This window comes from Kitasatospora sp. NPDC057738, from assembly GCF_042798815.1.
GTDB classification, from domain to species: Bacteria; Actinomycetota; Actinomycetes; order Streptomycetales; family Streptomycetaceae; genus Kitasatospora; species Kitasatospora lactacystinica.
In genome coordinates, this window is sequence record NZ_JBHVJT010000001.1 from 120,522 (window position 1) to 176,884 (window position 56,363).

At 74.7% G+C, this 56,363-nt stretch carries 50 protein-coding genes and 2 pseudogenes; 35 read left to right on the forward strand and 17 right to left on the reverse strand.

What is annotated here, in order from left to right; translation table 11 throughout:
• Nucleotides 1–293: 293 nt before the first annotated feature.
• Entirely contained in the window at nt 294–1,175 is an 882-nt protein-coding gene (locus ACFVGO_RS00480) for a DMT family transporter (RefSeq protein ID WP_380630445.1), read from the reverse strand.
• Nucleotides 1,176–1,452: 277 nt separating this feature from the next.
• Here ACFVGO_RS00480 and ACFVGO_RS00485 point away from each other — a divergent pair, with 277 nt between their 5' ends.
• Both ACFVGO_RS00485 and ACFVGO_RS00490 read left to right on the forward strand, forming a co-directional pair.
• Nucleotides 1,453–2,373 (forward strand): serine/threonine dehydratase, encoded by a 921-nt coding sequence (locus ACFVGO_RS00485; protein WP_380630446.1) that lies wholly within the window; start codon nt 1,453–1,455, stop codon nt 2,371–2,373.
• Between the two features lie 268 nt (nt 2,374–2,641).
• A complete protein-coding gene (locus ACFVGO_RS00490) occupies nt 2,642–4,303 on the forward strand; it encodes an APC family permease (protein WP_359912317.1) in 1,662 nt (553 codons plus the stop codon).
• Nucleotides 4,304–4,363: 60 nt separating this feature from the next.
• Here ACFVGO_RS00490 and ACFVGO_RS00495 read toward each other — a convergent pair whose 3' ends face one another.
• Entirely contained in the window at nt 4,364–5,989 is a 1,626-nt protein-coding gene (locus tag ACFVGO_RS00495; RefSeq protein ID WP_359912319.1) for an FAD-dependent monooxygenase, read from the reverse strand.
• A 303-nt stretch (nt 5,990–6,292) separates the two neighbouring features.
• Between ACFVGO_RS00495 and ACFVGO_RS00500 the strand changes: the two genes are divergently transcribed.
• The 9 genes from ACFVGO_RS00500 to ACFVGO_RS00540 all read left to right on the forward strand — a co-directional run bounded on the left by ACFVGO_RS00500 (nt 6,293) and on the right by ACFVGO_RS00540 (nt 13,055).
• Nucleotides 6,293–7,468, forward strand: a complete 1,176-nt coding sequence (locus tag ACFVGO_RS00500) for a SchA/CurD-like domain-containing protein (protein ID WP_359912321.1) — start codon at nt 6,293–6,295, stop codon at nt 7,466–7,468.
• A 27-nt stretch (nt 7,469–7,495) separates the two neighbouring features.
• Entirely contained in the window at nt 7,496–7,921 is a 426-nt protein-coding gene (locus ACFVGO_RS00505; protein ID WP_359912324.1) for a cupin domain-containing protein, read from the forward strand.
• Nucleotides 7,918–9,174: a beta-ketoacyl-[acyl-carrier-protein] synthase family protein gene (locus ACFVGO_RS00510; protein ID WP_380352509.1), complete on the forward strand. Its 1,257-nt coding sequence runs from the start codon at nt 7,918–7,920 to the stop codon at nt 9,172–9,174. Before ACFVGO_RS00505 ends, ACFVGO_RS00510 begins: the two co-directional genes overlap by 4 nt.
• 5 nt (nt 9,175–9,179) lie before the next feature.
• Nucleotides 9,180–10,418, forward strand: a complete 1,239-nt coding sequence (locus ACFVGO_RS00515; RefSeq protein ID WP_380630447.1) for a beta-ketoacyl synthase N-terminal-like domain-containing protein — start codon at nt 9,180–9,182, stop codon at nt 10,416–10,418.
• Between the two features lie 29 nt (nt 10,419–10,447).
• On the forward strand, nt 10,448–10,708 hold the full coding sequence (locus ACFVGO_RS00520) for an acyl carrier protein (RefSeq protein ID WP_359912333.1): 261 nt from the start codon (nt 10,448–10,450) through the stop codon (nt 10,706–10,708).
• Nucleotide 10,709: 1 nt separating this feature from the next.
• Complete coding sequence (locus ACFVGO_RS00525; protein ID WP_359912336.1) at nt 10,710–11,165, forward strand: SRPBCC family protein; 456 nt, start codon at nt 10,710–10,712, stop codon at nt 11,163–11,165.
• A complete protein-coding gene (locus tag ACFVGO_RS00530) occupies nt 11,162–11,491 on the forward strand; it encodes a TcmI family type II polyketide cyclase (RefSeq protein ID WP_359912339.1) in 330 nt (109 codons plus the stop codon). Before ACFVGO_RS00525 ends, ACFVGO_RS00530 begins: the two co-directional genes overlap by 4 nt.
• A gap of 324 nt (nt 11,492–11,815) precedes the next feature.
• A complete protein-coding gene (locus ACFVGO_RS00535; RefSeq protein WP_359912342.1) occupies nt 11,816–12,271 on the forward strand; it encodes a hypothetical protein in 456 nt (151 codons plus the stop codon).
• A gap of 103 nt (nt 12,272–12,374) precedes the next feature.
• Nucleotides 12,375–13,055 (forward strand): class F sortase, encoded by a 681-nt coding sequence (locus ACFVGO_RS00540; protein WP_359912345.1) that lies wholly within the window; start codon nt 12,375–12,377, stop codon nt 13,053–13,055.
• Nucleotides 13,056–13,171: 116 nt separating this feature from the next.
• On the opposite strand, the gene ACFVGO_RS00545 is transcribed toward ACFVGO_RS00540, so the two are convergent.
• The 3 genes from ACFVGO_RS00545 to ACFVGO_RS00555 all read right to left on the reverse strand — a co-directional run bounded on the left by ACFVGO_RS00545 (nt 13,172) and on the right by ACFVGO_RS00555 (nt 17,238).
• A complete protein-coding gene (locus ACFVGO_RS00545) occupies nt 13,172–14,206 on the reverse strand; it encodes a methyltransferase (RefSeq protein WP_359912348.1) in 1,035 nt (344 codons plus the stop codon).
• A gap of 128 nt (nt 14,207–14,334) precedes the next feature.
• On the reverse strand, nt 14,335–15,417 hold the full coding sequence (locus ACFVGO_RS00550) for a nitrous oxide reductase family maturation protein NosD (protein ID WP_380352505.1): 1,083 nt from the start codon (nt 15,415–15,417) through the stop codon (nt 14,335–14,337).
• A 402-nt stretch (nt 15,418–15,819) separates the two neighbouring features.
• Complete coding sequence (locus tag ACFVGO_RS00555; RefSeq protein WP_380630448.1) at nt 15,820–17,238, reverse strand: cytochrome P450; 1,419 nt, start codon at nt 17,236–17,238, stop codon at nt 15,820–15,822.
• A 226-nt stretch (nt 17,239–17,464) separates the two neighbouring features.
• Here ACFVGO_RS00555 and ACFVGO_RS00560 point away from each other — a divergent pair, with 226 nt between their 5' ends.
• A complete protein-coding gene (locus ACFVGO_RS00560; protein WP_380352501.1) occupies nt 17,465–18,490 on the forward strand; it encodes a deoxyribonuclease IV in 1,026 nt (341 codons plus the stop codon).
• Between the two features lie 43 nt (nt 18,491–18,533).
• Here ACFVGO_RS00560 and ACFVGO_RS00565 read toward each other — a convergent pair whose 3' ends face one another.
• Nucleotides 18,534–18,749 (reverse strand): hypothetical protein, encoded by a 216-nt coding sequence (locus tag ACFVGO_RS00565; protein ID WP_359912359.1) that lies wholly within the window; start codon nt 18,747–18,749, stop codon nt 18,534–18,536.
• Nucleotides 18,750–19,189: 440 nt separating this feature from the next.
• Here ACFVGO_RS00565 and ACFVGO_RS00570 point away from each other — a divergent pair, with 440 nt between their 5' ends.
• Nucleotides 19,190–20,590: an amino acid permease gene (locus tag ACFVGO_RS00570; RefSeq protein ID WP_380630449.1), complete on the forward strand. Its 1,401-nt coding sequence runs from the start codon at nt 19,190–19,192 to the stop codon at nt 20,588–20,590.
• Between the two features lie 189 nt (nt 20,591–20,779).
• Nucleotides 20,780–21,427, forward strand: coding sequence for an HNH endonuclease family protein (locus ACFVGO_RS00575; protein WP_380630450.1), 648 nt, complete (start codon nt 20,780–20,782; stop codon nt 21,425–21,427).
• 112 nt (nt 21,428–21,539) lie between these two features.
• On the opposite strand, the gene ACFVGO_RS00580 is transcribed toward ACFVGO_RS00575, so the two are convergent.
• A complete protein-coding gene (locus ACFVGO_RS00580) occupies nt 21,540–22,433 on the reverse strand; it encodes an SDR family NAD(P)-dependent oxidoreductase (protein ID WP_380630451.1) in 894 nt (297 codons plus the stop codon).
• 81 nt (nt 22,434–22,514) lie between these two features.
• Between ACFVGO_RS00580 and ACFVGO_RS00585 the strand changes: the two genes are divergently transcribed.
• The 6 genes from ACFVGO_RS00585 to ACFVGO_RS00610 all read left to right on the forward strand — a co-directional run bounded on the left by ACFVGO_RS00585 (nt 22,515) and on the right by ACFVGO_RS00610 (nt 28,526).
• Nucleotides 22,515–23,192: a TetR family transcriptional regulator gene (locus ACFVGO_RS00585; protein WP_359912371.1), complete on the forward strand. Its 678-nt coding sequence runs from the start codon at nt 22,515–22,517 to the stop codon at nt 23,190–23,192.
• A gap of 137 nt (nt 23,193–23,329) precedes the next feature.
• Nucleotides 23,330–23,518: a DUF1508 domain-containing protein gene (locus ACFVGO_RS00590; RefSeq protein WP_359898239.1), complete on the forward strand. Its 189-nt coding sequence runs from the start codon at nt 23,330–23,332 to the stop codon at nt 23,516–23,518.
• A 108-nt stretch (nt 23,519–23,626) separates the two neighbouring features.
• The gene (locus ACFVGO_RS00595; protein WP_359898240.1) at nt 23,627–24,844 is read left to right on the forward strand and encodes a glycosyltransferase family 1 protein; all 1,218 of its coding nucleotides are present in this window, start codon (nt 23,627–23,629) and stop codon (nt 24,842–24,844) included.
• Entirely contained in the window at nt 24,841–26,130 is a 1,290-nt protein-coding gene (locus ACFVGO_RS00600; RefSeq protein WP_380630453.1) for a glycosyltransferase, read from the forward strand. Before ACFVGO_RS00595 ends, ACFVGO_RS00600 begins: the two co-directional genes overlap by 4 nt.
• Nucleotides 26,111–26,989, forward strand: a complete 879-nt coding sequence (locus ACFVGO_RS00605; protein ID WP_359898242.1) for an SGNH/GDSL hydrolase family protein — start codon at nt 26,111–26,113, stop codon at nt 26,987–26,989. Before ACFVGO_RS00600 ends, ACFVGO_RS00605 begins: the two co-directional genes overlap by 20 nt.
• A 385-nt stretch (nt 26,990–27,374) precedes the next feature.
• Nucleotides 27,375–28,526, forward strand: coding sequence for an NUDIX domain-containing protein (locus ACFVGO_RS00610; protein WP_380630454.1), 1,152 nt, complete (start codon nt 27,375–27,377; stop codon nt 28,524–28,526).
• A 203-nt stretch (nt 28,527–28,729) separates the two neighbouring features.
• On the opposite strand, the gene ACFVGO_RS00615 is transcribed toward ACFVGO_RS00610, so the two are convergent.
• From ACFVGO_RS00615 to ACFVGO_RS00635, 5 genes are all read right to left on the reverse strand, one after another.
• Nucleotides 28,730–29,104: a hypothetical protein gene (locus tag ACFVGO_RS00615; RefSeq protein WP_359898244.1), complete on the reverse strand. Its 375-nt coding sequence runs from the start codon at nt 29,102–29,104 to the stop codon at nt 28,730–28,732.
• 80 nt (nt 29,105–29,184) lie between these two features.
• The gene (locus tag ACFVGO_RS00620; RefSeq protein ID WP_359898245.1) at nt 29,185–29,580 is read right to left on the reverse strand and encodes a roadblock/LC7 domain-containing protein; all 396 of its coding nucleotides are present in this window, start codon (nt 29,578–29,580) and stop codon (nt 29,185–29,187) included.
• Between the two features lie 82 nt (nt 29,581–29,662).
• On the reverse strand, nt 29,663–30,817 hold the full coding sequence (locus ACFVGO_RS00625; protein ID WP_380630455.1) for a hypothetical protein: 1,155 nt from the start codon (nt 30,815–30,817) through the stop codon (nt 29,663–29,665).
• A 4-nt stretch (nt 30,818–30,821) separates the two neighbouring features.
• A complete protein-coding gene (locus ACFVGO_RS00630; protein WP_359898247.1) occupies nt 30,822–31,205 on the reverse strand; it encodes a hypothetical protein in 384 nt (127 codons plus the stop codon).
• A 668-nt stretch (nt 31,206–31,873) separates the two neighbouring features.
• Nucleotides 31,874–32,482: a TetR/AcrR family transcriptional regulator C-terminal domain-containing protein gene (locus tag ACFVGO_RS00635; protein ID WP_380352488.1), complete on the reverse strand. Its 609-nt coding sequence runs from the start codon at nt 32,480–32,482 to the stop codon at nt 31,874–31,876.
• A 205-nt stretch (nt 32,483–32,687) separates the two neighbouring features.
• Between ACFVGO_RS00635 and ACFVGO_RS00640 the strand changes: the two genes are divergently transcribed.
• Nucleotides 32,688–34,334 carry an amidohydrolase gene (locus ACFVGO_RS00640; RefSeq protein ID WP_380630456.1) on the forward strand — a complete coding sequence of 549 codons (1,647 nt, stop codon included), beginning with the start codon at nt 32,688–32,690 and terminating at the stop codon, nt 34,332–34,334.
• A gap of 199 nt (nt 34,335–34,533) precedes the next feature.
• Entirely contained in the window at nt 34,534–36,099 is a 1,566-nt protein-coding gene (locus ACFVGO_RS00645; RefSeq protein WP_380630457.1) for an APC family permease, read from the forward strand.
• Nucleotides 36,100–36,234: 135 nt separating this feature from the next.
• Here the strand turns inward: ACFVGO_RS00645 and ACFVGO_RS00650 are convergent, their stop codons facing one another.
• The 3 genes from ACFVGO_RS00650 to ACFVGO_RS00660 all read right to left on the reverse strand — a co-directional run bounded on the left by ACFVGO_RS00650 (nt 36,235) and on the right by ACFVGO_RS00660 (nt 39,344).
• Nucleotides 36,235–37,242 carry an LLM class flavin-dependent oxidoreductase gene (locus ACFVGO_RS00650; protein ID WP_359898257.1) on the reverse strand — a complete coding sequence of 336 codons (1,008 nt, stop codon included), beginning with the start codon at nt 37,240–37,242 and terminating at the stop codon, nt 36,235–36,237.
• A gap of 71 nt (nt 37,243–37,313) precedes the next feature.
• Nucleotides 37,314–37,991, reverse strand: a complete 678-nt coding sequence (locus ACFVGO_RS00655; RefSeq protein ID WP_380630458.1) for a DUF2269 domain-containing protein — start codon at nt 37,989–37,991, stop codon at nt 37,314–37,316.
• Between the two features lie 159 nt (nt 37,992–38,150).
• Nucleotides 38,151–39,344 carry a peptidoglycan-binding protein gene (locus tag ACFVGO_RS00660; RefSeq protein ID WP_359898252.1) on the reverse strand — a complete coding sequence of 398 codons (1,194 nt, stop codon included), beginning with the start codon at nt 39,342–39,344 and terminating at the stop codon, nt 38,151–38,153.
• 358 nt (nt 39,345–39,702) lie between these two features.
• On the opposite strand from ACFVGO_RS00660, the gene ACFVGO_RS00665 reads away from it, so the two are divergent.
• The 13 genes and pseudogenes from ACFVGO_RS00665 to ACFVGO_RS00725 all read left to right on the forward strand — a co-directional run bounded on the left by ACFVGO_RS00665 (nt 39,703) and on the right by ACFVGO_RS00725 (nt 55,082).
• Nucleotides 39,703–41,049, forward strand: coding sequence for a DUF6271 family protein (locus ACFVGO_RS00665; protein WP_380352481.1), 1,347 nt, complete (start codon nt 39,703–39,705; stop codon nt 41,047–41,049).
• Nucleotides 41,046–41,543 carry a GNAT family N-acetyltransferase gene (locus ACFVGO_RS00670; RefSeq protein WP_359898254.1) on the forward strand — a complete coding sequence of 166 codons (498 nt, stop codon included), beginning with the start codon at nt 41,046–41,048 and terminating at the stop codon, nt 41,541–41,543. Before ACFVGO_RS00665 ends, ACFVGO_RS00670 begins: the two co-directional genes overlap by 4 nt.
• Nucleotides 41,544–41,750: 207 nt before the next feature.
• Entirely contained in the window at nt 41,751–42,764 is a 1,014-nt protein-coding gene (gene adhP / locus ACFVGO_RS00675; RefSeq protein ID WP_359907603.1) for an alcohol dehydrogenase AdhP, read from the forward strand.
• Nucleotides 42,765–42,981: 217 nt separating this feature from the next.
• Complete coding sequence (locus tag ACFVGO_RS00680; protein WP_359907600.1) at nt 42,982–44,034, forward strand: hypothetical protein; 1,053 nt, start codon at nt 42,982–42,984, stop codon at nt 44,032–44,034.
• Nucleotides 44,035–44,169: 135 nt separating this feature from the next.
• A pseudogene (locus ACFVGO_RS00685) lies at nt 44,170–45,780 on the forward strand (AMP-binding protein); the annotation flags it as partial.
• 72 nt (nt 45,781–45,852) lie between these two features.
• Nucleotides 45,853–46,197, forward strand: a pseudogene (locus ACFVGO_RS00690) (acyl-CoA thioesterase); the annotation flags it as partial.
• Between the two features lie 52 nt (nt 46,198–46,249).
• On the forward strand, nt 46,250–48,625 hold the full coding sequence (locus tag ACFVGO_RS00695) for an FAD-dependent monooxygenase (RefSeq protein WP_380630459.1): 2,376 nt from the start codon (nt 46,250–46,252) through the stop codon (nt 48,623–48,625).
• A 9-nt stretch (nt 48,626–48,634) separates the two neighbouring features.
• Nucleotides 48,635–49,606: a carbon-nitrogen hydrolase family protein gene (locus tag ACFVGO_RS00700; protein ID WP_380630460.1), complete on the forward strand. Its 972-nt coding sequence runs from the start codon at nt 48,635–48,637 to the stop codon at nt 49,604–49,606.
• Entirely contained in the window at nt 49,603–50,742 is a 1,140-nt protein-coding gene (locus ACFVGO_RS00705; protein WP_359907592.1) for a cupin domain-containing protein, read from the forward strand. Before ACFVGO_RS00700 ends, ACFVGO_RS00705 begins: the two co-directional genes overlap by 4 nt.
• Before the next feature lie 17 nt (nt 50,743–50,759).
• A complete protein-coding gene (locus ACFVGO_RS00710; protein WP_380630461.1) occupies nt 50,760–51,689 on the forward strand; it encodes a fumarylacetoacetate hydrolase family protein in 930 nt (309 codons plus the stop codon).
• 32 nt (nt 51,690–51,721) lie between these two features.
• The gene (locus tag ACFVGO_RS00715; protein WP_380630462.1) at nt 51,722–52,474 is read left to right on the forward strand and encodes an Asp/Glu racemase; all 753 of its coding nucleotides are present in this window, start codon (nt 51,722–51,724) and stop codon (nt 52,472–52,474) included.
• A 92-nt stretch (nt 52,475–52,566) separates the two neighbouring features.
• Entirely contained in the window at nt 52,567–53,409 is an 843-nt protein-coding gene (locus ACFVGO_RS00720; protein ID WP_359907583.1) for a PaaX family transcriptional regulator C-terminal domain-containing protein, read from the forward strand.
• Nucleotides 53,406–55,082 carry an amidohydrolase gene (locus ACFVGO_RS00725; protein ID WP_380630463.1) on the forward strand — a complete coding sequence of 559 codons (1,677 nt, stop codon included), beginning with the start codon at nt 53,406–53,408 and terminating at the stop codon, nt 55,080–55,082. The genes ACFVGO_RS00720 and ACFVGO_RS00725 overlap by 4 nt, the downstream gene beginning before the upstream one ends.
• 7 nt (nt 55,083–55,089) lie before the next feature.
• On the opposite strand, the gene ACFVGO_RS00730 is transcribed toward ACFVGO_RS00725, so the two are convergent.
• Both ACFVGO_RS00730 and ACFVGO_RS00735 read right to left on the reverse strand, forming a co-directional pair.
• Entirely contained in the window at nt 55,090–55,608 is a 519-nt protein-coding gene (locus ACFVGO_RS00730) for a universal stress protein (protein ID WP_359907577.1), read from the reverse strand.
• A 95-nt stretch (nt 55,609–55,703) separates the two neighbouring features.
• On the reverse strand, nt 55,704–56,321 hold the full coding sequence (locus tag ACFVGO_RS00735; RefSeq protein ID WP_380630464.1) for a hypothetical protein: 618 nt from the start codon (nt 56,319–56,321) through the stop codon (nt 55,704–55,706).
• Between the last annotated feature and the right edge of the window lie 42 nt (nt 56,322–56,363).

The window sequence follows — 56,363 nt, forward strand, 5'->3', positions numbered from 1 at the left end:
TACCCTTGCCGCCAAACCACCCCCCCCCTCCGCCCCCCCCTCCCCCCCCCCGCCCTGGTTCCCTGTCGACCCCCCGTCTCCTTTTCCCCCCCCCCGAACCGGTGGTGCCCCCCACGGCCCCGGCGGCGGTGGTGAGCAGGAGGACGGAGGCGGTCGCGGCGGCCACCCGGGCCGGGAGTGAGCTGTTCATGCGGACCACGACAGCACGCCGCCGGGCCCCCGGCGACCACAGGGCGCCCGCCCGGGTGGCCGCCCGCCCCGGCCACTCCCGCCCCGGCCAGTCCCGCCCCCGGTTACTCCCGCGCCAGCACGGCGATGGCCGCGAGCAGCAGCGCGGAGCCCGCCAGCAGGCCCGCCGTCAGCGGCTCGCCGAGGAACAGCACGCCGATCACCGCCGCGGTCGCGGGCTCCAGCAGGACCAGCACCGCGGCCGTGGTGCTGGGCACGGTGGTCAGGCCGGTGAAGTACCAGCGGTAGGCGAACAGGGTGGGCACCGTGCCGAGGAAGAGCAGCGCGGGCACGGTCACCACCGGGTCGCCACCGGTCGGCAGGAGGCCGTGGAGGCCCTGGACGGCCGCGAGCGGGAGCAGGCAGAGCAGGCCGGTGGTGAAGGCGCCGGTGCCGGCCCGGGCCGAGCCGCCGCTGCGGGCCCAGAGGGTGAGGCCGCTCTGGCCGGCGCCCGCGAGGACGGCCAGCGCGACGCCGAGGGCCGGGCGCGGGCCCGCCGCCGGGGCGGCCACCAGGAGGGCGAGGCCGGCCAGGGCCAACGCCACCGCGGCCGCCGCCCGACGGGTCAGCCGCTCGCCGAGCAGCAGGTGGGCGCCGAGGCTGGTGAACACCGGCCCGGCGCCGATGGTGATCAGGGTGCCCAGTCCGAGGCCCGCCCAGCGCACCGAGCCGAAGTAGGCGCACTGGCTGACCGCGAGGCCGAGCCCGGTAAGCGCCGCGGAGCGCCACCGGGCGGCGCCCCGGTCGGCGCGGGGCCCGCGGCTCGGCAGCAGGGCCAGGCAGAGCGCGGCGACGCCGAAGCGCCAGCAGGAGACGCCCACCGGGCCGAGCCCGCCGGTGCGCATCAGCAGCGCGGACACGGCGCCGCCCACGCCCCAGGCGACGGCGGCGGCGGAAATGGACAGGAGGCCGTGCCGGAAGGGCACGGCGGTGTACGAGGGGGTCATGCGTCGGTACTCCACGATGAGGTGCCGGTTCGGGTCCGCTGGGAACGCGGGCGGCAGTCATCGCCCCGGCCGCGGGCAGGTCCCGTCGGGCCGGAGTGGGTGGAGTGGGCCGCCCGCTAGCGGGCCGGCGGGGGGAGGATCACAAGACGCACGGGGCCACCCTACGCCGCCCGGCCGCGGTGTTCGCGATCTTTTCCTCGCCCACGAACGGGACGTACGGTCGACCGGGCCGGGGGCTCCCGGTGGAACGCCCCACTCGACGAAGGAGCGGTACACGATGGACCAGCTGACGTACGACGAGGTCGAGGCCGCCGGGAAGCGGATCGCCGGGCGGGTGCGCCCGGTGGCGGTGGCGCCGGGGGACGACGGCGGGCGGACCTGGCTGGCCCTGGAGTTCCTCCAGCACACCGGCAGCTTCAAGGCCCGCGGCGCGCAGAACTTCCTGCTCGCGCACGCCGAGGCGGGCACCCTCCCGGACAGCGGGGTGACCATCGCCTCGGGCGGCAACGCCGGACTGGCCTGCGCCTGGGCGGCCCGTGAACTCGGCGTCCGGGCAACGGTGTTCCTGCCCGAGACGGCCTCCCCGGTGAAGCTGGCGCGGCTGCGCTCGTACGGCGCCGAGGTGCGGTTGGCGGGCCGGGAGTACGCGGATGCGCTGAGCGCCTGCGAGGAGTTCGCGACCGGCAGCGGGGCGCTGTCCTCGCACGCGTACGACCACCCGCTGATCGCCGCCGGCGCCGGGACGGTGCTGGCGGAGATGCGCGCCGGGGTGCCCGGGCTGGACACCGTGGTGGTGTCGGTCGGTGGCGGCGGGCTGTTCGCCGGGGTGGCGGTGGCTGCCCGTGAGCACGGCGTCCGGGTGCTCGCCGTGGAGCCGTCGGGCAGCCGCGCGCTGAACGCCGCGCTGGAGGCGGGCCGCCCGGTGGACGTCCCGGTGGACTCCGTCGCCCAGGACGCGCTCGGGGCCCGCCGCGCCACCGTCCTCGCCGTGGACGCGGCCGCGCACGCGGGCGTCCGCTCGGTGCTGGTCGACGACGAGGCCATCGTGCGCGCCCGTCGGCAGCTCTGGGAGGACCGCCGGATCGCCGTCGAGTACGCGGCCGCCACGGCGCTCGCCGCCGCCGGCCTGGCCGAGGGCGAGCGGGTCGCCGTCCTGCTCTGCGGCGCCAACACCGACCCGTCCGATCTGGTGGATTAGCACCGCACCGCTGTACGGAGACCACTATTCCCATCATCGAAAGGACCGTCTATCATGCCGCCCCACTCGGCACTGATCGAATTCCGAGTGGGTCGATCGAATACGTAAGAGATCGGGGACAATGACGCCCCCTACCTGCAGGGATGTCCAGAAAAGAATGTAAACATTCAGTAATGAAATCTGTGCAGGGGGCCCTGAAAAGTCCTAGTGTGTGGCAACTCTCATCGCTCCGCCCACCCCGGAGCCCCCACCCACAGAGAGATCGTTCATGGCTTCCCTCAACCAGATCTCGCCGCCCGACCAGGGCACCGAATCCTCCTCCGGGACCCCCCACCGCTCACTGCGCCGCCACGTCGGGCTCATCGGCCTCATGTGGGCCTCGGTCGGCTCGATCATCGGCTCCGGCTGGCTGTTCGGCGCGAAGGAGGGCGTGATGGCGGCCGGACCGGCCGCCGTCCTTTCCTGGGGCATCGGCACGGTCGCGATCGTGCTGCTCGCGCTCGTGCACGCCGAGCTCGGCAGCATGTTCCCGGTCTCGGGCGGCACCGCGCGGTACCCGCACTACGCCTTCGGCGGCCTGGCCGGCATGTCCTTCGGCTGGTTCTCCTGGCTGCAGGCGGCCACCGTCGCGCCGATCGAGGTCGAGGCGATGATCGGCTACGCCCGGCACTGGTCCTGGGCGGGCGGCCTGCTCAACGACAACAACACCCTCACCGCCAGCGGCTTCGCCGTCTCCACCGTGCTCATGGCGGTGTTCGTCGCGGTGAACTTCCTCGGGGTGCGCGTCCTGGCCCGCACCAACAACATCGCCACCTGGCTGAAGATCTTCGTCCCGCTGCTCACCATCTTCGTGCTGGCCGCGACCAACTTCCACGGCTCCAACTTCACCTCGCACGGCTTCGCGCCGTTCGGCGCCCAGGGCGTGCTGGCGGCGATCAGCACCAGCGGCATCATCTTCGCCCTGCTCGGCTTCGAGCAGGCCATCCAGCTCGCCGGTGAGAGCCGCAACCCCAAGCGCGACATCCCCCGCGCCGTGCTCGGCTCGGTCGCCATCGGCAGCCTGATCTACACCCTGCTCCAGGTCGTCTTCATCGGCGCGCTGCCCGTCAGCTCCTTCGCCAACGGCTGGGACAAGCTCGACTTCCCCGGCATCGACGGCCCCTTCGCGGGCCTCGCCACCGTGGTCGGCCTCGGCTGGCTGGCGTGGGTGCTCTACATGGACGCCGTGATCTCCCCCGGCGGCAGCGGCCTGATCTACACCACCTCGACCTCGCGCATCTCCTACGGCCTGAGCCGCAACGGCTACGCCCCGCAGAGGTTCGAGGAGCTCGACAAGAACGGCGTGCCGTGGTTCGGCCTGGTCATCGCCTTCGTCACCGGCGTGATCTGCTTCCTGCCGTTCCCGAGCTGGCAGGAGCTGGTCGGCTTCATCACCTCCGCCAGCGTGCTGATGTACGCCGGCGCCCCGCTGGCCTTCGGCGCGATGCGCCGCCGCCTGCCCGCGCACGAGCGCCCCTACCGGCTGCCGGCGGGCGAGCTGATCTCCCCGGCCGCCTTCGTGGTCTCCAGCCTGATCATCTACTGGTCCGGCTGGCACACCCTCTCGCGCCTGGGCATCGCGATCGTGCTCGGCTACGTCCTGCTCGGCAGCTACGCCGCGTACGCGATCAAGAAGGGCCTGCCGAACGCGCCCCGGCTGAGCTGGAAGTCCGCCCAGTGGCTGCCGCCCTACCTGGTCGGCCTCGGCCTGATCTCCTGGCAGGGCAGCTTCGGGGACGGCACCGGCAACATCCCGATGTGGGCCGACATGGCCCTGGTGGCGGTGTTCTCGCTGGTCATCTACTACTGGGCGATCCGGGTGGCGCTGCCGACCGAGGCGATCGAGCAGGAGATCGCCGACGTCGAGGTGGTCGACGAGGGCGGGCACTGACCGCCGACGACCGACAGGAAGGGCCCGCCGGCCGTGCGACCGGCGGGCCCTTCCGCGTCCTCAGAGGCTCAGCACCGTCCGCAGCGCCGTGGTGAGCTCGGCCTCCGCGTCCTGCGCCGGGCCGGGCGAGCGCCAGGCGACGAAGCCGTCCGGGCGGACCAGCACCGCTCCCCCCGGGCCGATGCCGTGCAGCGCGGCGAAGTCCGCGCCCGGCTCCGGCGCCAGGTCGTCCTCGGCGCCGTCGCCGATCCGGAAGCCGTCCAGCGGGACGGCCAGCCGGTCGGCCGCCCGCCTGCCGCCCGCCTGCCAGGCCCCGCCCTCGGGACCGGTGAGCAGCACCATCGCCTGCTCGTACAGGTCCAGCGTGGAGAGCTTCACGCCCGCGCGCCGCAGCCACTGGTGCGGGGCCCGGCTGCCCGGTTCGCCCGCCGACTCGAACTGCTCGGGGACCACCGGCCCGGACCGGTCCGCGCCGATCACCGCGCCCACCGGGTAGCGGTAGCCGAGCGCCACCGCCAGCACCCCGGCCTGCCGGCCCACACCCGGCGCCACCGCGTAACCCGGGTGGCTGTGCTCGGCGGACCGGGCCGAGGCCCGCTCGCCGGTCACCCGGGCCACCGGGAGGCGCTCCTGCCCGTACGTCTCCAGCAGCCGCGGCCCCGCCCAGCCGCACAGCACCGCGGCGACCTTCCAGGCCAGGTTGTGGGCGTCCTGGATGCCGGTGTTGGAACCGAACGCCCCGGTCGGGGACATCTCGTGGGCGGAGTCCCCGGCGAGGAAGACCCGCCCGGCGCCGTACCGCTCGGCCACCCGCTCGGCGGCGTGCCAGGGAGCCCGGCCGGTGACCTCGACGTCCAGCTCCGGCAGGCCGACGGCGGTGCGGATGTGCCGCTCGCAGCGCTCGTCGGTGAAGGCCTCCAGCGGCTCGCCGTGCTCGGGGTGCCAGGGCGCGTGGAAGACCCACTCCTCCTGGTTGTCCACCGGCAGCAGCGCGCCGTCCGCCTCCGGGTTGGTCAGGTAGCAGGCGATGAAGTGCCGGTCGCCGACCACCTCGGCCAGCCGCTTGGCCCGGAAGGTGATGCTGACGTTGTGGAACAGCTCGCCCTTGCCGGACCGGCCGATGCCCAGGCTCTCCCGGACCGGGCTGCGCGGACCGTCCGCGGCGATCAGGAAGTCCGAGCGCACCACCCGCTCCTCGCCGCTCTCCCGGCTGCGCAGCACCGAGGTGACGCCGTCCGCGTCCTGCTCGAAGGAGATCAGCTCGGTGCCGAACCGCAGGGCGCCGCCCAGCTCGCGGGCCGCCCGCCGCAGCACCGGCTCCAGGTCGTTCTGGCTGCACAGGCACCAGGAGCTGGGGCTGAACCGGGCCAGCCGGCCGCCCGGGTCGATCTCCCGGAACAGCCACTCCTGCTCGGCCCCGGTCAGCGAGGGCGCCTGGAGGATGCCGTGGTTGGGGGCCAGGATCGAGGCCGCCTCGCGGATCGCCGGCTCGATCCCGGCCACCCGGAACAACTCCATGGTCCGCACGTTGTTGCCGCGCCCCCGCGGGTGGTGCGAGGTGTCGGCGTGCTTCTCGACCAGCAGGTGCCGGACCCCGAGCCTGCCGAGGAAGAGTGAGGCCGACAGCCCGACCAGCGAGCCGCCCACGATCAGGACCGGCACCCGGTCGTCAATCTTCGGATTCATCGATTGCTCCGCCCTGTCAGGGGATTCCGCGGCCCGGCCACCGGGCCCGGCGCCGCCCTCGGCGGGCCCGCTCAGCCGGGGCCCCGCTCTTCCATCCCCCGCCGGAGGCGGCCCGTGCCGCCCCTTCGCCCGGATGGCCCGCAAATCTCGCGCCGCGCCCGGTGCGCCGCCCACGATCGACCTCAGGCCTGGCGCCGACTCGCCCGGCCGAACCCCCGTCGCACCGCCCTCCCAGGCCGGGGAGCACCCGCCGGGCACGGCCGACACGGCCCGCAGCGTGCGGCCCAGAGCAGAAAGTGGATCATGACAACTCTGTCCGAACCCCAGCCGAAGCAGCAGGACGAGGCCGACACCCGGCTGCGAGTGGTGCTGATGCTGGAGATCCAGGACGGCGCCCAGCAGCGCTTCCTCGACGTGTACGAGCAGTTGCGCCACCAGGTGGCCTCGGTCCCCGGCCACGTCAGCGACCAGCTGTGCCAGTCGATCAACGACCCGCGCCAGTGGCTGATCACCAGCGAGTGGAAGGACCAGGAGACCTTCCTGGAGTGGGTGGACAGCCCGGCCCACCGGGAGATGGTCAAGCCGATGCACGGCTGCGTCAGCGACAACTTCCGCTCGCTGCGCTACGCCGTGCTGCGCGAGACCTCCGCCGCCGGCTCCACCGGCACCCGGGCACCGATGGAGGTGCCGCCCGGGCTGCCGCGCACCACCCCGGCCGGGCACGTCGGCCCGCCCAAGGCCCCGCCGGGCCCGGACGGCGTGGTCCGCCACGCGCTGACCTTCACCGTCAAGCCCGGCAGCGAGCCCGAGGTGGCCCGCATCCTCTCCGGCTACGCCTCCCCCCGGGCCGAGGTCGACGAGCACACCCGGCTGCGCCGCACCTCGCTGTTCATGCTCGGCAACCGGGTGGTCCGCGCCGTCGAGGTGATCGGCAACCTCGGCGACGCGCTGCGACACGTGGCGATGCAGCCCGAGGTGCGGGCCGTCGAGGAGGCGCTGAACCCGCACCTGGAGGAGGCCCGGCAGCTGGGCGACCCGCAGGCCGCCAGGGCGTTCTTCGCCAGGGCCGCGCTGCCCGCCCGGCACCAGGCGATCGCCAGCTCCCCCGCCTCCGCCCGGCTGCACCGGCACGCCGTCCTCTACCCGGTCCGTCCGGGCCGCGGACAGGACGTCGCCGAGCTGCTGGCCGAGCACGACAACCTGGCCACCGCCGACCCGACCGGGCCGGTCGCGGCCGCCACCGTCTTCCACCGCGAGGACGTGGTGGTGCGCCTGGTCGACCTGCGGGTGCCGGCCGAGGCCGACCCGGCCGCCGCCCTCGGCGTGGCCGACGACCGGCAGGCCGCCGTGCTCGCCGGACTGCTGGACCTCGGACCGCAGGGCGACCTGCGCACCGCCACCGGGCTCGGCGCCTTCCTCGCCGCCCGCGCCATGAACCCGGTCACCGACCGCAGTTCCGCCGACCCGATCAACAACTGACGCTCCGTCACATCACGGGAGAACTCCATGACCACCCAGTCCCCACGGATCGTCAGCGTCCACGACGCACCGGAGAACCGCCGCCACGGCGCCGAGCTGCGCACCATGCTCACCCCGACCAGCTGCGGCGCGACCAGCGGCTTCATGGGCCTGGCGATCGTCAAGCCCGGCGAGCGGATCCGCGAGCACTACCACCCGTACTCCGAGGAGTTCGTGTTCGTCGTCTGCGGCGACCTGGAGGTGGACCTGGACGGCGAGCCCCATCCGCTCAAGCCGGACCACGGCCTGATGATCCCGATCAACATGCGCCACCGCTTCCGCAACGTCGGCGACACCGAGGCCCGGATGGTCTTCCACCTCGGCCCGCTCGCCCCGCGCCCCGACCTCGGCCACGTGAGCACCGAGGGGACCGCGGCGTCCGGACCGCCGGAACACGCCAAGGTGGGCTCGTGACCCGGCGCGTCGCCGTCACCGGGATCGGTGTGGTCGCCCCCGGCGGGGTCGGCGTCCCGGCGTTCTGGGACCTGCTGACGGCCGGCCGCACCGCGACCCGGGGCATCACGCTCTTCGACCCCACCGGGTTCCGCTCCCGGATCGCCGCCGAGGTCGACTTCGACCCGGCGGCCCACGGACTGGGCCCGGCGGACGTCCAACGGGCCGACCGCTACGTGCAGTTCGCGATGGTCGCGGCCGACGAGGCGATCGCCGACGCCGGCCTGGACCTGGCCGCCGAGGACCCGTGGCGGATCGCCGTCTCGCTCGGCACCGCCGTCGGCGGCACCACCCGGCTGGAGCACGACTACGCCCTGGTGAGCGCGGCCGGATCCCGCTGGGACGTGGACCCCGGGCGGGCCGAGCCACAGCTGCACCGGGCCTTCGCCCCCAGCACCCTGGCCTCCGCGGTGGCCGAGCGGACCGGCGCGCACGGCCCGGTGCAGACCGTGTCCACCGGCTGCACCTCCGGCCTGGACGCGATCGGCTACGGCTTCCAGGCGGTCGAGGAGGGGCGCGCCGACATCTGCGTCGCCGGCGCCTCCGACTCCCCGATCTCGCCGATCACCGTCGCCTGCTTCGACGCCATCAAGGCCACCAGCGAGCGCAACGACGACCCGCAGCACGCCTCCCGCCCCTTCGACGCCGGCCGGGACGGCTTCGTGCTCGGCGAGGGCGGCGCCGTCCTGGTCCTGGAGGAGCTGGAGCACGCCCGCCGCCGCGGCGCCCGGATCTACGGCGAGATCGGCGGCTTCGCCACCTTCGGCAACGCCTACCACATGACCGGCCTCACCAAGGAGGGGCTGGAGATGTCCCGGGCGATCGACCACGCGCTCGTCCACGCCCGGGTGGACCGAACCGAGGTGGACTACGTCAACGCGCACGGCTCGGGCACCAAGCAGAACGACCGGCACGAGACCGCCGCGGTCAAGCGCTCGCTGGGCGCGCACGCCTTCAGGACGCCGATGAGCTCGATCAAGTCGATGGTCGGGCACTCGCTCGGCGCGATCGGCGCCATCGAGGTCGTCGCCTGCACCCTGGCGCTCGCCCACGGCGTCGTGCCGCCGACCGCCAACTACGAGACTCCGGACCCGGAGTGCGACCTCGACTACGTGCCGCGCACCGCGCGCGAGCTGCCGCTGAGCCACATCCTCTCGGTCGGCAGCGGATTCGGCGGATTCCAGTCCGCCGTCGTGCTCAACAGAACGGGGTGAGTTCCATGACGTCACGTCAGCAGGGCCGCCGGGCGGTGGTCACCGGCCTCGGCGTGGTGGCACCGAACGGAGTCGGGGCCGACGCCTTCTGGAAGGCCACCAGGCAGGGCGTGAGCGTCCTCGACCGGATATCCCGCGAGGGCTGCACCGGGCTTCCGCTCCGGATCGCGGGCCAGGTGAACGGGTTCGATCCGCAGTCGGCGATCGACAACCGCTTCCTGGTGCAGACCGACCGTTTCACGCACTACGCGATGGCCGCCGCCGACCTCGCGGTGGCGGACGCCGGGTTCCGGCCCGACCCGGAACAGCCCTTCGCGATCGGCGTGGTGACCGCGGCCGGCTCCGGCGGCGGCGAGTTCGGCCAGCGCGAGCTCCAGCAACTCTGGGGCCAGGGGCCGAAGTTCGTCGGCCCTTACCAGTCCATCGCCTGGTTCTACGCGGCCAGCACCGGCCAGATCTCGATCCGCGGCGGCTACAAGGGCCCCTGCGGAGTGGTCGCCAGCGACGAGGCCGGCGGGCTGGACGCCCTCGCACACGCCGTCCGCGCGATCGAGCGCGGCACCGACGCGGTGGTGGCCGGCGCCGCCGAGGCGCCGCTGGCGCCGTACTCGATGATCTGCCAGCTCGGCTACTCCGAACTCAGCCTGGCCGAGCAGGCCGAGCTGGCGTACCTGCCGTTCACCGCGCAGGCCTGCGGCTTCGCCCCCGCCGAGGGCGGCGCGATGCTGCTGCTGGAGGACGAGCAGGCGGCCCGCCTGCGCGGCGCCCGGGTCCGGGCGGTGCTGGCCGGGCACGGCGCCACCTTCACCGGCGCCTCCCGCTGGGCGGAGTCCCGGGAGGGGCTGGCGGCCGCCATCCGGATCGCGCTGGACGAGGCCCGGATCGCGCCCGAGGAGATCGACGTGGTCTTCGCGGACGCCCTCGGGGTGCCGGCCGCCGACCGGGCGGAGGCCCTGGCACTGGCCGACGCCCTCGGCCCGGCCGCCGAGCGCGTCCCGGTCACCGCACCCAAGACCGGTACGGGACGGGCCTATTGCGGCGCCCCGCTGCTCGACGTGACCGCCGCCGTGCTGGCCATGGAGGACGGCGTGCTGCCGCCCACCCCCAATGTCACCGAGGTCTGCCACGACCTCGCCCTGGTGACCGGCCGCGCCCGCCCGGCCGAGCTGAACACCGCCCTGGTGCTCAGCCGCGGGCTGATGGGCTCCAACTCCGCGCTGGTCGTCCGGCGCGTGCGGCCCTGAACCACCCACACCTTCGAAGGGACACCCCCGTGAGCAACACCCTCAGTTATCCGGAACTCGCCGAGCTGCTCAAGGCCCGGGCGGGCGTCGCCGTCGACCCGGGCGACCTGGCGCGGCCGGGCGCGGAGTTCGACACCTTCGGCGTCGACTCGCTCGGCCTGCTCGGCGTGGTCGGCGAGCTGGAGAACCGGCACGGCCTCAAGGTCACCTCGGGCGCCGAATCGGCCAAGACCCCCGCCGAGTTCCTGGAGCTGATCAACTCCTCCCTCGCCACGAAGGCTGGTGCCTGAGATGCCCGGACACACCGACAACGAGATCGTCATCGCCGCTCCGCTCGACCTGGTCTGGGAGATGACCAACGACCTGGAGAACTGGCCGCAGCTGTTCAGCGAGTACGCCTCGGTGGAGGTGCTGGACCGGCAGGACAGCCTCGTCCGGTTCCGGCTCACCATGCACCCCGACGAGAACGGCCAGGTGTGGAGCTGGGTCTCCGAGCGGGAGACCGACCGGGACGCGCTCTCGGTGCGCGCCCGCCGGGTCGAACCCGGCCCGTTCGAGTTCATGGAGATCCGCTGGGAGTACGCCGAGGTGCCGGCCGGCACCAGGATGCGCTGGATCCAGGACTTCGCGATGAAGCCGACCGCCCCGGTCGACGACGCCGGCATGACCGGCCACATCAACCGGAACTCGAAGATCCAGATGCAGCTGATCCGGGAGAAGGTCGAGAAGCGGGCGGCGGAGCTGTGACCGGCGTCCACCGGGCACTGATCGTCGCCCGGATGAAGCCCGAGGCCGCACCGGACATCGCCGAGGTGTTCGCCGAGTCCGACCAGGGCGAACTGCCGCACCTGATCGGCGTCACCGGCCGCAGCCTCTTCCAGTTCGGCGACGTCTACCTGCACCTGATCGAGGCCGACCGCCCGCCGGGCCCGGCCGTCGCCAAGGTCGTCGGGCACCCGGACTTCCGGACCGTCAGCGACCGCCTGACCGCCTACGTGCAGGCGTACGACCCGGCCACCTGGCGGGAGCCGAAGGACGCGATGGCGCGGGAGTTCTACCGCTGGGACCGCTGACCCGGCGCCTCCCCGATGGGCCCGCCCCCGGCCGTGCGCCGGGGGCGGGCCCACGCGTGCCCGGCCGCAGCGCCCCGGATCGGCCCGGAGCGGATCGGCCCGTCCCGGATCCGGCCGCCCCGGATTCACCCGGATCGCCCGGCCGTACGGGTGAACACTCCCGGGACTCCACCCGAAGGGCGCACGCTGCGTACCGGCGCTGCCACACTCCGGTGGCAGTCGGCCGCACGGTGGATGACCGTGGATCAGGCGCAACCCCCGCGAGTCCTCTTGCCCGGCACCGTGCCGGCAGTCGCGGTCCTGCGCACCGGAAGGATCATCCTCATGCGTTCTGCACGCACACTGCTCGCCGGGGCGGCCGTCGCCGCCATGATCACCGTCGGTACCCCCATGGCCTTCGCCGACGGTGCCGCCGACCAGGGCAAGAACCTGACCTGGCAGGAGAAGCAGGACAAGTCCGAGAAGACCTCCGACAACTCCAAGGCCACCGACGACAACAGGGGCGGTGCCGCCTCCGAGGAGCACAAGGGCGCCGACGAGCGCAAGGGCACCGACGAGCACAAGGGCACCGAGGAACACAAGGGCACCGACGAGCACAAGGGCACCGAGGCCAAGGACGAGGACCACAAGAGCCCGCACGGCGGCGTGCACACCGGCGGCGGCGGTCTCGCGCTGTCCGGCAGCGGGCTCGCCTCCGGCGCGGTGCTGCTGCTCGGCGGCCTCGGGGCGGGCGCGTACGCCCTGCGCCGCGGCCGCCGCACCACCGGCGCGGTCGCCTGACGCCGGGGCACCCTGCTTCCGCCGCCTCCGGGCGCCTCCCCGCGCGGGGCTGGCGCACCGGGGGCGGTGGGCCGTCGTGGAACAGGTCGAGCGGAGGACAGGAATGACGGGCGGTCCCGCCTCTGGAACACCCCGGCTGCTGCGCGCGGGGATGGGCGCGGCAGCGGTCGGGCTGCTGCTGATCTACAACTCGGTGGACACCGGCTCGGACGCCGGCGCGGAGGACGGCCGGCCCGCTCCCCCGGCGGCCGCCGCGCCGACCGTCCCCGGTCCCGCGGGCGCCGCGGACGCGGACGCGGCGCCGCAGACGCCGGCGCTCAAACGCGCCAAGCCGACCCGGCTGCGGATCCCGCAGATCGCCGTGGACGCGCCGTTCACCGAACTGGCCGTCAACCCGGCCGGCCAGCTCGACGCGCCACCACCGGACGACAAGAACCTGGTGGGCTGGTACCGGGACGGCGTCACCCCGGGGGAGCGCGGCAGCGCGGTCCTGGCCGGGCACGTGGACACCGCCAAGGGCCCGGCGGTGTTCCTGCTGCTGAGCTTCCTGCTGCCGGGCAACAAGGTCGAGGTGAGCCGCGCGGACGGGACGGTCGCGGTGTTCTCGGTCGACTCGGTGGAGACCTTCGCCAAGAACGCCTTCCCCGACGCCAAGGTGTACGGCAGGACCCCGGACGCCCAGCTCCGGCTGATCACCTGCGGCGGCACCTACGACAAGAAGCGGCGGGACTACCTCGACAACGTCGTGGTCTTCGCCCACCTGGAGTCCTCGCACCCGGGCTGACCCGCCCCGCCCCTGCCGGGAGCGCGACGACCGCCGGCCCCCTTCGCTCGGGGGCCGGCGGTCGCGCGTGCCGGTGGTCGTAACGTCGTACGGGCGTACTGTCGTACGGCGGCGGCTCAGCCGGTCACGAGGGCCTCGAAGGCGTGCAGGTAGGGGTTGACCGGGCGGACCGCGGTGACGGTCAGTCCGGCCTCCGCCATCAGCCCGACCATGCTCTCCTCGGAGTGCTTGGCACCGCCCACGTTGAGCATCAGCATCAGGTCCATCGCGGTGGTGAACCGCATCGAGGGGCTGTTGTCGACCAGGTTCTCCACCACCACGACACGGGCGCCGGAGCCGGCCGCCTTGACCACGTTGGCCAGGGTGCGGCGAGTGCTGTCGTCGTCCCACTCCAGGATGTTCTTGATGATGTAGAGGTCGGCGCGGACCGGGATCTCCATCCGGCAGTCGCCCGGCACCAGGCGGGCCCGGGCGGAGAAGGCGCCGCCGTCCTGGAGCCTCGGGTCGGCGCCCGCCACCACCTTGGGCAGGTCCAGCAGGGTGCCGTGCAACGCCGGGTGCTTCTCCAGCAGGCTGGCCAGCACGTGGCCCTGGCCGCCGCCGATGTCCGCCACCGAGTCGATGCCGGTGAGGTCCAGGTACTCGGCGAAGTCCTCGGCGGACTGCCGGCTGGAGGTGGTCATCGCCTTGTCGAAGACCTTCGCCGAGTCGCCCGCGTCGCTGTGCAGGTAGTCGAAGAACTCCTTGCCGAACAGCTCGGGGAAGACGTTGCGGCCGGAGCGCACGGCCTCGTCCAGCTTCGGCCAGGCCTCCCAGGTCCAGGGCTCGGTGCACCAGAGGGAGATGTAGCGCAGCGAGTTGGGGGCGTCCTCGCGCAGCAGCCGGGACATCTCGGTGTGCTCGAAGCGGTCGTCGCCGCTCGCCTCGAAGATGCCGTAGCAGGCGAGCGCGCGCATCAGGCGGCGCAGCTGGCGGGGCTCGGTGTCGAGTGCGACGGCGAGGTCGGTGACGGTGGTCGGGGTGTCGCCGAGCACGTCGGCGACACCGAGCCGGGCGGCCGCGCGGACGGCGGCGGCGCAGGCGGCGCCGAAGACGAGTTCGCGCAGGCGCATCGCGGCCTGGGGGCTGGTATGGGCGGGTGCGGTGGTCATGGCGGGTTCCTCGGGTCCTTGGGGGTTCCTGGGGCGGCGGGCGGCGAGGGGCGAGGGGCCGGCGGCGGGAGCGGGAGTGGGGAGCGGGGAGCGACGGGCCGGCGGCCCGGGTGAGGGGGCGCCGGGGCTCAGCAGCGGCCGGCCGGCTCGGAGCGCTCGCAGGTGTTGCGGGCGAAGGTGTTGTCGGCGCCGGCGTCGCGGTCGGCGAGGTCGGCCGGACCGTTGCCGCTCAGTTCGTTGTCGGTGATCACGGCGCGGGCGTTGGAGACGCCGACGACGCTCCGGAAGAGGACGATGCCGCCGGAGAAGTCCGAGGTGCCCGTGTTGTCGCGGACCTCGTTCTCCGTCACCCGGGTGTCCTCGGTGCCGGTGAGCACGATGCCGGCGCCCTGGATGGCGCCCAGGCGCGGGTTGGCCGGGCAGAACTTGTTGTTGCCGACGACGGTGTTGCGCCGGACGTCGAGGTTCCCGGCGCGGGGCACGCCCTCGTCGCCGACCACGAAGACGCCGGCGCAGTTGCCGCTGATCCCGTTGTCCTGGACGGCCAGCCCGCGCAACCGGCGGACGGTGACGCCCACCCGGTTGCCGGTCAGCTCGTTGCCCTCGACGACGGTGCCGCCGGTGTCGGGCGAGCCGCCCTCGCGGTAGGCGTAGTTGGCGAGGAAGACGCCGGACTGGCCGTTGTCGGTCGAGCGGTTGCCGCGGATGACGGCCCGGGTGGACATCTCCTGGCTGATGCCCTGCTGGGCGTTGTCGTGGACGTAGGTGCCGCTGACGGTCAGACCGGTGGTGCCGCTGGCGTCGATGCCGTTCTTGCGGAAGCCGGTGACGGCGAGGCCGTGGACGGTGACGTCGGACAGCGGGTGCTCCTCGGTGCCGACCACGCAGATGCCGTGGCCGGCGGCGGCGCAGGCGTTCTCGGTGCCGTCCCCCGGGACGATCACGCTGTCCCGGCCGGCGCCGCGCAGGGTGATGCCGGGGGTGGTGATGCGGACGCTGCCCCGGTAGGTGCCGGGGAACAGCTGGACGGTGTCACCGGGCCGGGCGGCGTCGACCGCCCGCTGAATCGATTCTCCTGGCCGGACGTGGTGCAGCGGGAGGCCACCGTCGGCGCGGGCCGCGGGGGCGGCGGCCAGGGCGGCGAGGACGGTGGTCAGGGCGGTGGCGGCGGCGGTGGCCGCGGCGAGGTGGTGGACCCGTCGCGTGGACATGAGTGGTGACCTGTTTCTTTCGGCGCGCGCGGTGTTCGTGCGGGTGTCGTGGTCCCCCGCACGGGCCGGCGGTATGGGCTGACGCGCTGTGCGCGGGCGGTGACGGCCGGTGGGTGCGGCCGTGTCGACGGTACGGGCGGCCGGATGGGCCCGCCACCAGGGCTGGGCTGCGGGACTGACGGGGCGTCGACCGGAGGTGGGACGGCCCGGCGTGGCGCGGGGTGGTGGGGGTCGGGCGTGCCGTACGGCGGGTGGGCGGCGGCAGTCGTGGCGACGCGCCCGACCACGGGGGCGGTCGGGCGCGTCGGGCGCGTCGGCAGCGGGCTCGGCGGGCGCGTCGGCAGCGGGCGCTTCGGCAGTGGGCTCGGCGGGTGCTTCGGCAGCGGGCTCGGCGGCCCGGGGTCAGCCCGCGGCCGGGGCCTGCGGCCCGAGGCGGACGGGCAGCGCGGCGAGGTGCCAGGCGGCCGGGTTCGGTCCGCGCTCGACGGCCTCCGGGCCGACCGCGAGAGCCAGCCGCGGGTACGTCCGCAGCAGCGTGTCGAAGGCGACGACGGCCTCCTGGTGCGCCAGCACCGAGCCCAGGCACCGGTGGGTGCCGTGGCCGAAGCCCAGGTGCGCCTCGTGGTGCCCCGCGCGGTCCGGCGCGCTCGCCCGGCAGACGTCCAGGCGCTCCGGCTCGGCGTAGGCCCGCGGGTCGTGGTTGGCCCCGGCGAGGATCGGCATCACCGCCTCGCCCTTGCGGATCGGGGTGCCGGCCAGGGTGAGGTCCTCCGTCGCGTAGCGCGGCACCCCGCCGATGGTCGGGCCGCACCAGCGCATCAGCTCGTCGACGGCGGCGGGCAGCAGGCCCGGGTCGGACCGGACCAGCGCCAGCTGTTCGGGGTGGGCGAGCAGCGCGGCCGTGCCGTTGCCGATCAGGGTGGCGGTGGTCTCGTGCCCGGCCACGATCAGGTTGAGGATCAGCGAGACGGTCTCCACCGGGGCGAGGTTGTCGCCCTCCGCGGCGGCCAGCCGGGAGAGCAGGTCCTCGGCCGGTTCGGCCCGGCGGCGCCCGACCAGGTCGCGGGCGGCGGTCACCATGGCGCGCAGCGCCTCGTCCAGGCCGGGCCCGGCGCCCCGGCCGAGGTAGGAGCTCCAGCGACGCCACTGCGGGCGGTCGGCCTCGGGGATCCCGAGCAGCTCGCAGATCACCGTGACGGGCAGCGGGTAGGCGAAGTGCGCCACCAGGTCGACCACGCCGTCCGGGCCGGCGTGCCGGGGCAGCGCCCGGGCGTACTCCTCGGCGAGCCGCTCGATCCGGGGCCGCAGGCGCTCCACCGCACCGGCCGTGAAGGCGGGGTGCACCAGCCCGCGCATCCGGCGGTGCCGGGCGCCGTCCGCGCCGAAGACCCCGGCGCGCAGGTACTTCGCGCACTCCGGCGGCATGCCGCGGGCGCGCCAGACCTGCTCGGTGCGGTGCGCGGGGACGGGGGCGGGGGCGGCGGGCTCGTCCGCCGGGCCGGACGGGTCGGCGGCGGTGCCCACGGCGCCGACGGCTTCCGCGGCGAGGACGTCCGTGGTGGCGTCCGTGGTGGCGGCGGCGGTGGCGAGCTCGTCGGCGACGGGGCCGTCGACGGCGTTCACGTCGTTGACGAAGCGCGGGTCGGACAGCACGGTGCGGACGTCCTGGTAGCGGACGGCGATCCAGAAGGGCTCCACGCCGGGGATGGTGGCGCGGGCGAGCGGGGCGCGCTCGCGCAGGTCGGCGAAGGCGGTGAAGGGGTCGCGGATCAGGTGGTCGGCGCGCAGGTCGACGGTCTCGACCGGTTCGGCGGTGCTCACGGCTGCCTCCTCAGGAGTCGCGAAGTCCATCTGGTCACGGATCGTGACGGAGGCGGGTGGGGTGGTCCCCGGGTTCCGGCCCGGATTCACTCGATCGAGCACAGTGAATCGTTTCTCCGGCCCCCGGCCGACCCTCCCGGGCCACCCCGCCCCGGCCACCCCGCTCCGCTCCGCCCGGCCCGGCCCGCCCGACACCCCGGTCCGGGCGCGTGGCATGCTCGGGGCCATGACCACCGTGCACGTACCGCCCGTCGCCGCCCTCCGCAACCCGATCGGCGCCCACGTCCCGGTGGCCGCGCGCGGACTGGCCGGCACCGGCCTGGCGTACGCGGCCCGGGTCGGCGCGGAGACGGTGCAGGTGTTCGTGGCCAACCCGCGCGGCTGGGCCACTCCCCCGGGCAACCCGGCCCAGGACGAGGAGTTCCGCACCGCCTGCGCCGAACGGGGCGTCCCGGCCTGGGTGCACGCGCCGTACCTGATCAACTTCGGCTCGGACAACCCGGCCACCCGCGAACGCTCAGCCGAGTCGCTGCGGCACTCGCTGCGCCGCGGCCACGCCATCGGCGCGCTCGGTGTCGTCCTGCACACCGGCTCGGCGGTCGGCACCGCGCCCGGCGGCGGCTCGCGCCGGGCCGAGGCGATGGCGCAGGTCCGGACGGACGTCCGGCCGCTGCTGGAGGAGCTGGACGGGCTGGGCGACGACGCGCCCTGGCTGCTGCTGGAGCCGACGGCGGGCCAGGGCAGCTCGCTCTGCTCGCGGCTGGAGGAGCTGGCCGCGTACATGGCGGCGCTGGACCATCACCCGAAGGTGGGAGTCTGCCTGGACACCTGCCACGCCTTCGCCGCCGGGCACGACCTGGCGGAGCCGGGCGGGGTGACGGCCGCGCTGGACGCCCTGGCCGCCGCGGCCGGTCCGGGCCGGCTGCGGCTGATCCACGCCAACGACTCCGAGGACGTGGTCGGCGCCCGCAAGGACCGGCACGCCAACATCGGCGCCGGGATGATCGGCGCCGAGCCGTTCCGCGAGCTGTTCGAGCACCCGGAGACGGCCGGGGTGCCCCTGGTGGTGGAGACCCCGGACCGCAAGCACGGCGGGGACGGCACCGGGCACGCGATGGACATCGCGGTGCTGAAGGAACTGCGGGACCGGGCGGCGGTCCGCGGCCCGGTCCTGCGGGACAGGGCGGCGGGCCGCGGCCCCGGAACCCGTCCGGCGCACCTGCGGGAGCCGGCCGCCGCGGGACGGCCGTGAGCCCGGAGGCCGACGGGCGGCCTCCGGGCTCGGGGGGCGGGGATCAGCAGCCGCAGTCGCTCTCGCTGTGCTCGGAGTAGTTGAACCAGGTGGCGTGCGGGCCGACCAGGCCGACGCCCGCGGAGCCGGACTCCAGGTGCTGTCCCTCCGACTGCGTCGGAGCGAAGCCCCCCGCCATGGCCGAGGTCGGGACCGCCACCACGGCACCGGCCACGGCGACGATCACGGCGAGCTTGCGGATCTTCCCACGAAGCGACATCTGATGTCCTTTGGTTCGTCTCTGGTCCTCAACCCGCGCCCCCGACCGGCCTGTTCGACCGCCCGACGGGCCGGGCGGCGCCCCACCGGGGGCGCCGCGCCAACGTTGGCACACGAACGCGCGGCTTCGGGCGCGCGCCGCAACCGGGCTGAGGCGTTCGGGTGAGGCAACTCCCCCGGCCGGGCGAATCCGGGCGTACGTCGAGGAATCCGGGCGTACCCGCGTGAATCCGGTCGAACGGCCGGACGGAGGGGGACGGACGAGTACCCGTCCGGCTGCCCCGCGGCCGCAAGTCTTGCGGTGATGGACCGGGCGAACTGAACAAATCCCGGCGATTTGGTGCAAGGTGCCGCCCGGTCCGAGCATGAACGGTCGCTCCATGACGCTCCACCGAGCGCGAGCACCAGCAGGAGCAGCACCACGAAAGGCGCACCACCCTCATGCAGACCAGTCCCGCCGCACCCCGGCAGGCGACCCGACCGAGCGGCCCGGAGACCCCGGGACCCGTCGGCTCCCCGCTTGACGGCCCCGCGCCCCGGACCACCGGCCGCCGCTTCGGGCTGCTGACCGCCACCGCCCTGGTGATGGGCAACATCATCGGCGGCGGCATCTTCATGATCCCCGCCGCCGTGGCCCCGTTCGGGACGGTCAGCCTGGCCGCCTTCGGAGTGCTCACCGTGGGCGCGATCGCGCTGGCGCTGGTCTTCGGACAGCTCGCCCGCCGCAACCCGCGCACCGGCGGGCCGTACGTCTACGCCCGCGAGGCCTTCGGGGACTTCGCCGGCTTCCTGTCCGCGTGGTCGTACTGGATCACCACCTGGGTCAGCAACGCCGCGCTCGCCGTGGCCGCCGTCGGGTACCTGGACGTACTGCTGCCGCTCCACCACTCCATCCCGCTGGAGATCACCGCCGCGCTGGCCTTCCAGTGGCTGCCGGCCCTGGCCAACCTGGCCGGCACCCGCTACGTCGGGGCCGTCCAACTCGTCTCCACCGTGCTGAAGTTCATTCCGCTGCTGCTGGTCTCGGTGGGCGGCCTGTTCTTCTTCGACCCGAAGAACCTCGGGCCCTTCGACGCCACCGGCCACGGCTGGGCGGGCGGCATGACCGCCGCCGCGGCGATCCTGCTGTTCAGCTACCTGGGCGTGGAGTCGGCCGCGATGAGCGCCGGCAAGGTCCGCGACCCGGAGCGCAACGTCGGCCGGGCCAGCGTGCTCGGCACCACCGGTGCGGCGGTGGTCTACCTGCTCGGCACCATCGCGGTGTTCGGCACCGTGGCGCACCAGCAACTCGTCCACTCCGCCGCGCCGTTCTCGGACGCCGTGGACGCCATGTTCGGCGGCAGCTGGGGCGGCACGGCGATCGCCGTCGCCGCGCTGGTCTCGATGACCGGCGCCCTCAACGGCTGGACCCTGCTCTCCGCCCAGGCCCCGTACGCGGCCGCCAAGGACGGCCTGTTCCCGGCCGCCTTCGGCAAGGAGCGGCGCGGGGTGCCGACCTTCGGCGTGCTGGTCAGCGTGGCACTGGCCTCGGCGCTGACCGTGGTCAACTTCGCCAGCGGCGCGAAGGGCGCCTTCGACATGCTGGTGCTGGTCACCACCTTCACCGCCACCGTGCCGTACCTGCTCTCCACTGCCGCCCAGCTGTACTGGCTGGTGCGCGGGGCGGGCGAGAAGGTCGACCGCGGGCGGCTGGTGCGCGACGCCGTCCTCGGCCTCGGCGCCTTCGCCTTCTCGCTCTGGCTGCTCGCCGGGGCCGGCTACGCCGCCGTCTACCAGGGCGTGCTGTTCCTGTTCGCGGGCATCCTGGTCTACGTCTGGATGGCGGGCCGCCGCCGCGACTGAATCCCCCGGCGGCAGCCGGAAAACCGGACACACCACCCCGAACCCCCGTGACGTACGCCGGACTTGTCCGGTGCACGTCCGATGTGCACGAGGATTTCACTTCCCGGGTCTACCCGCGTAGGTGACCGGATCGCCACACTGGCGCACGCAATTCAGCAGTTCTTCCGATCTGATGATGGAGCGTCCGCCATGGCCCCCACCGCATCCGTGCGCCGGTTCCTGTCCTGCATACCGGCTGCCGCCGCCCTCGCCGCCGCGACCGTGCTCACGGCCGGCACCCCCGCCCAGGCCGCCCTGCCGACCCCGATCTCCGCGGCCACCGCCCGCAGCTACCTCGCGGCGATGCCCGCCACCGCGGAGACCCACGGGGACACCTACGACCGCACGCTGTTCCCGACCTGGATCACCATCAGCGGCACCTGCGACACCCGCGAGTGGGTCGTCAAGCGGGACGGCAGCAACGTCGCCACCGACACCTCCTGCAAGGCGACCAGCGGCAACTGGTCCTCGCCGTACGACGGCGCCACCACCACCAACGCCTCCTCCTTCGACGTCGACCACCTGGTGCCGCTCTCCGAGGCCTGGGCCTCCGGCGCCTGGGCCTGGACCACCGCACAGCGCCAGGCCTTCGCCAACGACGTCACCCGCCCCCAGCTGCTGCTGGTCTCCGCGAGCAGCAACCGCTCCAAGGGCGACCGCGACCCGGCCGAGTGGCTCCCCCAGGCCTCCTACCGCTGCACCTACGCCCGCGCCTGGGTGCAGGTGAAGCAGTACTACGGCCTGGGCGTGGACAGCGCCGAGAAGACCGCGCTCACCGGCATCCTCGACAACTGCTGACCCGGAAACCCCTGCGGCCCGGCGCTCACCCCGCGCCGGGCCGCGGTGCCGCGCACGGGCGCGGCGACGGCGCCGGGCGGGCGCGGCGGTGGTGCCGGGCGGCGCGGCGCGGTCAGTCGGCCGAGTCGGCCGGGAAGTCGACCGGGTAGGCCTCGGCGAAATCGGCCGAGCGGGCCACCTCGCGCCACCTGGTGTCCTCCTCCAGGAGCCGCCGGTCCATGGCGATCGAGCCCTCGACGGCGTTGACCCCGAGCGGCAGGTGGTGGGGGATGTCGCGCCGCTTGGCCACCCGGACCAGGATCTCGGCGGCCCGGACCGGGTCGCCCGCGGCGCCGTCGCCCCCCTGCCGCAGCCGCCTGTTCACGGCGCCGACCGTCTCGTCGTAGGCCTCCGGGACGTCGTGGACGACCATCGAGGAGCCTGCCCAGTCGGTGCGGAAGCCGCTGGGTTCGACCACCAGCACCCGCACGCCGAACGGCGAGGTCTCGGCGCGCAGCACCCGGCTGAACCCGTCGATGGCGAACTTCGCCGCCTGGTAGGAGGCGATGCCCGGGGATCCGCCGACCCGGCCGCCCATCGAGGAGAACTGCACGACCAGACCGCCCTTCTGCTCGCGCAGCAGCGGGAGCGCGGCCTTGGTGACGTGGTAGACGCCCCAGAAGTTGGTCTCGAACTGGGCGCGGAAGTCGGCGTCCTCGGTGGTCTCGATCGGCGAGACGTTGGCGTAGCCGGCGTTGTTCACCAGCACGTCGATCCGGCCGAAGGCGGCGTGCGCCTCGGCGAGGGCGGCCCGGGCGGCCGCCGGGTCGGTGACGTCCAGCGCGATCGGGCGGATCCGGTCGCCGAACTCCTCGGCGAGGTCGGCGAGTTGCTCGGGGCGGCGGGCGGTCGCGGCCACCCGGTCGCCGGCTTCGAGTGCGGCGCGGACGAGGGCGCGACCGAAGCCGCGCGAGCTGCCGGTGATGAACCAGGTCTGTTCCGTGCTCTGTTCCGTGTTCTGTTCCATGGCTTCTAGTAAAACATCGTTGCGTTATTAGCGCAACGATGTTGCGGTATTACGGCAACGGTGTTGCCCTACCATGGGCGGGTGGATGCAGCATCGGAGTTCCAGCGCGCACGCTCACCCGAGGCCAAACGCCGGCGCGAGGCCGCGATCCTGGCCGCGGCCCGCTCGCTCGGCCACGAGCACGGCATCAGGGACGTCACCCTGACCGACATCGCCGCCGCGGTGGGAATGCACAAGTCGGCGCTGCTGCGGTACTTCGAGACCCGCGAGGAGATCTTCCTGCGGCTCACCGCCGAGGGCTGGGCGGAGTGGTCGGACGCGCTGACCGCGCGGCTGCGGGAGAGCGCGGAGCCGGGCCCGGCCGCCGTGGCGCGGGCCTTCGCCACCACGCTCGCCGCCCGCGGGATGTTCTGCGACCTGCTCGCCCACGCCCCGCTCAACCTCGAACGCAACGTCTCGCTCGACGCGGTGCGCGACTTCAAGCTCGCCACGCTCGCCGCCCGCGAACCGATCGGCGCGGCCGTCCGCGAACAACTGCCCGCACTGGACGACCAGGACGTCACCGACCTGATCGCCACCGCCGTCTCCCTCGCCGGGGCCATGTGGCAGATCGCGAACCCGGGCGCCGAGGTCGCCGCCCTCTACCGCACCGACCCCCGGCTGGCGCACGCCGTCATCGAGGTCGAACCCCGGCTCGCCCGCATCCTGACCGCCACCGTCACCGGGCTGGCCGCCGGCCGGGCCGAGCCGCTCGGCTGACCCACCCGCCCGGCCCGTTCGACCCGCGCCAACTCCCGTTCCGGTGCACTCGGATGGATCATCTGACGTGCCGCGCAAGGGATTTGACCCTAGGTTCCGGTGCCAGGGGGTCAACCGAGCGGAAGGCTGTTTCTGGCATGGCTGGCAAGTTCGAACTGTACGTGGACGAGGGCGGCATGCACCGGTTCCGGCTCAAGGCGAGCAACGGGGCGATCGTGGTGACCGGCGACCCGCAGGAGAGCAAGGACGACTGCCTGAGGAGCATCGAGTCGATCCGCAAGCTCGCGCCGTACGCGGAGCTCAAGGAGACCGCCGGGTCCGTGTGACGGACGCGAACCGCGCCGCGGGTCGGCGGTGCAAATCGCCGACCCGCGTTCTCCTCTACGACAGATCCCTTTGGCCGGGTGCACGCCGGACGCGGACAGAACACTGGCATGCGCGTCGCCATCGTCACCGAATCCTTCCCGCCCGAGGTCAACGGAGTCGCCCACAGCGTGCTGCGGACGGCCGAGCACCTGGTCCGCCGGGGCCACCGGCCCCTCGTCGTCACCCCCGCACCGGCGCGGGGCGCCGAATGCCCGCCGGAGACCTTCGGCAGCACCGCGGCGGGCGAGATTCCCGTGGTGTGCATCCCGTCCGTCCCGCTGCCGGGATACCCGCAGGTGCGGATCGCCCTGCCCAGCCGGCAGCTGTCGGCCGCGATCGCCGGGCACCGTCCGGACATCGTCCACCTGGCCAGCCCCTTCGTGCTCGGCGCGCGCGGGATGCAGGTCGCGGCGCGGCTCGGGGTGCCCGCCGTGGCCGTCTACCAGACCGACCTGGCCGGCTACGCCCACGCCTACCGGGCCGGGCGGGGGCTCGGTGAGGCCGCCGCCTGGCGGCGGATCCGGGCCGTGCACCGCGCGGCCGCCCGCACCCTGGCGCCCTCCACCCCCGCCGCCCAGGACCTGACCGCGCACGGGGTGCCGCGGGTGCAGCTGTGGCCGCGCGGGGTGGACTCGGTGCGGTTCCACCCCCGGCACCGGGACGAGGCGCTGCACCGGGCGCTCGCCCCCGGCGGGGAGGTGCTGGTCGGGTACGTCGGACGGCTGGCCCCGGAGAAGCGGGTCGACCTGCTGGCCGCGGCCTCGGCACTGCCCGGGGTACGGGTGGTGGTCGTCGGGGACGGCCCCTCGGCACCCGGGCTGAAGGCCTCGATGCCGGGCGCGGTGTTCCTCGGCCGGCGCACCGGTGACGAACTGGCCCGCTGCTTCGCCACCCTGGACGTCTTCGTGCACACCGGCCCGCTGGAGACCTTCTGCCAGACCATCCAGGAGGCGATGGCCAGCGGCGTACCGGTGATCGGCCCGGCAGCGGGCGGACCGCTGGACCTCGTCGCCCACCACCGCACCGGCCTGCTGGTGCCGCCCCGGGACGGCGCGGCGGTGGCCCGCGCGGTGGCCGAGCTCGCCGCCGACCCGGCGCGGCGGGCCGGGTACGGGCAGGCCGGCCGGGCCGAGGTGACCGCACGCACCTGGGAGGCGGTCGGGGACCTGCTGCTGCGGCACTACGCCGAGGTGCTGGCGGAACACCGCGGGCTGCCGCTGCCGGCCGCCGCCCCCGCGCCGGTCGAACCGGTGGCGCCCGTCCTGCCGGAGGAGCTGCCGGCATGACCCCCGTTCCCGACGACAGCGCACGGACGACCGGCGGGGCTCGGCCGACCGGTGGGGCTCCTCGGCCGGCCGGCGGGGCACCGAGGGCCGACGACGCGCCCAGGGCCGGCGAAGCGCTGACTATCGTCCGGCTGGCCAACTTCGTCACCCCGGTCTCCGGCGGCCTGCGCACCGCGCTGCGCCACCTCGGCGCCGGGTACCGGGCGGCCGGGCACCGTCCGGTGCTGATCGTCCCCGGGGAGCGGCGCTCCGAGGAGGAGACCGAGCAGGGGGTGGTCGTCACCCTGCCCGGCCCGGTGCTGCCGGCCGCCGGCGGCTACCGGCTGCTCACCGACCGGCGGGCGGTGGCCGCCGAACTGACCAGGTTCTCCCCCGACCGGCTGGAGGTGTCCGACCGCACCACGCTGCGCTGGACCGGCGCCTGGGCACGGCGGCACGGGGTGCGGTCGGTGATGGTCTCGCACGAGAGCGCGGCCGGGGTGATGCGCACCTGGGGCCTGCCCGGCCCGCTGGCGGGCACGGCGGCCGACCGGCTCAACGCGGCCACCGCCCGCGCCTACGACGCGGTGCTCTGCACCACCGACTGGGCCGCCGCGGAGTTCCGGCGGATCGGCACCCCGAACCTGGTCCGGGCCCCGCTGGGGGTGGACCTTGAGGCGATGCGGCCACTGCCGCCGGCCGCCCGCGCCGCCGAGCGGGCCCGCTACGCCGCTCCGGACGAGACGCTGCTGGTGCTCTGCTCGCGGCTCTCGGCGGAGAAGCGGCCCGAGCGGGCGATCGAGGCCCTGGCCGAGCTGCGCGCGCGGCGGCACCCCGCGGTGCTGGTGGTCGCCGGGACGGGCCCGCTGCGGGAACGGCTGGCGGCCCGGGCCGCACGGCTGCGACTGCCCGTACGCTTCCTCGGGCACCTGGGCGGGCGTGCCGAGCTGGCCCGGCTGCTGGGCTGCGCGGACGTGGTGCTCGCGCCCGGGCCGGTGGAGACCTTCGGCCTGGCCGCGATGGAGGCCCTGGCCTGCGGAACCCCGGTGGTGGTCAGCCGCTCCTCCGCGCTGCCCGGCCTGATCGGGCTCGCCGGAGCGACGGCCGTCGACACGGGCAGTGGATTCGCCTCCGCGGTACGGCAGTTGCTGGGGCGGCCGGAGGACCTGCGGCGGGCCGCCGCCCGGACGCAGGCCGAGCGGTACGGCTGGCCGGCGGCGGTGGCGGCGTTCCTGGCGGCGCACGGCGCGCACCACGACGAGGCGGTGGACGGGGGTCGGGACGAGCATGCTGGAAGCCGGGCGTGACCGGGCGGCGCGGGAGCGCCCCGCGGCGGGCGAACCACTGCGCTTCGTCGCGCTCGGGGACTCGCTGACGGAAGGGGTCGGGGACCGGGTCGGCGAGGGCTGGCGCGGCTGGGCCGCCGTCCTGGCCGACGCGCTGGCACCCGAGGGGCGGGCCGCGGAGTTCACCAACCTGGCGTACAGCGGGGCGCTCACCACGGAACTGACGATCCGTCAGCTTCCGCGGGCGCTGGCGCTGCGGCCGCAGCTGGCGGCCGTGGTGGTCGGCGGCAACGACACCCTGCGCACCGGCTTCGACATCCGGCGCGCCACGCTGGAACTGGACGCCACGATGGGGGAACTGTCCGGCCACGGCGCCAGGCTGCTGACCGCCTGCCTGCCCGACCCGGGCAGCCTGCTCCGGCTCCCGGCACCGCTCGCCCGGCCGCTGGCGCGCCGGATGCGGGCGGTCAACACCGTGGTGCACGCCCTCACCGAGCGCCACCGGGCGATACACCTGCACCTCACCGAACTGCCGTGGCTGGCCGAGCGCCGGCTGCTGAGCGTGGACCGCCTGCACCCCAGCGCCGAGGGCCACCACCTGATCGCCCTGCGGTTCCACGACCTGCTCACCGAGGCCGGCCACCCCCTCGGCCCACCGCCGGCCGCCGCCCCCGCCGAGGCCCCGCCGGGCCCGGCCGCCGACCTCTGGTGGATGGCCACCCGGGGCACCCGCTGGCTCGCCGCCCGCAGCACCGACCTGCTGCCGGGCCTGCTCGCCCTGGCCGCCGCCGAGGGCGTCGCCCGCCTGCGCGGCGGCAGCGGACGGCACGACGAACAGATGGCGCGCGCGGCGGCACAGGCGCTGGCCTCCCTGGGGTGAGGGGCCCGCGTCGGCCCCGCAACGACGGCTGTCCGAGGAGGAGTTCACCGGCGCCGGAACGTGGCACCGCGCGTGGTCCGAGGAGGAGCGCGCGACACTGCGCGGAAGCGTCGGGAGCAACCCCTGCCGGGCGTCCGGCGGACACCCGGAGGAGCCGCACCGCCCGGGTCCGGACGGGAACCGGCTCCGCGCCGTCGACGGGGTCCGGGTGCCGGTGACCACGCCGGACGGCCCCGGAGTACCGCCGTGGGCCGACCCGGACCGAACGCCGCGAGCGGCCGAACCGGGCGGCGCCGGGCCTCCCGATCGCCCGATCGTGGGGGATCGGGAGTGCCGCCCGGAGGGAACCGTAGAGGTGGGCCCGGTTGTCGTGTCCGGGGAGAACATGACGGAGGGAGTCGGGGTGGAGAACGCGGGCACGGTCGGCCGGGAGGTCCTGGCGGCGGCGGGGGTGCTGTTCCCGGACGGGGCCGGGCGGGTGCTGGTGGTGCGGCTGCCGTACGACCGGAAGCACCCGGTGGCGATCCCGGGCGGCGGGTGGGAGCCGGCGGACCGGTCGCCCCGGGAGACCGCCCTGCGGGAGATCCGGGAGGAGCTTGGCTTCACGCCCCGACTGGGACCGCTGGCCTGCGTGGACTGGGCGCTGCTGCGCCACGGCGACCTGCCGATCGTCGCGTACCTGTACTGGGCCGAGCCGCTGACGGCGGCGCAGGCGGCGGCGTTCCGGCCGGACGCGGCGGAGGTCGGCGGCTGGACCTGGCTGACGACGGAGCAGGCCGGGCACGCGCTGCCGCCCCGGTTGTCGCGCCGGGTGACGGCCTGCCTGCTGGCGCCGCGGGACGACGGGCCGCTGGAACTGGAGGACAGCCGGCCGGTCGGGCACACGCTCCGGCGGCTGCCCGCCGACGGGCCGGTGCCCGCGTACACCGGGCTGGCCGCGGCGCCGGGGCTGACGCCGCCGACCGAGGAGCGGCCGGAGCCGCCGATGGACCGGGAGACCTACTACGCCACCCGGCCGCGCATCCGGGCCAAGGCGCGGGCGCTGTTCACCGATGCCGCCGGCCGGGTCCTGCTGGTACGGCTGCGGCCGTGGGACGGGCCGCGCGGGCAGGTCCCGTACTGGACGCTGCCGGGCGGCGGGGTCGAGGCGGACCGGGAGATGCCCCGGGCGGCGGCCCGGCGGGAGATCCGCGAGGAACTCGGCTGGGAGGTCGAACCGGGGCCGCTGCTGGCGCTGGACTGGCAGCCGGGTGCGTCGGCCGACCCGGCGGCGGACCCGGCGACCGGCCGGGACACCGCCGTCCTGGTGTACGTGTTCGACGGCGGCACGGTGACGGAGCGGATGCTCGGCTCCATCGTGCTGCCGGAGGAGGAGCTGGTGGAGTGGCGGCTCTGCGATCCGGCCGAGGCACGGACGCTGCTGACCGGCCCGTCCTGGGACCGGACGGCCGCCGCGCTGGCCGCCCGGGAGCGGTCGGGCGGGCCGGCCGAGCTGGTGCGCGGGCAGGCCGCCGGGCCGGACCTGCCCCGGGGGTGAGCCCCGCCGGACGGAGCCCGGCGGCGGCCCGAACCACCGCCGGGGCCTCGCCCGTGACCCGCGCGGCCATGGCTCGCGCACCCGCGACCCGCGCACCTGCGACCCGCGCGCCCGGGCGCCGCGCCGGGGTGGCGTCTCGGGGCGGCTGTCCCAGGGTGGCGCCTCGGGGCGGCTGTCCCGGGGCGGTGTCCCGGGACAGCGCGTCAGACCTCCAGCTCGGCCTCGATCCGGCCCAGCTGGTGGCGGGCCATCGCGAGGTTGGCGCGCGCCTTGTCCAGCGCGAGGTAGAGGAACAGGCCCTTGCCGGTACGGCCGGTGAGCGGGCGGATCAGGTGGTACTGGCTGCTCAGGGTGATCAGGATGTCCTCGATCCCGTCCTGGAGGCCGAGCATGTCCATGGTGCGCATCTTGGCGCGGACCACGTCGGTGTTGCCGGCGGCGGCGACGTTGAGGTCCAGGCCGCCGGGGCCGTCGAGGGTGGCCAGCGCCATGCCGCTGTTGTAGTCCACCAGGGCCGCGCCGATGGCGCCCTCGATGCTGGTCATGGCCTGCTTGAGCGCGCCGGGTGCGTCGGTCATCTGGGTAACTCCCGTTCGGTGATGGGTGGTTCGGGACGGATGGGGACGATGGTTCGGTGGTCGGCCCGGGTCTGCCCGGGTCAGCCCGTGTCGCGCGGATCCTTGGGCACGAGGGCGTCGTTGAGCAGCCCCGCGATGCGCTGGGCGCTGCGGCGGGCCTCCAGGTGCAGCCGGCCGACGTTGACGTCGGGGTGCGCCAGCAGGGTCAGCACGCAGCTGCCGCCGGCCGCGTACGTGGCGACGTAGCCATTCTCGCCGCGCACCAACGACTCGCGGAACTCGCCCTGACCGGTGGTGTCGGCGAGCCGCTGGGCCAGCGAGAGCGAGGCCGCCGTCATCGCGGCCAGTCCCGAGGGTTCGGTGCCGTGGGTGTCGTGCGCGACCAACAGGCCGTCCACGCTGGCCACCAGACCACCCGCGAGGTGCGGTACGCGGTGCTTGACGGCACGCAGTTCGGCGAGCAACTCGGTCTCCAAGGCGATCAGTTGTCTCCTTCCGACACGCTGCTTGAGTGCCCGCCTCATGGCCGGAACGACGGGGTCGCGGGCGGGGAATGGGTCAAAGTCGGGCCTCCAGAAGGTCTCGGATCCGGGTCAGCAGCGCGACGTCCGGATCGGGGACGGCCAGCGGGTGGGCCGCTGCCGTGATGGGCGGGCGTTCGGGGCATGTGGGGGCGTCGGTCCCGCTGCGGGCCGCCTCGGGGGCGGAGGCGGGAGTGGAAGCGGCAGCGGGGGCGGGAACGGCCGTGACCGGGGTGCCGGGGAGGCCGGCGCCCCGGAGGCTGGCGCCGGGGACCCGGCGGTGCAGCCCTCGGGCCGGTCCGCTCGCGGCCGGCGGGGGGACTTCGGGCCGGGGAGCGGTCGTCGGCCGCGCCTCGGGCGCCGGGACCGCCGCCGGGACCTCCGGCGCAGCGGGCGCCGCAGGTGCCGCGAGTGCCGGGGCGGGCGGGCGCGGCTCGTCGGGCAGGCGCGGGGCGTCCGGCGGGCGCGGCACGGCGGACGGGCGCGGGGCGTCCAGCAGTCCGGCGGCGGCCAGTCGACGGACATCAGCCGTCACCCCGAAGCCGGAGCGGCCGAGCAGCCGGGCCAGGTCCGCCGGGGTCCTGCGACCGTCGGCGTGGTCCAACAGCTCACGTCGCCGGCGGCCGCACGAGCGGTGGGACGACCGGCGGCCGCACTCGGCCGGGCGGACGGGTGCGGTGTCGAGCTGCGCCCACGGCCAGATCCCGTCGAGCAGTTTCCGGCGGCGCTCGACCTCGCGGCGGATCCGGGCCGGGTCGACCTCCGCGACCGGCCCGAGCCAGTGTCGGGCGTGGGCCTCGAACCGCCAGACGCCGCCGGCCGGGTCGGCCAGCACGAAGAACGCGGCGTCGAACAGCGTTCCCAGGTGGCCGAGTTCGAGCTCTCCCCGGGTGAGCAGCCGCCGTTCGACCAGCGCCTCGCCGACCCTCGCCCCCGGGCCGTGAGCCCGGAGCAGTTCCGCCCAGTCCTCGGGGGTGGTCCGACCGCAGCCGATGAGCAGGTCGGCCAGTCCGGGCGCCCGGAGGGACTCGGCGGCGGCCACCCGCCCGTCGACCAGGTGGAGGCTGCCGAGCGGCCCGCGCAGGGCGCCGGTGGCGCGGCGGTCGGCGAGCAGGGCGAGCGCCTCACCCGGGGACCTCGGGGTGGCGGCCTCCGCCGGGGACGGCGGCGCGGTGCCGGTCGCGGCGGTCACGCGCTCACCCCAGCACCAGCTCCTCGGCGAGTGCCTGGAGGCGGAAGCGGGCGGCGGCGAGGTTGCCCTCCGCGCGGTCCAGCCAGAGGTGCAGGACGAGCCTGTTGTCGAAGACGGTGTCGATGAAGCGGATCAGGTGGTAACTGCGGCCGGCGGTGACGATGATGTCCTCCAACGGGGCCCGCCGGTCCTCCGTCACGGTGAAGGTCTGGCTCTCAACGGCCGCCCGCACCAGGTCGGTTGCCTCGGCGGCGGAGGTCTCGTGCTCTCCGGTCGGGCTGTCCCCGAGGCTGCCGAGGGCGAGCCCGCTGCTCCAGTCGACCAGGCTCGCGGCGCGGGCCCCGTGGATCGCCATCGCTCCGGAGAGGCATTCGTCGATACCGGGCACACCGGCTCCTTCGCGGGGTCTGGGCGGCCGGGCGCAGCGCGGCACCGGCCGGTTCACCACCAGCAGTGGCTAGTTCGACACGGAAGGCTACTGCCGGATTCCATATGACGAACATTCCAATGGCATATTCACATCAGTAACGGCCAGTTCCAGCCAAGAACTGACGGCACATCAGACCGGATGCGACCTCGCCCCCACCGGTCGGCCAGGGAGGTTGGAGTACCGTTCACCGGCCACCTGGCACGGCACCTTGGCCGGTATCGAGCCCCAAGAGAGGGTTTCGAGCCCGAAAGTACGATAAGAGGGCGCGGGCGCGGAAGGCGAACACGACGAAGGGGCCCGCTCCGCTGGACGGAACGAGCCCCTTCGATGGGAGCGCCAGGCCCGGATCGCACGGACTCTCCCTACTGAAAGTAGGGCGTGCTCTGGTAGCACCGCTGACGCCTGTTCGAGATTCCGTTTCCCGGAAGATCACTTCCTCTCGACGGGATGAACACTAGCAGGACATCACGCCTGGTCAGAAATCGTGGCCGGGCGAACGGCAGCGGCCCCGGGGCGAACGGGGCGAGGCGGGGCACCCCCGGGCCGGGGGGCGAACCGGCGCCCGACCGGGGTTGCGCGCCGGGGCCGGACCAGGGCTGCGCGCCGGGGCCGGACCGGGCCCGGGGTCAGCCCAGCAGTGCCCGGTAGCCCTCGATCAGGGCGGTGAGCCCGAGCCCGAAGGCCCGGTCGGCACGCTCGCGCCCGGCGGGGACGGCGTCCAGGGCGTCGGCCAGCCGCGGGGTGGCGCCCCGGTCGACGGCGTCGACCATGACGTCCGGGGCGACCAGGTCCAGCGCCGAGCCCAGGACGAAGCTCTCCAGGGCGGTGATCAGTCCCATCACGTCCTGCGCGGCGAAGCCCGCGTCCTCCAGGGTGGCGACGGCCCGCTCGTACAGCTCGTGCATGAACGATTCGGCCAGCGGCGCGGTGGCGAGCAGCCGGATGATGCCGGGGTGCTCGGCGAAGGCGTCCCGGTAGGCGTGCGCCCAGGTGCACAGCGCGGCGTCCCAGGACTGGTCCCACATCGACTGCTCGCCGATCGTGCGCACCAGCTCGGCACGCATCAGGGCGACGATCTCGGCCCGGCCCGCGACGTGGTGGTAGAGCGCGGAGGGGCTGACCTTGAGCGCACCGGCCAGCGCGGGGATGGTGAGGTCCCCCGCCTCGTCGACCAGCCGCAGCGCGGTGTCCACGATGCGCTGCCGGTCCAGCAGGGGTGTGCGCGGCCTGGGCATGCCCGGTTCCTCACCTTCGGGGTCGCCGAGCGGCCCGTCGGCACCGGCAGACCAAGATCATCGTTATCCAAGCGTTACTGAACGGCTTTCAGTAAAACTCTTCCGCACCCGCCGGTGCCGCGCCTACGGTAACCGAACCCCATTCGGTTAGGCAGGCCGCGCACCCGTCGGCCCGCCCTGCCCCGGAGAGGACCCACACCCCCGCATGCGTGCCGAAACGATCTTCACCGGCGGCCGGATCCACACCGGAGACCCCGCCCTCCCCTGCACCCACGCCCTCGCCGTCGGCGCGGGGCGGATCGCCGCCCTCGGCGACGCCGCCCTCGCCCTGCGCGACGAAGGCACCGAGACCGTCGACCTCGACGGCGGCGCCCTGCTGCCCTCCTTCGGCGACGGACACGTCCACCCGCTGCTCGGCGGCATCGGCCTGCGCGGCGCGCCGGTCCGCGACTGCACCAGCCTGGAGCAGGTCGTGGCGGCCGTCCGCGACTGGGCGCAGCGCCACCCCGAGGCCGAGTGGATCACCGGCGACGCCGTCGACCCGTGGCTGGCCGAGGGCGGACTGTTCGACGCCCGACTGCTCGACGCCGCCGTCCCGGACCGCCCGGTGCTGCTGCGCACCATGGACCACCACACCGGCTGGGCCAACAGCGAGGCGCTGCGCCGGGCCGGGTACGGGCCGGACACCCCCGAGCCGGTGGGCGGCGAGATCGTCCGCCGGCCTGACGGCAGCCCGCTGGGCACCCTGCGCGAGTTCGGTGCGCTCAACCCCGTCCTCGCGCTCGTCCCGCCGCCGCCGTTGGCCGAGCAGGTCGCCGCACTGCGGGAGAGCACCGCCGCGCTCGCGGCCGCCGGGATCACCTGGCTCCAGGACGCCTGGGTCGAGCCCGCGCAGGTGGACACCTGGCTGGCGGCCGTCGCCGAGGAGGGCCTGCCGGTCCGGGCCGGGCTCGCCCTGCTGCTCGAACCGGACGGCTGGCGCGAGCGGCTCCCCCGCCTGGCCGCCGACCGCGACCGGGTCGAGGCCGCCGGGCACGGGCGGCTCACCGCGCGGGCGGTCAAGTTCTTCGCCGACGGGGTCATCGAGTCCGGGACGGCCGCGCTGCTGGAGCCGTACAGCGACTGCCCGCACTCCCACGGCGTCGCCAACTGGACCGGCGCCGAACTGGCGGAGGCCGTCACCGCCGTGGACGCGCTGGGCTTCCAGCCGCACATCCACGCGATCGGCGACCTCGGCGTACGGATCGCGCTGGACGCCGTCGAGGCCGCCGCCCGCCGCAACGGGCCGCGCGCCCGCCGGCCGGTGATCGCCCACGTGCAGCTGGTCCACCCCGACGACCTGCCGCGCTTCGCCGAGCTCGGCGTGATCGCCAACTTCGAGCCGCTCTGGGCACAGACCGACCCGCTGATGACCGAGCTCACCCTGCCCCGGATCGGCCCGGAGCGCGGCTCCCGGCAGTACCGGATCGCCGCCCTGCTGCGCGGCGGCGCCCGGGTGTCCTTCGGCAGCGACTGGCCGGTCACCCGTTACGAGCCGCTGGCCGGGCTGGCCACCGCCGTCACCCGGCAGACCTCGGGCGGCCTGCCGGACGGCGGCTGGCTGCCCGAGGAGCGGATCGGGCTCGCCGAGGCGCTGGCGGCGTACTCGGCGGGTGTGGCGCACCAGGCCTTCGAGGAGGCCGAGTGGGGTGTGCTGCGACCGGGCATGCGGGCCGACCTGGTGCACCTGGCCACCGACCCCTACGCGGTGCCGGCCGGTGAGCTGGCCTCGATCGGGGTGGCGGGCACCTGGCTCGGCGGGCGGCGCACCCACGGCGGCCCGCCCGGTGGCGCCGACCGCTCGACCCGCTGAGGCGCCCCGCTCCCCCCGGCCGACCCGGCCGCCCCGGCCGACCCGGCCGCCCCGGCAAACCCCAGCCGCCCCGACGGACTTCCCGACCGGTTCCGGCCGTCCCCCACGGCGGCCGTGCCTCGTTCCCCGGTCGGCGGCCGGCGCGTGTCCGCCGCCGACCGTCGCTTCCTCGTTCGCACGACCTCAGGAGAGCTCCCCCATGAACCCGCCCTCCGACGCGGCCTCCTCCTCCGCGCTCCGTCCCCCCGGCTCCGCTGCCGCTTCCGGCTCCGCCACCTCCACGTCCGCCTCCCCGGGCTCCCCGGGCTCCCCCGGCGGCTCCGGCGGCTCCGGCGGCTCCGGCGGCCTGGGACGCGGGGTGCTCGGTACCGGCGACATCGTCTTCTTCGTCGTGGCCGCCGCCGCGCCGCTGACCGTGATGGCCGGCGTGGCACCGTTCGCGATCTCCTTCGGCGGCATCGGCACGCCGGTCGCCTACCTGGCCACCGGCGTGGTGCTGGCGCTCTTCGCGGTCGGGTTCACCGCCATGACCGCGCACATCCGCAATGCCGGCGCCTTCTACGCGTACGTCACCCGCGGCCTCGGCCGGGCGGCCGGGCTGGGTGCGGCACTGCTCGCGGTGCTCTCGTACAACGCCATCCAGATCGGGATGTTCGGCGCCTTCGGGTTCTTCGCCCGCACCACCGCCGCCGACCTGCTCGGGCTGGACCTGCCCTGGCCGGTCTGGGCGCTGTTCGGGGTCGCGGTGGTCTGGTTCCTCGGCTTCCGCTCGATAGACCTCGGGGCCAAGGTGCTCGGGGCGCTGCTGATCGCCGAGACCGGCATCCTGCTGGTGCTCGCGGTGGCGGTGCTGGTCAAGGGCGGGGCGCACGGGCTGAGCCTGTCCTCGTTCGCCCCCGAGCACGTGCTCTCCGGGGGGATGGGCGGCGTGCTCGGACTCTCCTTCGCCGCGTTCATCGGCTTCGAGGCCACCGCGATCTACCGTGAGGAGGCCCGGCAGCCGCACCGGACCGTGCCGCGCGCGACCTATGCCGCTATCGCCTTCCTCGGCCTCTTCTACACCTTCGTCACCTGGATGATCGTGCAGGCCTTCGGCGACACCGAGGCCGTCGCCGCCGCCACCGCCGACCCGGCCGGGATGTTCTTCACCGCGATGACCGACTACGTCGGCGGCTGGGCGACGGAGGTGCAGCGGGTGCTGATCGTCACCAGCCTGCTCGCGGCACTGCTCGCCTTCCACAACACCATCACCCGGTACGGCTACGCGCTGGCCAACGAGCGGGCCGCCCCGGCCGCCCTCGGCCGGATCCACCCGCGCCACGGTTCGCCGTGGATCGGCGGCATCGCGCAGTCGGTGCTGGCGGCGGTGGCCGTCGGGGTGGCGGCGCTGATCGGGGCGGATCCGTACAACCAGTTCTTCCTCTGGGTGAACTCCCCAGGGGTGGTGGGCATCCTGGTGCTCCAGGCGCTGGCCGGCCTCGCCGTGTTCGCCTTCTTCCGCCGCAACCGGGCGGCCGCCACGAGCGCCGGGGTGTTCCGTACGGTCGTGGCACCGCTCGCCGCCACCGTGCTGCTGTGCGGGGCCACGGCGCTGGTGGTGTGGCGGCTCGACCTCTTCACCGGCGCCGGCCCGGAGGTCAACTGGCCGCTGGTCGCGATCGTGCCGGTGGTCTTCCTGACCGGCGTCGGGATCGCCCTGCGGCTGCGGGCCCGGCGGCCGGAGGTGTACGCGCGGCTCGGGACGACCGAGGTCGACGCGGGCTGAGCCACGGGCGACGGGCGGGGGACGGGCGCCGGGCGCCGGGCCGGGGGCGGGGGACGTGCCGAGGGCGGGGACGGGCGCCGGGCGACGGGCAGGCTGCGGGCCCCACGTACCAGCTCCGACCCGGCCCTCGCCTGGTCAGATCTGGCCGACGGCCTCGGCGAGGAGCCGGTAGGAGTCGAGCAGCGCGGTGCGGTCGTAGGTGCTGGTGGTGACCAGGAACTCGTCCGCCCCGCTGCACTCGACCAGCTTCGCCAGCTCGGCGGCGGCCTGCTCCGGGGTGCCCGCGATGTGGCCCTTGAGCGACTGCTCGAACGCGGCCCGCTCCCGGGCGGTCATCGCCCGGGCCCGGATCTCGGCGGCGGAGGTCAGCGGCGGGAACTCGCCGTGGGTGCGGGAGTACGCGCCGGACCAGGCCTCCGGGACGAGCAGCTCGCACGCCCGCTCGGCCGTGTCGGCGACGGCCACCGTGCCCGAGACCACCACGTACGGCTCGGCGGCCTGCGCGGACGGACGGAAGCGGGCGCGGTAGCGGTCGATCGCCTCCAGCATCCGGTCCACTCCGCGCGGGGCGGCGATCACCAGCGGCAGTCCCGCGTCGGCGGCCAGGTCGGCGCCCGTGCCGGTGGCCAGGACGAAGGCCGGGACGTGCAGGCCTTCGGCCGGCCGGGCGTGGACCCCGCGGTTCGCCGGCTGCGAGCCGTCGAAGTAGCCGAGCAGTTCGGCCAGCTGGGCACCGAACGCGTCCGCGGCGTCCTTCTCCCGCCCCAGCGCCCGCCGGACACCGTCGGTGAAGCCCACCGAGCGCCCGAGCCCCATGTCGATCCGCCCCGGGAACAGTGCGGCCAGCACCCCGAACTGCTCGGCCACCACCAGCGGCTGGTGGTTGGGCAGCATCACCCCGCCGGTACCGACCCTGATGCGCGTGGTGGCGGCCGCCACCGCCGCAGCGAGCACGGTGGGCGCCGACCCGGCCACCCCCGGCACGCCGTGATGCTCGGAGACCCAGAACCGGTGGTAGCCGAGCCGCTCCACCTCACGGGCGAAGGCCACGGTGCTCCGCAGTGCCTGGGCCGGCTCCTCGCCCTGTCTGGTCCGGGAGCGGTCGAGCACGGAGAGCCTGGTCGTGGGCGCGGCAGTGGTCACGTCGTTGGACAACGCCTGCGCCCCGCACGGGCATTCCCCGTGCGACCGGGCCGCGGCCGACGGCCTGCCGGTCAGTCGCCCGCTCCGGGTATTCGGCCCGGACGCGTGTCCGTGGCCTCGGCCCTGACCGGGGCCGGTGCCGGGGCGGTGACCTGGGCCGGGGCCGTGACTTTGGCGTGGGCCTTGCGGCGGCCCCAGGGCTTGTACACCGAGAGGATCACGTTGAACAGGTAGAGCGTCAGCGCCACCGCCGGAACGATCACCGTGTTGTAGCGGACGAAGCCGAGGTCCGCCACCGTGATCGGGCCGGTCGGGTGCGCCTCCACCACCCGCACCGCGTCGTGCAGCCGGTCGGTGAGGGCGAGGACGGAGGCCGTCATCGCCCCGAGTGTCAGCCAGAACTTGGTACTCACCCAGTAGTACCGGAACAGCCCCCAGGACGTGCCGAGCCCGAGCGCCACCCCGCTCAGGAAGGTGAGCAGGCTCAGCGGCAGGATCAGCGCGTCACCGAGCAGGCCCATCGCCCGGTAGGCGGTGCGCAGCCGGTCGGCGTCCCCGGTCGTCAGGGCCGTCACCGCCAGGGTGAGCAGGCAGAGCATCAAGGCCAGCCAGCTCACCGAGGCGACGACGTGCAGGACGACCAGCGGTTTGCGCACCGCCGGCGGCAGGCGGCGGCCCCCGGACGCGGGTGCCGCCACCCGCCGTGGCGTCGGTTCGGACGCCGCGACGGCGCCGGTGGGCGAGCGCACGGGTACCTCCTTCGAGTCGGGGTCACCAGGACGGCCCCAGACTCTCCCGTCCCTGCCTCATCCGGCATCTGACGGTGGAAGTAACCTCGTCTACTCCCGAGCGAGTACACAGCCTCGGCGTGGCACCGGCGACGCCTCCCCCGGGAGCAGCACCGCCCCTCAGTCGGTCACCGCGAACCCCTGCGCCGCGCCCAGCCGCTGCAGCGAGGCCGGGCCGGGGATCCCGTCCGCCGCCCCCGCCTCGTACCCGCAGCTCCGCTGCCAGGCCGCGTACGCGGAGACCGTCCGGCTGCCGAACGAGCCGTCCACCCAGCGCTGGTCGAGCAGTCCCTCGTCCACGAGCGCCTGCTCCACGATGGCCGCCTCGGCCGGGTAGGTCAGGTGCCCCTGCTCGGCCCCCGGGTCGGTCCGGGCCGCCTCGATCACGTGGGCCACCGAGACCGTCCGCTGCCCGGGCAGGTAGCCGAGCAGCCGGCGCAGCGAGCCCGCGCCCGGGACGCCGTCCGCCGCCTGCCCGGAGTAGCCCAGACTCCCCTGGTAGTCCGAGTAGTTCTCGGTGTCCGCGTCCGTCCAGTTCGGGCCGGGGCCGGAACGGTAGTGGTCGCCGAAGCCGTGCGCGACCAGCGCCCGCCCGACGGCCGTCACCTGGTAGCCCTGGGCCCCGTAGCCGTACGCCAGGCCGTTGATGCTGACCTGGTAGCGGGCGGGCGCGGCGGGGGGCACCGGGTGCTGCTGGGAGGGCGGGATGTCCGGGGAGCCGGGCCCGGCCGTGACGTCGGGCCAGGAGCCCGGGTCGGTGTGGTCGTTGTAGGGCACGTGGGCATGCGCGTACCAGCCGCCGAAGGCCTCCCAGGTCCGCTCGTCGCGGTGGCCGGAGAAGTCGGTGGGCCGGCCCATCGGCCAGATGTCGGGCACGCCCCAGGAGGAGATCCAGGCGTGGATGCGGTCCCAGCCCGCGCACGGGGTGTCGACCAGCCGCGGGTAGACGCCGCCCTGGTAGCGGCAGTAGGGGAAGAAGACCGCCTCGATCTGGATCACCACCCGCCCGGCCCGGTTGGTGCGGGTCGGGCTCTCGGCGGGGCTGAGCAGGCTCTTCGAGCGGGAGTCGGCCGGGAACAGCTGCGCCGTGCGGCCGCTGAACGGGTCCCAGACCAGGTGCGGCGCGCTGCCGGCGCCGCTGCCGGTGAAGTAGCCGACCAGGTCCTCGTAGGGGCACCAGTCCTGCGGTGCGGCGGCGGTCGCGTTGCGGTCCCAGGTGATGTGGGCGATGGCCTTCGGCGGGTACTGCTGATCGGTCGGCGCGTGGTCGCCGAGGTCGTGGATCTCGGCACCGGGCAGCCACGGTTCGGGCATTGCGGGCTCCTCCGAACGGCGTAAGGGCATCACTTCCGGTATCGGCAGGTACGGCTCGCGGATTGACCCCGACGGCGCAAATGCCCGGCGGTGAACCCCCCGTGCCCGTCCGGACGTTCGACTCTGCAGGGGGCGTTCGCCCCCGTGTGCGATTCCGGCGCCCGTGCGGGGGCGGTGGATCGCGCGGGAGGGGGCGCATTGCACCCCGCCGGGGCGCCGCTGTCAATCGTTGACATCAAAAGTGGTCTAGTCCACGGTAGTCCGGCGGACCGGCACCAGCCCGCGCCCGGGATCTCCCTGTGCGCCCAACTGGCCTCCGTGGAACCGAATCTGACGATCCGATGGAGAAATCCGCACCATGCAAAGAGTCTGCCTCGCCCTGCCCACCATGCGGCCCTGCCCCGACACCATCGCGGAACTCGCCGAGGAGGCGGCCTACGCCGTCGCGACCTTCGGGGTCGAGGTGCACCTCCTCGTCCTCGACACCACCGACGCCGTCGGGTTCGCGGAGAACGCGGGCGCCGTGGCCGCGCTGGAGCCGACCCCCGGCGTGGCCGTCCACCACCTGGGCGAGGCGGGGCAGCGGGAGTTCCTGCGCCGGGTGTCCGAGCGCTCCGGCGCCGCCGACCCCGAACTGCTGCTCGACCTGATGCTCCCGCGGGCCGTCGCGTACGGCTCCTGCGTCAACCGGCTCTTCCTCGGCGCGGCCGCCCTGGGCTGCACCTCGGCGCACCTGCGCAACGACGACGCCGACTTCCAGGTCGTCGACGGCCGGAAGGTCTTCCCGATCCACCACGAGCTGCTCTCGATCGGCCGCCCGGCCGGCGAGGCGGCGGCCGGCGTGTCGCGCTCCGAGCTCGACCCGGCCGACGCGGACAAGCCGGTGATGCTGGTCAGCGGCTCCTTCATCGGCGAACTCAACGTGGACATCAGCGAGATCCACGAGATGGACCCGGCCGTCTACCGCGACGTGGTGCGCCTGTGGACCCCGCCGGTGTGGTCGGAGGAGGAGAGGGACGCGATGGTGGACGTGTCCTTCAAGGGCGCCGGCTCCGAGCCGTTCAGCACCGACGAATCCGTCCTCGGCGTGCCCGACATCTGGGACGTCTACATGTGCAACATCGCCCTGGACCACCGGGCCTACGAGGTGCTGCCGCTGCTGCCCTCGATCGAGACCATCGGCAGCGACTACGCCCTGCTGCACGCCATGGTCCACTCCCGGCTGCCCGGCGTCGTCCACAACCGCCACATCGTCAACTACTACACGCCCGAGCGCCGCACCGGCACCGGCTTCGTCTCCTACCAGATGCGGTTCGTCAAGTTCCTGCTCTCGATGCTGTACCTGTACCCGGTCTACGGCGGGATGATCGACCTCGGCCGCGGGCTGCTGGACGAGCGGCACGGACTGAAGGTCGAGCCGATCATCGACCTGGTGCGGGGCAGCGTCGACTGGGACCCGGCCGGGAACGTGCACTGCCTGGACGTCCTGGACCGCTCCTACCGCAAGCTGGGCGGCAAGTACGCCGAGCTCGCGGACGTGGTGGCCGGGCAGCGGCAGCAGCTCCTGGACGAGGCCCGGCAGGACGCCGAGCGGTGGGCGGTGCTGGTGGAGGCCTGGGCGCCGATGGTGGCCGCCGCCCGCGCGGAGGGGCTCGACGCCGGCACGGACGGCGCGGACGCCGGCACGGAGGCGCCGGCCCGGTGAGCGAGGACCTCCGGATCCGGCAGCTGGCCGACGACGACTGGGACGCCGTGGTCGCGCTGGAGCACGACGCCTACGCGGCCGACGGCCTGTCCGAGGGCCGGGAGGCGCTCCAGTCGCGCGCCCGCAGCTCGCCCGGCACCTGCTTCGTGCTGGAGCAGCGCGGCGTGGTGCGCGGCTACCTGCTGAGCCTGCCCTACCCGCCGCTGCGCTGCCCGGACCTCAGCCGCCCGGAGGAGCGGGCCTTCCGCTCGACCAACCTGCACGTGCACGACCTGGTGATCGCCGAGGACCTGCGCGGACGGGAGGTCGCGCTGGGCTTCATCCGGCACTTCCGGGAGCACGCGAGCGGGCAGGGCTACGAGCGGATCTCGATGGTCGCGGTGCGCGGGGCGGACATCCTGCTGCGGCTGCTCGGCTACCGGGCGCACCGGGAGGTGCCGGTGCCCGCCTGCTACGGGCGACGGGCGGTGTACATGTCGATGCCGGTGCGCTGACCTGCGCGGATACGCGGACGGATGATCACTCGTTCGGCCCAGTTCGACCGGCGAGGATCACCCCGTCGGGTGAAGCTGGTGGCGGGGGGGGCCCCCCCCCACCCCCCCCCCCCCCCCCCCCCCCCAGGGGGGGGGGGGGGGTGTCCCCCCCCCCCCACCCCCCCCGGCAGTACCCCCGTACCCGGCCGTACGTCCGAGGAGCAGCGCATGAAGGCCGCCGTCGTCCGCGATTTCACCGCACCGCTGGTCGTCGAGGACCACCCGGTACCCGAGCCGGCCGCGCACCAGGTCCGGGTCCGGATCGAGGCCTCCGGCCTCTGCCACACCGACATCCACGCCGCCCACGGCGACTGGCCGGTCAAGCCCAGCCCGCCGTTCGTGCCCGGGCACGAGGGCGTCGGCATCGTCGAGGCGGCCGGCAACCTGGTCCGGCACGTCCGGGTGGGCGAGCGGGTCGCCATCCCCTGGCTCGCGGACGCCTGCGGGCGCTGCGACCACTGCGTCTCCGGCTGGGAGACCCTCTGCCTCCAGCAGCACAACAGCGGCTACTCGGTGGACGGCGCCTACGCCGAGTACGCCCTCGCGCACGGCGACTACGTCGTCCCCGTCCCCGACGGCATCGACCCGCTGGACGCCGCGCCGCTGTCCTGCGCGGGCGTCACCACCTACAAGGCGCTCAAGGTCTCCGGCGCCGGGCCCGGCACCCGGGTGCTGGTCTCCGGCATCGGCGGGCTCGGCCACCTGGCGCTCCAGTACGCCCGGCTCTTCGGCGCCGAGACCATCGCCGTCGACGTCACCGACGACAAACTCGCCCTGGCCCGCGACCTCGGCGCCGACCACGTCCTCGACGCCCGCACCCAGGACGTCGCCGCCGAGGTCCAGGCCCTCGGCGGCGCCCACGCCGCGATCGCCCTCGCCGTCAGCAACGCCTCCTTCCAGGCCGCGTACGGCGCCCTGCGCCGCGGCGGCACCCTCGTCCTGGTCGCCCTCCCGGCCGGCGGCAAGCTCGAACTGCCCGTCTTCGAGACGGTGTTGAACGGCACCAAGGTGATCGGCTCGATCGTCGGCACCCGCGAGGACCTCGCCGAGGTCTTCCGGCTGCACGCCCTCGGCCGCACCCGGGTGATCCGCGAGACCCGCCGCCTCGACGACGTGAACGCCTGCTTCGACGAGGTGCTGAGCGGCAAGGTCTCCGCCCGCCTGGTCTTCGACCTGCGCTGACGGCCCCCCGGACCGTCACCCGGCCGGTCAATTCGGCGGCGCGCCCGGCCGGGCGGCGGGCACGATGCCCGGATGCCGCCACTGCTGCACACCGCCGCCCGCCCCGGTTCGTCCGGGTGGGGTTGCAGTTGCGTCTCCGTTCCGTTCGGCGTGGGTACGAAGTGGCCGGCGGTCCGGGATCGTGGGGGCAACCACTCGTGCGGCAGGGGGAGTTGCCATGGGGGACGGCCGGGGGGCGGCACCGGATGCGGTGGCGGCGGCACTGCTGGGCGACGGGCCGCACCAGGCGGTGGCCGATGTCGTGCGGGCGCGGCTGCGGATGGTGCCGGAGGGCGCCGGGGCGCTCGCGGCGGCGCAGGCGCGCCCGGGGGACGCGCAGGCGCGGGCGCTGCTGGCCGCCGCCGTCGCGCACCTGCTGGCCACGGACCCGGCGTTCGCGCAGTACCTGGCCACCACCGCGCTCGGGAAGCCGGGCGATCCACCGACCGTCCAACTGCGGAGCGAGCCCGGCACCGTGCAGCTGCGGGTCGGCCCGCCGACCGCACCGCCGCCGAAGGGCCCGAGCACCGTTCAGCTGCGGACCGGCCCCGCGGCCGCCCGCGCCCGGGCGCTCGCCGCCCGGCGGAGCAGCGCCGGGATCGTGGCGGCGCTCGTCCTGGTGCTGATCGCCGCGCTGGTCGCGCTCGGCGTCCACCTGGGCTCGCGCCCGCTACTGAAGCCGGGCGGGCCCGGGCTGGCGCACGCCGCGCAGCCGCTGGGCGACCCGGTGCTGGTCCAGGGCGTGCTGCCCGACGAGGGGGCGATGCCGCGCGGGTGGCGGGTGCAGCGGGGGCCGGAGTCGGGGACGGGCCCGACCGACGCGGTGCCGTGCCTGCTGCCGGACGCCTGCGACCAGCAACTCGCCTCCGCCAGTGTGACGTTCGGCGCCGCGTCGGTGCAGACCGTGGAGTTCGACGTGGTCGCCTTCGCCTCCCCCGAGGCGGCCGCCAAGGCCTTCGACAGCGCACTCGAACGCACCGGCGGCGTGGAGGCGACGGCGGTGGCGATCCCGCGGATCGGCGACCGGAGCGCCACCCGGACCGTCGGTTCCTCGTCGGCGGTGGCGCTGGTCCAGGTCGGCGGCGTGCTGCTCCTGGTGCGGGACGACGGGCCGGGCGCCGCCCTGACCGCGCCCGGGCTGACGGTGTTCGCCCGACTGCTCGCCGACCGCGCCCACCAGGCCCAGGAGGGCCGCACTCCCGACGCCTCCGCCCGGGGGGCGACGAGCTGACGGTCGGCGCCCCCCGGAGCCCGGAGCGGGCGGGGAGCCGGGTCGTCGCCCGAATGCATGTATCGCTCCCTTGACTGGCGTCACGGACGCGCCATACTGGCCTCACTCCCCGCTCGCACAACGAGGTGCCCGCCCATGGAGCTCTCACCCTCCGCGCACGTGGACACGTTCTGCCGAGACCATCTCCCACCCTTCGAGCAATGGCCCGAACTCCTTTTCGAACTGCCGGAGTTGGCCTATCCCGACCGCCTGAACTGCGCCGCCGCCCTGCTCGACGACACCATCGAGCGCCTCGGCCCCGACCGGCCCTGCCTGCTCACCCCCACCGAACGGTGGTCCTACGGCGAACTGCGCGACCACGCCGACCGGATCGCCCGTCTGCTGACCGAGGACCTCGGCCTCGCCACCGGCAACCGGGTCCTGCTGCGCGGCCCCAACACCCCCTGGCTGGCGGCCTGTTGGCTGGGCGTACTGAAGGCCGGCGGGGTCGCCGTCACCACCATGCCGCTGCTGCGCGCCGCCGAGCTGACCGAACTGCACGGCATCGCCCGGCCCGTCCTCGCCCTGTGCGACCACCGCTTCCTGGACGAGCTGCACCGGGCACGGACCCCCGGACTGCGCGTCCTCGGCTACGGCGGCCCCGGCGCCGAGGACCTCACCGCCCGCTGCGCCGCCAAGGCCGCCCGTTTCCCGGCCGTCCCGACCGCCGCCGACGACGTCGCGCTGATCGCCTTCACCTCCGGCACCACCGGCCGCCCCAAGGCCACCCTGCACTTCCACCGCGACGTGCTCGCCATCGCCGACACCTTCTCCCGCCACCTGCTCCGCCCCACCCCCGAGGACCTCTTCGCCGGAACCCCGCCGCTCGGCTTCACCTTCGGCCTCGGCGGCCTGCTGGTCTTCCCGCTGCGGGCGGGCGCCGCCGGCCTGCTGCTGGAGCACGCCACCCCGGAGCAGCTCGCCGAGCAGGTGCGCCGGCACCGGGTGAGCGTGCTGTTCACCGCGCCGACCGCCTACCGGGCCATCCTGGCCGCCGGGCTGGCGGACCAGCTCTCCGGGGTGCGGCACTGCGTCTCGGCGGGCGAGCCGCTGCCCGCCGCCGTCTGGCGGGCCTTCCACGAGGCCACCGGACAGCGGTTGATCGACGGCATCGGCGCCACCGAAATGCTGCACGTGTTCGTCTCGGCCGCCGGCGGGGACATCCGGCCCGGTTCCACCGGCCGGCCCGTCCCCGGCTTCCGGGCCGCGGTCCTGGACGGGCAGGGCCGTCCGGTGCCGGACGGCGAACCCGGAATGCTGGCGGTCAAGGGCCCCACCGGCTGCCGCTACCTGGACGACGAGCGCCAACTGGACTACGTCCGCGGCGGCTGGAACCTCACCGGCGACACCTACGTCCGGGACGGCGACGGCTACTTCTGGTTCCGGGCCCGCAACGACGACATGATCGTCTCGGCCGGCTACAACATCGCCGGGCCCGAGGTCGAGCAGGCGCTCGCCACCCACCCCGACGTGGCCGACTGCGCGGTGGTCGGCGCGCCGGACGAGCGGCGCGGCACGGTGGTCAAGGCGTACGTGGTGCTGCGCCCGGGCGTCCCGGAGGGGCCGGAGACGGCGCGCGGGCTCCAGGAGCACGTCAAGCGCGCCATCGCACCGTACAAGTACCCGCGGGCGGTCGAGTTCGTGCCCGGGCTGCCGCGCACCGCGACCGGCAAGCTGCACCGCGCCGAGCTGCGCCGACGGGCCGCGCCGACCCCGGCCAGCGTCACCGTCGAGCGCCGGGTGGAGTGGTTCGACACCGACGCCGCCGGGCACTACCACTTCTCCGCCGTGCAGCGCTGGGCCGAGGCGGCGGAGGCGGCCCTGCTGCGCCGGCTCGGACTGGCCGACCTGTTCGGGCGGATCCCCCGGGTGCACTTCGAGGCCGACTACCGCGAACGGCTCTGGTTCGGCGACCTGGTCCGCACCGAGCTGCGGGTGGTCCGGGTCGGCGGCTCCTCGCTGCACTACGCCTTCGAGGTGCACGGCCCGCACGGGCTGGCCGCGAAGGGGCGGATGTCGGTGGTGCACTCCGCACCGCACGACGGGGGTGCCGAGCCGTGGCCCTCACAGGTCCGCCGCACGCTGGCGGAGGCCGGGCCGCAGCGCCCGGAGGTGGCCGCGTGAGCCCCGGGCCGTCCGCCGGTCCCGGGGCGATCACCGCCCCCGAGGCGGCCGCATGAGCACCGCACGGGACCGTACCCGGATCGCCGTGATCGGCGGCGGCCCGGGCGGGCTCTACTTCGCCGCCCTGGCCAAGCAGCTGGCGCCCGACCGGGAGCTCACCGTCTTCGAACGGGACGGCCGGGACGACGAGTTCGGCTTCGGCGTGGTCTTCTCCGACGAGACCCTGGACGGCATCGCGCACGCCGACCCGCACGTCTTCGCCGCGATCAGCGCCGAGTTCGCCCGCTGGAGCGACATCGACATCCGCTTCGCGGGCGAGGTGCGCACCAGCGGCGGCCACGGCTTCGCCGCCCTGGACCGCAACCGGCTGCGCGCCGTCCTGCAACGGCGCTGCGCCGAGCTGGCGGTGGACGTGCGCTACCGGACCCCCGCCCCGCCCGTGGACCGGCTGGCCGCCGAGTACGACCTGGTGGTGGCCGCCGACGGCATCCGCTCCGGCACCCGGGCCGCCTTCCCGGAGAGCTTCCGCCCCGATCTGGACGAGCGCCACTGCCGCTACATGTGGCTCGCCACGGACAAGGTCTTCGAGGCCTTCACCTTCATCGTCGAGCGGTTCGACTTCGGCGTCCTCCAGGTGCACGCCTACCCGTACAGCGCCACCCGCTCGACCTTCATCGTCGAGGCGGCCGCGGACGCCTGGCGCCGCGCGGGCTTCGAGGCCCTCGCCGCACGGGAACCGGCGCGCGGCGAGAGCGATCTGGCGAGCGTGCGTCGCTGCGCGGAGCTGCTCGCCGGGCACCTGGACGGCCACCGGCTGATCCCCAACGCCTCCCGCTGGATCCGCTTCACCACGGTGCGCAACGCGAGCTGGCGCCACCGCAACGTGGTCCTGCTCGGCGACGCCGCGCACTCCGCGCACTTCTCGATCGGCTCGGGCACCAAGCTCGCCCTGGAGGACGCCCTCGCCCTGGCCGCAGCGCTGAGCGAACAGCCCACCCTGGACGAGGCGTTGGCCGGTTACGAGGCCGAGCGGCGCCCGGTGGTGGAGTCCACCCAGCGTGCCGCGCAGGCGAGTCTGGAGTGGTTCGAGACCATCGGGCGGCGGACCGGGCAGGACGCCGACCGGTTCGCCTTCAACCTGCTCACCCGCAGCCGGCGGGTCACCTACGGCAATCTGCGGGCCCGCGACCCCGCCTTCGTGGACGCCGTGGACACCGTCTTCGGCGGCTCTCCCGGAGTGCCGCCGATGTTCCGGCCGCTGAAGCTGGGCGCACTGGAACTGCGCAACCGCGTCGTGGTGCCGCCGCTCGCCAGCTTCACCTCCCCCGACGCGCTGCCCAGTGGCTTCGACCGGGCCCAGCTGACCGGGCACGCGCTCGGCGGCGCGGGGCTGGTGCTCGCCGGGATGACCGCGGTCGGCCCCGAGGGCCGGGCCACCGACCGCTGCCCGGGCCTGTGGACCGACCACCAGGAGGCCGCCTGGCACCAACTCGTCGGCGCTGTCCGGGCGGTGAGCGACACCCCGCTCGGCATCCAGCTGACCCACGCCGGCCGCCGGGGCGCGACCACCGCACCCGGGCCGGACGGCATCGGCCGCCCGCTCACCGAAGGCTGGCCGCTGATCGCCCCCTCGGCCCTGCCCTGGGACGCCGACAGCCCCGTTCCGCACGAGGCGAACGACATCCAACTGGCCGCCGTCACCGCGGACTTCGCAGCCTCCGCCGAGCGGGCCGCGCGGGCCGGCTTCGACGTGCTGGAGCTCCAGTTCGGCCACGGCCACCTGCTCTCCTCCTTCCTCTCCCCGCTCACCAACCGCCGCACCGACCGCTACGGCGGCCCGCTGGCCCACCGGCTGCGGCTGCCGCTGGAGGTGCTGACGGCGGTACGGGCCGTCTGGCCGGCCGGCCGCCCGCTGCTGGTGCGGATCTCGGCGAGCGACTGGGCGCCCGGCGGCACCACCGAGGAGGAGGCGGTGGCGATCTGCCGCGCGCTCGCCGGGGCCGGGGCGGACGCGCTGGACGTCTCCACCGGCGAGGTGGTGGCGCACCAGCGGCCGCCGTACGGGCGCGGCTACCAGACGCCCTTCGCCGAGCTGGTCCGCGCCGCCACCGGCCTGCCGACCATCGCGGTCGGCGCGATCTCCGGGTTCGACGACGCCGACTCCGTGCTGCTGGCCGGGCGGGCCGACCTGGTCGCGGTCGGCCGCGCCCAGCTGTACGACCCGCTCTGGACCCTGCACGCCGCCGCCGAGCGGGGCCACACCGGGCCGGGCGCCCGCTGGCCCGGGCCGTGGACGGCGGGCAGCCGCAAGCCGCCGGGCCCGAACGCCGACCGGGTCGCCCCGCGCCTGCACCTGCTGCGCGAGCCGCCCGCGCCCGTCCACCGCCGCTGGTCACCGCCCCTTCCTTCCGACACCGCCGAGGAGTGACGAGGAGCCATGCCCCACCTGCCCCGCTTCACCGCCGCCGCCGTCCAGGCCGCCCCGGTCTACCTGGACCCGGCCGCCACCGTCGACAAGGCCGTCGCGCTGATCCACGAGGCGGCCGGGCACGGCGCCGAACTGGTGGTCTTCCCCGAGGTCTTCGTGCCCGGCTACCCGTACTGGAACTGGACGATGAACCCGGTGCAGGGCTCGCCCTGGTTCGAGCGCCTGTACCGGGCCGCCGTCGACGTCCCCGGCCCGTACGTCGACACCCTGCGGGCCGCCGCCCGGCAGGCCGGCGCGGTACTGGTGATCGGGATCAACGAACGCGGCGGACCCGGCCTCGGACTGCTGTACAACACCCTGCTGATCATCGACGCGGACGGCGAACTCCTCAGCATCCACCGCAAGTTGATGCCGACCTGGGCCGAAAAACTGACCTGGGGCCAGGGCGACGGGAGCACCCTCGCGGTGCACCCCACCGCCGTCGGCCCGCTCGGCGCGCTGGCCTGCGGCGAGAACACCAACCCGCTGGCCCGCTTCACCCTGCTGGCCCAGGGCGAACTGGTCCACGCCGCCTGCTACATCGCGCTGCCGGTGGGCCCGGAGGACTACGACATGGCGGACTCGATCGCGCTGCGCACCGCCGCGCACTGCTTCGAGGGCAAGGTGTTCTCCGTCGTCTCCTGTTCCACCCTCTCGCCCGGGATGGTGGACCTGATCGCCGGCGACGACCCGCAGGTCCGCAAGCAGCTCGCCCGCCCGCACAGCGCCCTGTCCGGGATCTTCGGTCCGGACGGCCGCCCCGTCACCGAACCGCTGGTGGACGAGGAGGGCATCGTCTACGCCGAGATCGACCTCGGCCGCTGCATCCAGCCCAAGCAGATGCACGACATCGTCGGGCACTACAACCGCTTCGACGTCTTCCGGCTGCACGTGGACAACCGCCCGCTGCGGCCGCTGACGCTCCCCGAGGAGGAGGCATGACCAGCCCCGAGGGCACCCCTGGCCACAACGCTCACGACGACGACCGGATCGGCCGGTCCCGGGTCACCGACAGCCCCGAGCTGCTGACCTACTACAAGGAGTTGGCCGAGCACGAGGCGGGCGCCCTGTGGACGGTCGCGAACGAGATCGAACCCTGGTACCCGCAGCCGAAGTCCGTCCCGGTGCTCTGGCGCTACGCCGACCTCCGCCCGCTGGTGCGCAAGGCGCTGCCGCTGGTGAAGGCCGACGACGCCGGCCGCCGGGTGGTGATGCTGGTGAACCCCGGCCGCCGCGAACTGAGCGCCGCCGTCGGCCTGTTGTACACCGGCCTGCAGATCATGGGGCCCGGCGAGGCGATGACGGCGCACCGCCACCAGGCCTCCGCGCTGCGCTTCGTCCACGAGGGCACCGGTGCCTGGACCGTCGTGGACGGACAGAAGCTGAAGGTCGGCCCGCGCGACTTCGCGATCACCCCGAACAACACCTGGCACGAGCACGGCAACGAGGCCGACGACGCCCCGGTGATCTGGCAGGACGGCCTGGACATCCCGCTGGTCAACACCCTCGACGCCAACTTCTACGAGGTCCACCCGGAGCTGTACCAGCGACCGGGGCCGGTCATCGGCTCCTCGCTGCTCAGCTACGGCGGCAACCTGCTGCCGTACGGCGTCGAGAAGTGGAGCAGGCCGTACTCTCCGCTGCTCGGCTGGCCCTGGGAGCCCAGCTACCACGCGCTGCGCCGGCTCGCCCGCGCCAGCGAGGGATCGCCCTACGACGGCGTGATCATGGAGTACACCAACCCGGTCACCGGCGGCCCGGTGATGCCGACCATGTCCGCCCACCTGCAACTGCTGCGCCCGGGCCAGGCCACCCGCGCCCACCGGCACACCGGCTCGGTGGTGTACACCGCGGCCAAGGGACGCGGCGCCTCGGTGATCGCCGGACAGCGCTTCGCATGGCGGCAGGGCGACATCTTCGTCGTCCCGTCCTGGGCCTGGCACGAGCACGAGAACCTCGACCGGGGCGAGGACGCCTGCCTGTTCTCCTTCAACGACTTCCCGGTGATGCACGCGCTCGGCCTCCACCGCGAGGAGGCCCACCCGGACGGGCAGCAGCCCACCGTCACCACCGCCTGACCAGGAGCCCCACCACCATGCACCTGCTGACCTTCCGCACCGACGACGCCGACCCCGCCGGCCGCACCGAGGACGACGGCCGTGACGACACCCCGCGCCTCGGCGCCCGGATCGACGGCGACCGGGTCGTCGACCTGACCGCCCTCGCCACCGCCGCCGGGGTCCGACTGCCCCCCGACCTCCTCGGGTTGATCCGAGCCGGAGAGCCGGCCCTGGCCACCGTCCGCGACCTGCTGGCCGGGGCCCCGGCCGGCCGGCCGATGGCCGAGGTCTCGCTGTGCGCGCCACTGCGCCCCGGCAAGATCGTCGGCGTCGGCCTCAACTACGTGGAGCACGTGGCCGAGTCGCACCGCACCCTGGACACCGACCGCGAACTGCCCGACCGGCCGGTGCTGTTCGGCAAGCCCTCGACCGCCGTCACCGGCCCGGGCGGCCCCATCCTGCACAACGCCGACCTCACCAAGCAGCTCGACTGGGAGTGCGAACTCGCCGTGGTGATCGGCGCACCGGCCTTCCGGGTGGCCGAGGCGGACGCGCTGCGGCACGTGTTCGGCTACAGCATCGTCAACGACATCAGTGCCCGGGACCAGCGCCGCTCCGGCCAGTGGTTCTTCTCCAAGGGCCAGGACAGCTACGCGCCGTTCGGCCCGGTCGTGGTGACCGCCGACGAGATCCCCGACCCGCAGCGGCTCGACCTCTCGCTGAAGGTCAACGGCGAGCTGCGGCAGGACTCCAACACCCGCCACATGCTGTTCGGCGTCGCCCGGCTGATCGCCGACATCTCCTCCGGCGTCACCCTGGAACCGGGCGACGTGATCTCCACCGGTTCCCCCTCGGGCGTCGGCGCCGGGATGGTGCCGCCGCAGTTCCTCCGGCCCGGCGACCTGGTCGAGGCCACCATCGAGCGGATCGGCACGCTCGCCAACCCGGTGATCGACGCCCGCTGACCCGCCCCGGACCGGAAAGGACCGTCCACCCGATGTCCACCTACCGGATCGGCCAGATCGTCCCGAGCTCCAACGTCACCATGGAGACCGAGGTCCCCGCCCTGCTGCGGGCCCGCGAGGCGGTCGCCCCCGAGCGGTTCACCTTCCACTCCAGCCGGATGCGGATGACCAGGGTCACCCCCGAACAACTGCGCGCCATGGACGCCGAGTCCGACCGCTGCGCCGCCGAACTGTCGGACGCCCGGGTGGACGTGATCGGCTACGCCTGCCTGGTCGCCGTGATGGCCACCGGCCCCGGCTACCACCGGCAGGCCGAACGGCGGCTGCACCTGCGCACCGTCCAGAACGGCGCCCCCGCGCCCGTGGTCACCAGCGCCGGCGCGCTCGTCGCCGGGCTGCACGAACTCGGGGCCGCGAAGGTCGCCATGGTCACCCCGTACCTGCGGCCGCTGGCCCGGACGGTGGTCGACTACCTCGCCGCCGAGGGCATCGAGGTGCTCGACCACGCCGCCCTGGAGATCGCCGACAACCTCGACGTCGCCGCCCACGACCCGGCCCTGCTGCCCGCCATCGCCCGCGGTCTCGCCCACGCCGAGGCGGACGCGGTGGTGCTCTCGGCCTGCGTGCAACTGCCCTCGCTGTCCGCGGTCGAGGAGGCCGAGCAGCAGTTGGGCAAGCCGGTGGTCTCGGCGGCCGTCTGCACCACCCACCAGCTCCTGCGGGCCCTCGGCCTGCCCGCCTTCGCGCCCGGCGCCGGACACCTGCTCTCCGGTGCCTACGCGTAGCCTCCCGGGCGCCTTGGAACCGCAGGATTCCGCGCCCTCGGACCGGCACTCTCGTTATGATCGCCACCACCACCGGGGAGGAGGGCCCGCGCATGTCCGAGAACACGTCCCGGCCGAGCTCCCTGATCCACACCGTCTACGGCGAGTTCGTCCGCCGCCTCGGCGGCTGGATATCCATCGCCGACCTGATCGCGCTGCTGGCCGAGCTGGACGTCGACGGCCCGGCCGTCCGCTCGGCGATCTCGCGGTTGAAGAAGGCCGGCACCCTGCTCCAGGAGCGGCGCGCCGGCACGGGGTACCGGCTCGCGCTCGCGATGGAGCCGGTCTTCGAGGAGGGCGACCGGCGGATCTTCCACAGCCTGGAGCCGGCCGAACTCGCCGACGGCTGGGTGGTGGCGGTCTTCTCGGTGCCCGAGTCCGCCCGCGCCCACCGCCACCAGCTGCGCTCCCGGCTGAGCTGGCTGGGCTTCGGCAACGCCGCCCCAGGGGTCTGGCTGGCACCGGCCCGGCTGCTGCCGGACGCCCGTCGGCTGCTGGACCGGCTCGGGCTGAGCGCCTACGTCCATCTGTTCCTCTCCGCCGAGTACGCCGGCTTCGCCGATCTCCGTACGGCAGTGGCGAGTTGGTGGGACCTCCCGGCGATCGAGGCGCAGTACGGGGCCTTCGCCGACGCCTGGCACCCGGCCGCCGAGGAGCTGCGCGGACGGTCTCCGGTCGACCCGGCCGAGGCCTTCCGCGACTACGTGCCGATGCTCACCCGGTGGCGCCGGCTGCCGTACCTGGATCCGGGGCTGCCCGCGCCGCTGCTGCCCGCCGACTGGAACGCGGTACCGGCGCGCGCGGTGTTCACCGAGCTGCACGGACTGCTCGCCGAGCCCAGCCTCCGGTACGTCGAGAAGGTCACCGGACTGTCCCGCCCCCAGGAGCCGCAATGACCGACCCCACCGATCCGGCGATCCGCCCCGCCTCCGCCGCTCCGGCGGCCAGCCCCGCCCCCGCCGACCTGCTGATCCGCGCCGCCACCGTGCACACCCTGGTGCCCGGCGAGCCGCCCCGGCGGGCGGTCGCCGTCACCGGTGGCCGGATCACCGCGCTCTCCGCCGCGCCCGACGGACTGGACGCCCTGATCGGCCCGGGCACCGAGGTGGTGGACGCCCCGGACTCGACCGTGCTGCCCGCCTTCGACGACACCCACACCCACCTGGTCCTGGCCGGACACAGCGTCCACGGCGTGCCCGTCCACCGGGCCCGCGACCTCGCCGGATTCCTCGGCCTGATCCGCGAACGCGCCGCCCGCACCCCCGCCGGGGAGTGGATCCGCACCACGGTCAACTGGCAGGAGGTCCTGCTGGCCGAGCAACGGATGCCCACCACCGGGGAGTTGGACACGGCCACCGCCGAACACCCGGTGCTGGTGCGCCGCGGCGCGTACAACATGGTGCTCAACTCGGCCGCGCTGCGGCTGGCCGGGATCACCGACGCCACCGAGGCGCCGCCGGGCGGCGTGATCGAGCGCGACGAGCACGGGCGGCTCACCGGCCGGCTGATCAACCGGGCGGTCGAGCTGGTCGAGCGGGTGCTGCCGCACCCGACCCCCACGGAGCGGATCGAGGGACTGCGCGCTGCCTCCGCCGACTTCGCCGCCACCGGGATCGGCACCGTCCGCGACTGCCTGGTCCCGGCCGAGGACCTCGACGTCCTGGACGCCGCCCGGGCCGAGGGCGCCCTGGCCGTCCGGGTCCGCGCGCTGGTCTCCGGCTTCGCCGCCCGCACGCCGGCCCAGGTGGACGCACTGCTGGACCGGATGGACGACTGGCGGGCGGCCGGCCGGGACGACGACCGACTGCGGCTCTGGGGCGTCAAGTTCGGGATCGACGGCGGCTTCGAGGCCGGCGCGGTGGAGGAGCCGTACCAGGGGCAGCCCTGCTACCACGGCCGGCTGCTCTGGGAGCCGGACGAGCTGCTCGCGGCGGTGGAGCGGGTGGTCGGGCGGGGCCGGCGGGTCGGCGTGCACGCCTGGGGCGACCGCGGGCTGCGGGTCCTGCTGGACGTCTTCGAGCAGGTGGTCGAGCGCCACCCCGGCCTGCCGCCGGGCACCCTGGTGGTCGAGCACGGCGGCCTGGCCCGCCCCGAGCAGCGGGCGCGGGCGATCGCGCTGGGCATCCCGGTGACGGTCCAGCACCCGCTGCTGCACGACGGCGCGCTCACCCAGCAGCGGGCCTGGGGCGAGGAGCGCACCGCCGCGCTCTTCCCGCTGCGCGAGTGGCTGGACGAGGGCGCGCTGATCACCGGCGGCTCGGACTTCCCGGTCGGCCCGTACGGCGCGATGGTGTCGGTGTGGGGCATGACCACCCGGGACACCACGGCCGGGGTGGTCGGCCCGGAGCACGCGATCGGCCGGTCCGAGGCGGTCGCGCTGCACACCGTGAACGCCGCCCGGCTGACCGGCGAGAGCGCGGTGCGCGGCAGCCTGCGGCCGGGGGCGTTCGCCGACCTCACGGTGTGGCCGGTCGATCCGCTGGATCCGTCGGCCTGCCCGGTGGACGCGCTGCGCGAGCTGCGCCCCGCCCGTACGGTGGTCGACGGCCTTACCACCCACCGCGCCTGACGGTCCGTCAGGCCGCGGCGAGCTCCCGCAGGTCGATGCCGCGGTGCAGCGCGCGCAGGTCCTCGTGCAGCGTGGACGGCGGAACGGCGAGCACCCCGCAGCGGGCCCGGTTCACACAGCGCCGGGCGATCGAGCGGCGCGTCAGCCCGCGCAGCCTGACCCGCAGGCCGCCCTGCTCGCCGGTGCTGACCACCAGCAGGTCGCCCGGGCGGTCGGCCAGCCCGGTCAGCACCGTCGCGACCTCGCCGCGCACGACCAGCGGCTGCACCGGCACCCCGATCGGCAGTCCGCCGAAGGCCTGCTCCAGCGCGCTCTCCATCCGCGCCTCGGCGAGTTCCTGCCAGGCGCGCAGCAGCGGCGGGCAGGGCCGGGCGCGGTAGCTGCGCTCACCGCCGACCGGCGTCCAGGCGAGCACCGGCACCAGGACGGCCCCCCGGGCCCGGGCCTCCTCGGCCGCCCGGTGCAGGGCGGTCAGGCTGTGCAGTGAACCGCTGACTCCGACGATGACGCGGGCGCCGTCCGACATGATCCTTCACTTTCCGATGCCAAAACTCTTCAATGTCTGCGATTAGATTGCCACATCCCTCTTTTAGCCTGCAAATCGAAGGCATTCACTGAATATCACCTTGCATCGCCCGGCATATCCATGCCCTGGCCGCCACTCGGGCGGGCCTCCTGGAGCAACCCCCAGGTGAAGTCGGCCTCGAACGGGCGCAGCCGTCCATCGGCATCCGGGACCGCGAAGTCCAGCCGGAACCTGGTCGGCGCACTGCCCTCGCGCGGCACCGCGGACGGAAACGCGGCCCCGACGTCGCCCACCACGCAGCTCCACGGCGCGAGATCGGCCGGCGTGCGCAGCGCGGGCACCGGGGAGCCCGCCGCCCGCACCAGCCACTCGTTCAGCAGCGGCCCACCGGTCTCAGCCGGGCCGAGCAGGATCTCGAAGCGCAACTCGGGCCAGAGCGGCAGCGCCCACTGGCGCACCACGCAGTCGAGATCCCCGATCCGACGCGGCACACTCGCCCCGGCCGGTCCGAGCACGGCCGCGTACCGGGCCGCGCCGCGCGGGAAGCCGGGCGCGCGGACCATCGCCTGCCAGCGCTTGTTGGCCTCCCGCATCGAGGCCCGGGTGGCGCCGAGCCGCCGCACCGCCCCCTCCACCAGCCCGGGCTGGAAATCGGCCATCCGACGCAGCAGCACCAGCTGGAACTCGGTGACCCCGAAGCCGTTGATCGCCATGTCCGAAGCCTAGACGGGAGCGGGGAACCGGCCGCTAGACCC

Coding starts and splice junctions, on each gene's coding strand:
- ACFVGO_RS00480 (WP_380630445.1), bottom strand. CDS start 1,175: ATGACCCCCTCGTACACCGCCGTGCCCTTCCGGCACGGCCTCCTGTCC.
- ACFVGO_RS00485 (WP_380630446.1), top strand. CDS start 1,453: ATGGACCAGCTGACGTACGACGAGGTCGAGGCCGCCGGGAAGCGGATC.
- ACFVGO_RS00490 (WP_359912317.1), top strand. CDS start 2,642: ATGGCTTCCCTCAACCAGATCTCGCCGCCCGACCAGGGCACCGAATCC.
- ACFVGO_RS00495 (WP_359912319.1), bottom strand. CDS start 5,989: ATGAATCCGAAGATTGACGACCGGGTGCCGGTCCTGATCGTGGGCGGC.
- ACFVGO_RS00500 (WP_359912321.1), top strand. CDS start 6,293: ATGACAACTCTGTCCGAACCCCAGCCGAAGCAGCAGGACGAGGCCGAC.
- ACFVGO_RS00505 (WP_359912324.1), top strand. CDS start 7,496: ATGACCACCCAGTCCCCACGGATCGTCAGCGTCCACGACGCACCGGAG.
- ACFVGO_RS00515 (WP_380630447.1), top strand. CDS start 9,180: ATGACGTCACGTCAGCAGGGCCGCCGGGCGGTGGTCACCGGCCTCGGC.
- ACFVGO_RS00525 (WP_359912336.1), top strand. CDS start 10,710: ATGCCCGGACACACCGACAACGAGATCGTCATCGCCGCTCCGCTCGAC.
- ACFVGO_RS00535 (WP_359912342.1), top strand. CDS start 11,816: ATGCGTTCTGCACGCACACTGCTCGCCGGGGCGGCCGTCGCCGCCATG.
- ACFVGO_RS00540 (WP_359912345.1), top strand. CDS start 12,375: ATGACGGGCGGTCCCGCCTCTGGAACACCCCGGCTGCTGCGCGCGGGG.
- ACFVGO_RS00545 (WP_359912348.1), bottom strand. CDS start 14,206: ATGACCACCGCACCCGCCCATACCAGCCCCCAGGCCGCGATGCGCCTG.
- ACFVGO_RS00550 (WP_380352505.1), bottom strand. CDS start 15,417: ATGTCCACGCGACGGGTCCACCACCTCGCCGCGGCCACCGCCGCCGCC.
- ACFVGO_RS00560 (WP_380352501.1), top strand. CDS start 17,465: ATGACCACCGTGCACGTACCGCCCGTCGCCGCCCTCCGCAACCCGATC.
- ACFVGO_RS00565 (WP_359912359.1), bottom strand. CDS start 18,749: ATGTCGCTTCGTGGGAAGATCCGCAAGCTCGCCGTGATCGTCGCCGTG.
- ACFVGO_RS00570 (WP_380630449.1), top strand. CDS start 19,190: ATGCAGACCAGTCCCGCCGCACCCCGGCAGGCGACCCGACCGAGCGGC.
- ACFVGO_RS00575 (WP_380630450.1), top strand. CDS start 20,780: ATGGCCCCCACCGCATCCGTGCGCCGGTTCCTGTCCTGCATACCGGCT.
- ACFVGO_RS00580 (WP_380630451.1), bottom strand. CDS start 22,433: ATGGAACAGAACACGGAACAGAGCACGGAACAGACCTGGTTCATCACC.
- ACFVGO_RS00590 (WP_359898239.1), top strand. CDS start 23,330: ATGGCTGGCAAGTTCGAACTGTACGTGGACGAGGGCGGCATGCACCGG.
- ACFVGO_RS00595 (WP_359898240.1), top strand. CDS start 23,627: ATGCGCGTCGCCATCGTCACCGAATCCTTCCCGCCCGAGGTCAACGGA.
- ACFVGO_RS00600 (WP_380630453.1), top strand. CDS start 24,841: ATGACCCCCGTTCCCGACGACAGCGCACGGACGACCGGCGGGGCTCGG.
- ACFVGO_RS00605 (WP_359898242.1), top strand. CDS start 26,111: ATGCTGGAAGCCGGGCGTGACCGGGCGGCGCGGGAGCGCCCCGCGGCG.
- ACFVGO_RS00610 (WP_380630454.1), top strand. CDS start 27,375: ATGACGGAGGGAGTCGGGGTGGAGAACGCGGGCACGGTCGGCCGGGAG.
- ACFVGO_RS00615 (WP_359898244.1), bottom strand. CDS start 29,104: ATGACCGACGCACCCGGCGCGCTCAAGCAGGCCATGACCAGCATCGAG.
- ACFVGO_RS00635 (WP_380352488.1), bottom strand. CDS start 32,482: ATGCCCAGGCCGCGCACACCCCTGCTGGACCGGCAGCGCATCGTGGAC.
- ACFVGO_RS00640 (WP_380630456.1), top strand. CDS start 32,688: ATGCGTGCCGAAACGATCTTCACCGGCGGCCGGATCCACACCGGAGAC.
- ACFVGO_RS00645 (WP_380630457.1), top strand. CDS start 34,534: ATGAACCCGCCCTCCGACGCGGCCTCCTCCTCCGCGCTCCGTCCCCCC.
- ACFVGO_RS00660 (WP_359898252.1), bottom strand. CDS start 39,344: ATGCCCGAACCGTGGCTGCCCGGTGCCGAGATCCACGACCTCGGCGAC.
- ACFVGO_RS00665 (WP_380352481.1), top strand. CDS start 39,703: ATGCAAAGAGTCTGCCTCGCCCTGCCCACCATGCGGCCCTGCCCCGAC.
- adhP (WP_359907603.1), top strand. CDS start 41,751: ATGAAGGCCGCCGTCGTCCGCGATTTCACCGCACCGCTGGTCGTCGAG.
- ACFVGO_RS00680 (WP_359907600.1), top strand. CDS start 42,982: ATGGGGGACGGCCGGGGGGCGGCACCGGATGCGGTGGCGGCGGCACTG.
- ACFVGO_RS00695 (WP_380630459.1), top strand. CDS start 46,250: ATGAGCACCGCACGGGACCGTACCCGGATCGCCGTGATCGGCGGCGGC.
- ACFVGO_RS00700 (WP_380630460.1), top strand. CDS start 48,635: ATGCCCCACCTGCCCCGCTTCACCGCCGCCGCCGTCCAGGCCGCCCCG.
- ACFVGO_RS00705 (WP_359907592.1), top strand. CDS start 49,603: ATGACCAGCCCCGAGGGCACCCCTGGCCACAACGCTCACGACGACGAC.
- ACFVGO_RS00710 (WP_380630461.1), top strand. CDS start 50,760: ATGCACCTGCTGACCTTCCGCACCGACGACGCCGACCCCGCCGGCCGC.
- ACFVGO_RS00715 (WP_380630462.1), top strand. CDS start 51,722: ATGTCCACCTACCGGATCGGCCAGATCGTCCCGAGCTCCAACGTCACC.
- ACFVGO_RS00720 (WP_359907583.1), top strand. CDS start 52,567: ATGTCCGAGAACACGTCCCGGCCGAGCTCCCTGATCCACACCGTCTAC.
- ACFVGO_RS00725 (WP_380630463.1), top strand. CDS start 53,406: ATGACCGACCCCACCGATCCGGCGATCCGCCCCGCCTCCGCCGCTCCG.
- ACFVGO_RS00730 (WP_359907577.1), bottom strand. CDS start 55,608: ATGTCGGACGGCGCCCGCGTCATCGTCGGAGTCAGCGGTTCACTGCAC.
- ACFVGO_RS00735 (WP_380630464.1), bottom strand. CDS start 56,321: ATGGCGATCAACGGCTTCGGGGTCACCGAGTTCCAGCTGGTGCTGCTG.